The organism is Bacillus salitolerans (assembly GCF_042680805.1).
Taxonomy (GTDB): domain Bacteria; phylum Bacillota; class Bacilli; order Bacillales; family SA4; genus Bacillus_CJ; species Bacillus_CJ salitolerans.
On sequence record NZ_JBHUEM010000046.1, the window covers coordinates 1 to 57,671 of the forward strand.

Below are 57,671 nucleotides of genomic sequence, written 5' to 3' on the forward strand. Positions count from 1 at the left end.
TGACATCATACAATGAAAGGTTATTATTTTTATCTGGTATATTTGGGTAATAAGTGTTTCATCTTATCTAGCAGAAACTGTCTACTTTAGTTTAGCAGTCACACCGTGTCAATTTCAATTGAAAATGACCACAATACCCCTTTGGTGACTATAAACTCAAAAGGTGAAAATTTAATGTATTAAGTTGAGATGTTGTTCAACTATTGGGGGCACTTCTTGAATAAGCATTGGATCAGCTCCGGCTAATCTTTTCGTATTTTATAGGGTCGTTTAGTGGAAGAAGGGATAAATATACTTTAGATGAAATTGGATAAAATAAAAGGATAAACTAGGAGATGACCCAGTGAATCCTACATATGATGTAATATTTGCAGTTATTATCACCACCTTGGGTTTTACAACAGTCTTTTTAATTCTTTTAGATAGAGTACGAAATAAAATATTAGATAATAAGAGCATTGTTTTGAATATACTAAAGTACTCAATAATCTACCTCTTTTCAATTGTACTGTGTTCAATAAGAGCATTCGCATTTGGACTAACGGGGCACTTCTCGAAGAAGTAAAAAGTTACTTTTTTGTGGATGTAATTAAGTTGACCAGTAGTTTCTCCAATAAGAATGATAGTAAAGTAACAGGGAATAGTAATCCTAAACATAAATTTAGGGTGGTTATAAATGCACAAACTATATTATCCTATTGCCATAGTATTAAGCATGATAATAGTTGGAATAAATTATGAATTGGTTTTTGCATCAACTAAAGACAAACCACGAAATTATGAAGAAATTTACCCTGGAATAGGTTATAAATCAGTTGATAAAGCTGTAAAAGAATTTGAAAAACATTTTAAACAAGAGTTAAAACTTCCTATCAGATTACCACCTTTGGCTTTTACACATTCTTTTGGAAGATTTAATGATTTGGAAGGAGATATAAACGATTCCTTTGAAATTGAATATGTTAATGATCAAATATCGGTGAATCATTATATGATTGATGTAAGACCCATTCAACACAAAATTCCTTTTAGGGAAGAGCACATAGCAAAAAAGCTCAAACTTTCGAATGGAATAGAAGCAGATTATATTGTATATAAAGTAATAAGAGCTCTTGTATTTGAACGAGATGGCTGGCAGTACCGTTTAAGTATAGATAGAAGATTAACTGAAAAGGTTACACCTGAAATGTTAGTTAAAATAGCCGATTCAATCGATTATCCAACTAAAAAAGACAACTTGTTAGAATAGGCATAATCCAAGGATTATTGCCTTTTCTTGTTTAGCTACGGGGGCTAATCTACAACAAGGTGGCGACTAAATTGAGTAAAAAGAAACAAAAGATTTTTAAATACAATCAAGATGACATTTTAGAAATATTAACGGAACATCTTGCGGAAGAAGGTGGATTTGACACCTTTCAATCAAAGGCGATCTTGTTAGGTTCTCCAGGTAAAGATTTAAGGCTAATTACAGTTATAGGCGAATTAGATGATGATGGTATAACTGATATTGACTTGGACGAATTAGACAAGAGTATGGATTACAATGGTTCTCATTCATAAGGTTTTATTTTGACACTAATGATAAGAAGTAGGGATATTCTTATTAAACAAACGGGTAGCGTTTCTGTAACTAGCAGAGACGCTTTTTTACTTGAAAGAAAAGGTATTGGATGTTTTTTACAGAATATGTATGTAATATGTATTATCCTTTAACAAGGAAGCCTAATAATGACAAATAAAGGAAAACAAAAGGAAGAAGAAAAGGTATAGTTAAACTTCCGTGTTGGACGTTCAATGCATTCAGTTATTAAGAACCTTTAATTTAATCAATATAAGAGTATTGTAGTACTGTCTAATTGTATAAACACAGGCATGAAATTAATAATTATCTGATCTTGGAGGGAGGGTCCATGAATAAAATAATAGTTGTTATTCTATCAGTATTACTAACTATGGGATGTACACAAAATAAACTTCCAATAAATCATGATATAAGCTTTGATAATTTTGAAGCATCGGAAATTAATCTTGTTAATAACAGTACTCTTTTTATTGGAAAGAAAGCATTTAAAAGGGAAAACATTATTGGTGGAGATAAGATTAAATTCTCAGGTTCAACAAAACCGGAAGATGATAAAATAAATGTTTTAATGATTGATATTAGGGATAGTAAAGATCTATATAATGTGAATAAAAAAGACTTTGAACTCATCCTAGGCATTGAGAACAAAGCGGACGATATATATTTTAGTTACCTCTTTATTCGAAATGAAATAGAGTATCAAGGTGGTTATACAATTGATGTTGATGAAGACGCTTATGATAAAAATACAGATGTAGTTCTGGTTAATCAGCGAGCAGTTCTTGATGCCATAGCAAGTATCATAGTTGATATAGATCAGAAACTTACAGAAGATTTATATAAACCTTAGTCAATAGTTCTATTTACCATAAAGAGAATGGCTCTTGTGTTGCTGAACTAACGGGTAGCGAGAATTCAATAACAGTGGTGCTGATCCATGAATGATTAGCACCACTGTTTGTTGAAGGATCAATTTCTGTAAAATCAGAGGTGCTTTTTTATTATGGGTTAATAAAATCTGAAGAATTACCATTTCTATACTGGGAAATGGTAATAATAATGAAAATTCAGAGGTGCATAGAATGAATAAATCACCAAAACTCTTTACTCACTTTTCAATATTAATTCTCTGTATGTTAGCCTTTCCATTAAATAATATAGTAATAGCAAATGAAGGTACATCAGATAAAAAAGATCTATGTGAAAAGTATATTGAAGAAGAATGGGAAACAGTTAATGAGAAGGTCTTAAAAGATATAATAAAGAGCTTTGAATTAGATTTAACAGGATATAAAGAAATTGAAAGAAGTGACCTAAATATGAATATAGGTGATAATATTATAGGTCACTACGACAAAATTACTCTAGAACACTTGTTCGTTGGTGCTTCAAATGGGGATATGAGATTATTTTTGAAAAATGGTTTGAGTGGAAATGAAGGTTATTTTCTGTACAAAAGACCTGATGGAATTAATGTATTAAAGAACTTATCAAAAATTGGTGATGTATGGGTTGTAATGAATGTAAGTGAAAAGAAAGGAAACGAATACAATTATAACCTACATTTTGAATATATCTGTGATTAAGCAGATGTTCAACTAAAGGGTAGCGAGAATGCAAAAGATGTAATACTGATCCATGAAAGATAAGTACCACTTTTTGGTGGTGTATAGAGCAGGATAGTTAAAGTAGTTGTGCATAAATAAAAGTAAGAAATTACCTTGTAGGAGGTCTTCATAATGAAGAAACCATTTGGGATTCAAATTGAGGGTTCTATTTATTCGAATAGCGGTGAAGATTTAGGAAATAATCAATTCTGGGATGCTTTTATTGAGTTCATTGAAAGTAATGATTGGAGTTTCGGTGGAGGTAGTTTTCAGATAGATGAAGAAGGAAAAAGGATTGATGATATTGATTGACCTATTCCATTAACGGGGCTAATTTTTAAGAATGAGATCGGCTTTTTTCTTCAAGTAAAGGCAGAAAAACTGAAATAAACGGTGGTGATATAAGTGTTATTATTAAATGGAATATCAGGATTTCAAGTCAACGATTTGGCAGAGGTCGATTCTTTACAATTCAAAAAAACCTGTTATTCCTTTGCAAACCATACTCAAGGTAAGATGGTGTCTTTCGAGAAACCTCATGTTGCACAGAATTTTTACAGTGTGGAAATTGAATTGAATGGAGAAAGTTTTTTCATTTTACTAAACAACTCGTATCCCATAGTTGCGTTTGCTTCTTCAGTAGAGTATTTTAACATTAATTTTATTGACCACCCACAAGCCTGTGTTTTTTGAATCATATAATAATGTATTTACAATAGCTACTGTGCACGAGCTGGTTAAACCTTTAGTAATTGATGAAAGAACTCAGACTGTGATAAACAAAAACAACTTAAAAAAACTGAACTAAAGCAAATATTCTTTTGGAAACCAGAAAAAGTAGGCGATGTCGTCTTCAATTTTTGGGATTGAACTAAAGGGTAGCGAGAATGCAATAGACATAATACTGATCCATGAAGAATAAGTACCACTTTTTGTTGAAGTAAAGTGCAGCAGAGTTTAAAAAGCATCAGATCCAAAAGTATGTGATTAAGGGTGTGGATTATGAAACGAATTAGCATAGGCTCTTGGACTATCGAGGAAGATGTTGATAAAACAAAAGAATTTTATGATAAGTATTATTTAATCACAGAAGGTTGTGATTGTGATTTTTGTGCTAATTATGTTTTAGCTTGTGACAGTTTCCCTTTAAAAGTTAAAGACCTATTTAAATCATTGGGTATTGATCCTCGCAAAGAGGGTGAGGTTTCCGAATATATGGAGAACATAGATGGCACGCACTTATATGGTGCATTTTACCATATTGTCGGAAAGATAGTTGATGGACCCAAATTATGGGTACCTACTAAGGTCGGTAGCGAAGTTTCTACACCTAACTTCGTTGAACATAATGGTGTTGAAATAGGCTTTAGTGAAGATTTGGCATTAGTCCCAAAAGGATTCCCGATACCAACTATACAGTTTGAGATACAAATGAATGTACCGTGGTTATTAAGCTAAAGGGTGCACTTCTTGAATAAGCTAAATAAGATCAGCAACTGCTGGTCTTTATTTGCTGAGGAAGCAAAAGGGATTGCCCTTATTCAATTAAAGAGCAGAAGAGTTTAATAAAGGTATTTCAGTTGATAAGTAAAAATTTTAGCTAAGGAGTGACCGAACATATGAATAAAATAAGTCGGTGGATGATTGTTTGTGTTCTAATTTTATTTGGAGTTTTATTGTTAAACAAAGGATTAGATTTAAGGTCACTTGGGACGAGTGTTGATGGTGATGGCATTGGAGTATACTTTTTAGGTTTTGAAATAAATGAAAGAGTACCAGAAGAAAGTATCCCTTCATATGCAGTTGGATTTTTCATATCAAGTTTTTTGGTGATAATCGCTTCGCTTACTTTTGTTGGAATGAATTTGAAATCAGGAAAAAAGGAAAGTTAATTTTTTATAACTTTTGACTAACGGGGGCAATCCTCCAAGAAGGAGATTAGCTTTTTATTGTTAAAGTATAAGACCAGGTTAATAAAAGCGAATAAATTAGTAAATCAGGAGAACAGAGGATGGAGATAAGAAAAGCAACTGTAAGCGATGTTAGTGAATTAACTTCACTGATGGAACACCTTGGTTATCCAACAACACTTGATAAGATGAAAGCACGTTTTGATAATATTGAATCAAAATCTGATTACAACACTTTAGTAGCATCTTATAATGGAAATATTGTTGGAATGATTGGATTAGTTAAGGGATACTATTATGAAATAGACGGCTCTTATGTACGAATAGTAGCTCTTGTTGTAAATTCTAATTACCGAAGTAAAGGGATAGGAAAAAGTCTAGTTCAAGAAGCAGAGAAATGGGCACGAGAGATAGGGGCTTCTGGAATTGGACTTAATAGCGGTAACCGTCCAGAAAGGATAAAAGCTCATGAATTTTATAAAAGTATGGGCTACATAGAGAAAAGTATAGGTTTTGCTAAAAGCCTTATTTAAGTAAAGGGTGGCGTATCTTCAAGAAGGAGATCGCACCTTTTTTATTGGCGTGCCCAGGCAAGCCGTTAATTGCTAACTGGTGAAAGTCCAGTCTAGGTAAGAACCAAGTCGCCTAGTAGCTAACAGGCAACTGGTGGAGAAATCCTAAGGTTGAAGCCCTGTGATGCAACTTTACAGGTTGTAACATAAAGTGAATCCTGCCGTCTCGTCAAAGGTAACCTGCAAACAGGACAAAGAGAAGTCGAGCCTTGCAATAAAGGGCGAAGACCATGGAAGGTGTGTAGAACTTGGAACAACACCGAAGAATCTCTCGGGGTATGGGGAGCGACATGTAAAGAAAGTAGTTAACGGAACTGGGGAGACCCTACTTTACCCTCAGAGAGGAGAGAGAAAGCCTATAAGCATTAGCGAAATGGTGGACTGTAAAGAGGGAGTCGGAGGAGGTCATAGTACCAATGATTGTCATGACAACACAACATGACATAGGGAAGGACCTCTACTTTGTTTATGTGTTTGAAGGAGGTAAGAGTGAGTGAATGCTATTAAAATAGCTAACTACACCGATGTAAAAGCTCAACAACTTTGGAAAACACTATATCTTTGTGCCAAGGAAAACCCGAAACGTAGGTTTCATGCACTATATGATAAAGTGTATCGCCCTGATATTTTGCTAGAAGCATGGAAACGAGTGAAAAGGAAGAAAGGTAGTGGCGGGATAGACGGTCAAACGATTGAAGAAATCGTTATGAATTACGGTGAAAGGAAATTTCTAAACGAGTTATATACTCAGTTAAAAGAAAATAGATACAATCCTAGTCCCGTAAAGAGAACGTATATTCCAAAAGAAAATGGAAAGAAAAGACCTTTAGGAATTCCAACTATAAAGGATAGAGTCGTTCAAATGGCTACAAAGATGGTTATTGAGCCAATTTTCGAAGCTGATTTTCAAGAATGCTCATTTGGTTTTCGTCCAAAAAGGAATGCACACCAAGCTATGGCTAGTATAAGAGAAGCAAGCAAAAGCAGTTCTTGGGTAGTGGATGTGGATATTCAAGGATATTTTGATAACATCAACCAAGAGAAATTGATAAAATTAGTTGAGCAGAAAATAAGTGACCGTAGAATCCTAAAGTTAATTCGTAAATGGTTACAGGCTGGTATAATGGAAGACGGTAATGTAAGGAATCCCCTAACGGGGACTCCGCAGGGGGGAGTAATTTCTCCTCTGTTAGCAAACATCTATCTGAATACATTAGACAAGCTTTGGAGCAAGAAATTCCATCATCTAGGAACACTAGTCCGTTATGCTGATGATCTAGTTATCTTAACAAGAACAAAGCAACAAGCAATTGAGAGTATTCAAGTTCTACAAGGAATCATGAATAAGCTAGACTTGACGATTAATCGTGATAAATCAAAACTTGTCCATCTGTTTGATAACAAAGAGGGATTCGATTTCCTAGGTTTCCATAACCGAAAATTTGAAGTCCATAATAAAGGGGGAAGACCCTTTTACGCTATGGCTCATGTTCCAAAGAAGAATGCCATGAAGAAGATGAGAGCAAGGATTAAAGATTTCACTGAACCTAGAAACAAGTTATATTTAGACATGAGAGAATTGGTGAAGGGATTAAATAGAATTTTACTAGGTTATAAGAATTATTATAAAATCTCACCAATCGCATATAATTGGCTAAATAAAATTGATTGGTATGTGACTGAAAGACTGGTCCTCTTTTACAACAAGAAAAAGAATAACAGAAGAAAACATGGTAATCTAGCAAAAGTACAGGAAGAGATTAAGCATCTAGTCGTGAAACTAGCACGGAACTAACCGTAATGCACAAGAAAGAAGAACATCGGAAAGCCGTATGAGGGAAAACTTCACGTACGGTTTGATGAGGGGGAGCTGAAAGTAAAGTAGAAACCGACAGGTTGCCTTCTGAAATCAGTTCTCTACTCTACAAGTAAAGAGCAGGTTTGTTAAACAGGAAAGGAAGATTTTTCATGGGGAATTGGGAAAGGAATTTACTCAAAACATCACGTGGTGTTTTTGAAGTTTTTGTAAAAGGTGAAGGAGAACCACTTTGTGTTACACACCATTATTCAGAGTTTAATCAGTCAGGGGATTATTTTGCAGAGACATTTACAAAAACAAACAAAGTGTTTTTGATAAATTTAAGAGAAGCAGGTAATTCAGAGAAAGCCAAAGAACCCTATCAACTAAGTTTCCTAGAGACAATATTTGATTTAGAAGCTATCCGTGAAGAATTAGGTTTTTATAAATGGGGATTTGCTGGGCATTCGACTGGAGGTGTGTTAGGGATAATCTACGGAATAAACTTTTCAAAGTCCCTAAAATTCAATGTGATTGTCGGAGCTGCTGCAAGAGAATATATGACATTCTCAAAAGATTGTATTTACAATCCTAAACACTCTAAATTTAACAGAATGCAAGAACTCATTGAAACCTTAAAATGTTCAGATTTATCATCAAAAAAAAGAAAAGAATTAAAAGTTGAAAGAACAAAACTGTCATTATTTGAGCCTGAAAAATATGATGAACTTTTTTCTCCAAACATAAGTAAAGGAATGTCTGCCATTCGTATGGACTTTTTCAGTCGAGAACTGCAAGTATACGACGTAACGAAAAAGTTGGGGTTTATATCAACCCCCACTTTAATAATTTGTGGTAGATATGATGTACAGTGTCCAGTAATATACTCAATCGAAATGGAAGAAGGAATACCCAATTCAAAATTAGTTATCTTTGAGAAGAGTAATCATTACCCTTTCTTAGAAGAAGCAGAACAATTTACTGTAGAGTATAATTCGTTTATAAATGAACACCAATCCTTATTAAGCTAAACCAGCTAATAGTTTGTCAACATTTCAATAAAAAGATTAAAAACATCATGATATACTAAAATTGAACATGCCAAATAACCTTCCTCTGTACTGCAATTGGAAGATTTTGTTGTATTTAGTTAGATATAGTTTTTAAGGTATCCTGGAAAGTAGTTCTGCTTTTTAGTAAGGCATAAATCCAATGTAAGAGCTTATTAACACATGCAATAACTGCTACCCTAAAAGGTTTTCCTTCTTCACGTTTCTTATCGAAAAACTCTCTTAGTCTTTTATTGCGGGCTATGATTTCATCAGTTGTTTTCTTTTTACGAGAATCTCGAATACCACTTTGAACTGCCATATACAAGGCGTGACGAAGCCTACAAGAACCGCGTTTGGTAATTCGATTTACTGATGCAGTAAACTTACCAGAAGAGTAGACTTAACGACTCAAATCACTCTGCTATCTCCGAAGGAGACCTCTTAAGATTACGATAAACTGTTGACCTTGATATCCGAGCTTTTCAGCTACTTTTGTTTTACTAAATCCTTGATTAATTAACTGTTGTATCTCCATATATACATTTGCCACTTATCCACCTTTGATATAACCTCCATTGTTGTATGTACTATGATGACTCTGACATCATACAATGAAGGGGGTTATTATTTTTAACTGGTTTATTTGGGTAATAAGTGTTTCATCTTATCTAGCAGAAACTGTCTACTTTAGTTTAGAAGTCACACTATTACAAATCACAAAAATGGCAGTATTCTTCCTATATCTACAATTGAAGCTATAAAATCTTTGAAAAGCAGAGGGCTAAAAGTTGTGGCTGCAACAGGAAGACCACTTTCAATGTGTAATGAGCTTCAGGAATTAGGAATAGAAACATTTATAACAGCAAATGGTGGATACTTGAAGCACATTCAGCAAGTTATACATAAAGTACCAATGAATAAATGTATTATTGAAGAAGTTATGGAATTTGCAAAATTAAAGAAGAACGGTTTGTCATTCTATACAGAAGGATTCAGTATGAATGGCGTAATAGAGGAGGAACTCTTAAAAGCTTTAAAGGAAACTTTGTCTCTAGATGATTATCCTAAAACTAATCCTTTAATTTATAATGAAGAAATATTTTTATTGTGTTTGTTTGCAATTGATGAAGCGGAGGTGAAGTATATACTTAGGCTTCCGCATCTTACATTTAGAAGATGGCATCCTTATGTTTTAAATGTTATGCAAGAGGATGGGTCAATGTCTTTAGCTATTATGAAAACTTTGGAATTTTTTTGGTGTAGTTAGGTCAGAAGCTATCGCATTTAGTGACGGTGAAAATGATATTGATATGTTGGAATTAGTAGGACTTGGAATAGCAATGGGAAATGGGAATGAAAAATTAAAAAGGTTGCAGATTTTGTAACTGAAAAGTCCAGTGAAGATGGTATATCATTTGCATTAAATAAATATGGGATAATTTAAGCATAAAAATTTGCGAAAGAACTGTGAAGAAAATTAAAGTAAAGGGATGATTCTTCAACAAAAAAGAGAATCGTTTTTTCTGTAAAAGTAGACATATATAATTCATTTGTCTGTTTTTAAGTTTACTAGTCTAGTTTAATATACAAGAAAGAGAGGGAGTGAATAAGTTGGGATGGAAAGATTATCCTAAATCCTACTAAATCCAGCTTTTAGTTTGAAAATCTTAACTGTAACTTCATAAAAATATGAAAAAGGGTTATAAAAAACATTGACGATACCCTTAATAATGTGAAAGTTATATAAACAATTAAGGAGTGAAAATGTGGCTACTTGGGTTACTCACTTTAGGATTACTGAAAAATTATTAAGAGAACTTCCTGTTTCCAAAATTGATTTTTTGGTTGGTAATATTGGACCAGATTGTGGGCTGATCGGAGAGGATGGAAAACCCACACCTCCAAAACAAACTACCCATTTCAAGATAGAAGGAAAAATCAACTCTGATTCTTTCTATCAACAATATCTCTGTAACGTAAAAGAGAGTTCGCTTAGTGAATTTTCTTATTATCTTGGATATTACATCCATTTGGTCACTGATGAGAAATGGATTGAATTCACAGATCAAAAGAAAAAAGAAAAAGTGTACCATGAAATTTTAAACACTCCAGAATATACTCCACTTGTAAAAAGAGACTGGTATGGTTTAGATTTTTTATATCTTAAAAATCATAAAGATAATATATTTTGGACCGAGTTTCAACACATCTCTTATTTTCCAGAGTACCTAGAATTTTTTCCGAAAGGTCAAACATTTGAACAGATTAGAAATATCACTAATTTTTATCATAACCACACAATTTCTGATGACCACGAATTTATATATCTTACTCCAAATGAAGGCGATAAGTTTGTAGAAGATACTGTACAAATGGTCAATGAATTATTAAAACATAGGATGTTAACATAACTAGTAGAAGGAAGGAAAGGACAATAACAATAATGAAATGATTAGCAGTTATTACTGTGGGTAAGACTCATAGTGGGAAAAGCACTTTTGCAAGAGATCTAGAAAGAGAATTAGATAGCTCTTTTGTTTTGGATCAAGATTTTATTGGAAGATAAGAGTGGTAGAGTGGATTTGAAATTCACTGAATCTATTGTTTTTGAAGGTAAAAAACTAAATGAATTAGTTATTGGTGACACGGTTAAAACTTGGTACAGGAGTCAACCACTGGATAGTAACACTATGCAAGCATCAGCTTGAAAACTTTTATTCGTTGAGTAAGTTTTTATTACGAAACTGGTGCGAGAGTGCTGAACAGCAGACACTATTGTGCTAACGGGAGGTTTGTTGAAGAAGTAGATCACTCTTTTTTTATTGGAGTAGGATATGCAAATTTAGAGGTTTTTATAATGTTCAGTTATATATTTATGATGGGGGAGATAGTTTGAATTATATTTACCACATGGTTCCAAAGAATATGAAGGGTTCGGAGTTGCATCCATTGAATGAACTTAAAAATGAATCTTAAAAAAATATCATGAAAGTAATAAGATTCTATATGTCGCACAATCAGCAACAATTGAAGAGCAATTACAAATGCAAATGACTGAAAATATAGAAGATGAATCCATTTTAGGTAATGCATTAACACAATATGAATTAAATCCTGCCATTGATATAGTGAAAAAGAAATACTAAACACTACTGATTGTAACTATTTGAAAAATGTAAAACTAACTGCACCACCGAGTTCACCCTTTTTTTTAGATGAGTTTATTTTATTTTCAGATCATCTATTAGGAATTACCACTGCATTATAATTGTCGAACAAGGAGGATGCAATTATAAGGTAAGGAGTTGTCATTGTGGCAGCTCCTATATTACTAAGAAGCAGGATCATTCAACAAGAGGGTTAGTAGCTATGATACAATTAGAATAGTTTAAAAATAGTTATGGGAAAAATTATGTCTTATAAAGAAAACAGTCCTTTTTGTAATCCTCATAAAGATCAAGACCAAAATATATTATTTGAAAATGAAACTTGTTATTTGTTACAGCATAATAAACAACAAGATGTATTAGAAGGTTGTGCAGTAATAGTTCCAAAAGAGAAAATCACGCTAATGCCTTTGAGTCTTATTGACCTGTTGTTTTCTTCCGAAGAGAGTATATCTATTGTTAGTTGACTCTCTTTTAATCCTTTTCACCTATCAAATTTATAACGAATTTATCTCTTCCAACTTTACAGGTTACATAAGACTCATCACACTTGCTTAAGAGTAGTTCATTTTTTAGCATAGATTTTATACAGGTTACAATATTTATGGTTATGTCGATTTTTGGTATGTCAATTCGGTGCAAATTTATACGCTAAAATATCAGAAAGGTTGATATTATCATAAAAAAGAGAGACTAATTCATTTGCGAATTACCTCTCCAATTACCTTGTTATTTATTATTTTCTCTCCGCCAACCGAACCCGTTAATAATTCCCCGATACTTTTTTATAAACCTTATATTGCATTAGATAATTTATCTATAGCATCTTGTTCTGATGAAACAAAAAATATATTGTTACCCTTATTACACTCATAAATGAAATCTTTTAGTGGTTTACTAGTATAGGACGAAAAATCCCCAAAGATTGCAAACTTAATATTGTAGTTAATGAACTTTTGAAGGATACCGCCTGCGAGTTTTGTACTGAGTTTAAAGAATTCTTCTGAAATTCCATCTTTGTTTAGTGCAATTCGGTTACTGCCTGTTTCGCTGCTAAGAGTCATTATAAAATCCAACGCACTTTGTTCATCAGATAACACAATAGAATCTGCACGAGCAATTGCAATGATATGTCCATTCTTTTCTGTCTTTGTTATATTCAAAATAAACACTCCAAAATCAAATATTATTATTTATTAAAAGGTGCATCTTGTAAATAAATACAGAGTACAAAAGAGAGTTGATTTTCGTTAGGGCGCTTGAGAGAACGTTAAGCTTCGTCACATTCTCGCCTTGAAAATAATAACCAATTTTCTTCGTGCAGTTAGGGTTAATAGATATAAAACCACACTTTTTAGTACGATTTATTACATGTTTGTTATATTCGAGAAAAAGCGAGAGGCTATGCCTGACCTAATTATGGACTATTGCTTTTTCATAATACCTGCTGCTTGAAGCTTTGCTAATAGCTTGTTAAAGTCTGCTACTAACTCAGGTAGTGTAGTTGCAGTAGAGTCAGCTTGGTGATCTATCTGAAAACTAACCTCATCGGGTTGTATCTTAACTAGAGTGCCTAATCCGGGTATAAGCTTTTTTCCCTCGTGTGCCATGGTTATCACCTCGTTTCAAATTAAACTGATTTTCCAAGGGGAGTCGCTGTAGTACCAATCCACTTGATGCAATTTTAATTCATCAATACCATCATACAGTACTTATTGTATATTTCCTGTTCCTATCACTTTAACAAATCCTTATGTGACATAGATTGAAACAATGATGATGAACCAGGAATATGATCGAGACTTTGGCAAATTTCTTCATGTAGTTCATCCAAACCCCGCTGCTTTTTGGCCATAGGTCTTCCAAACCACCGCATGAAAAAAGGAGCAGCGTTCGATTACTCCTAAAGAAGGAGATGAATTTTATCACATCTCTTTATTAAACTTGAACCGGTAATAAGTGCAATATACAAGAATGAGCAGATAGGCAAAAAATAATAGCAATAACACCATTAAATCTATACCCATTAAGGCAAATGCTGACAATAAGGCTCCAAACACAAAAATCATCAAGTCATACGCTTTCGCTTTTGCCTGATTGGAGATTGCCAAATTACGCTCATCTTTCTTGTCAATCTCCAACTGCTTTGCTGCGGCAGGAGCACTCTTCATTGCGCGTTGGAGGAGTATTTCTCCCATACCGTGACCAAAAATAGCACAGCCCACCCCAAAACAGATATAAGGCAATGCTCCCAGCATACCTTGTGGATCTTCAATTGTCTTGATAAAGTACAGACCACCTACTAGTAGACCTACACCTACAACGGTAAGAATGAAAGCTGAAATAGATTTTTTCATACCTTTTCGTCCTCCTCATAAATAAAGATTTCTTCTATAGTCATACCGAAAAAACGTGCAATCTTGAATGCTAAAAGAATCGATGGGTTATAACGACCGTTTTCCAGCGAACCGATAGTTTGCCTGGATACTTCAAGAGCCTTTGCTAATTCTTCTTGTTTAATTCCGCGTTGCTTGCGGATTTTTTCTAAACGGTTATTCATGCGTTCACCCTCCTTTTGGAAAGTTAGCTTTCCGTAAGAAAAGTATAATATGCAACGCAAGGGATGTCAAGTCTACTTTCCATATTAGGAATGCTTTTTATTTCCAGATGGGATAATAATGTCATTGTCCAGATATAATATTCGGCTTTTCAATACCGATAGACCAATAGAACACTACAAAAAAAAATTGTGTGAGATGAAATGGCTCGTCAAAGAAATGACCGAGGATATAGATTTTGCGCTTCATGGATGGTTAAAGGTACTAATGTTGAATAAGCACGACGAAAAAACAACAGATTAATGTAATGCGCAGTACAACCTTACAGCACATTAAAACAATATCTATTTTGCTACCTTTGTGAAAGAATGTACTGATATGAACGAATCTGTCAATGCTCCCTACACAAATTGATTTTGGTTTCGATTTTTGGGCAACTTTAGGAAGAGAAGCATTTTTCGGTTTTTTGCCTATTGGTTGTGTTTATGCCTTTCAAAGCTAGGGGGATCTCCTTCTTAGCTTACTGACGGGGCAACTCAATCTCTATATTGGCTGTCAAGTGCTTTCCTTGACAGTTAATATGGTGATTGAGACATTTTTCAAAGCTGAGAATGAATAAATTTCTCCTTTCATTTTGATAATAAAAAGTTAAGCACACGGCACGAGGCAAAAACCTCAACTGCGGTTAGCACTCTGATATTCGTGGGTTTCACATTTTATCTTTCTGTATAAAGGAGCTTCCACTAACTTAAAACGTGCGTTAGCCTGTGGTCTAACCGTTTATGAATTCGATATATAATTGGAAGATATCCAATTACGATTATCCAGCTGCAGTGTAGTTGAAAAGTAAAATGTAAGGCTTTTCATGAGGTAAAAATAAATGAGAAAATGCTTATAGTTAGTAGTTTTGAAGAATACCGCAAATATGTTACAAATCCAAAGGTAAATGAAGTTTAATTTTCTTAAAGGTTTGAGCATAAGGCTCGGAGGCAGAGGTAAAAACCGGTATGGAGAAACAACGAAATCGATTTTTAAGTCTTTTGTATGTATATTTACTGATTATTAATTTAATATACAGTATAGCAGTAATGTTTTTACAAACGGGGTCTATTCTTCAAGAAGGAGATGGGCTTTTTTTCTTGTAGAATTGAGCAGTTTAGCTAAAAGAAGAAGGGGAGAGTTATATGAGTGAGCAAGGTCAATCTTTGAATAAACTTATTGATTTAGAAGATGGATTGAGATTAGTTTATCAAGAACCCAAAGAATACATTCGATATTATTCTATTTACTATGGACAAAAATATGCAGACTACTTTTTTAGAAGGTCTTCGGAGACATTAATAGAAATCGCATCCATTTTTGACTGCGGATATTTTATCATGAAAGATGAAAAAATTATTGGTGGTGTATTCCTAAAACCAAATTTTATGTCAGATTTATTTGTTGTTCCACCCTATGAAGATTATTATGAAGAGTTAGTCCACAGGCTTTTAAACTATTTAAAAAAGGTATCGAAGACTGAAGAGAAAATAATCCTGAGAGAAATTTTAGAAGAACATGTTACAACTTATGAACAACAAGGATGCCATGTTCATGAAGTAAATTATTGGATGATTCGTCCAACACAATCAATAAAGCCAATCCTTCCTGAAGGGTATATCTCTAAACCTGTTTTAGGTGAAGATATAGATGATATAGCATGTTTAATTATGAAATCCTATAAAGCAAATCCAGCTTATAAACGAATCGGAACCAAAGAGGATTATTCTAATCACGTAAAGGAGTTCATAGAAAAATATCAAAATAATAAAATCATGGATGAGTGTTCAAGAGTTATGATAGAACAGACAACGAACAACATTGTTGGTGTATGTCTGCACATGGAATTCGAAGACTATCCTCTAATCATGAGTTTAGCCGTAGACCCTGAACATCAACATAAAGGTCTTGGGCGATTTTTGTTAACCCATTCTATAAACATATCAAGTAAAGAGTACCCAGCTACCCGTTTAGCTGTAATCAAAGATAATCCTGCGATTAAGCTTTATGAAGACCTTGGATTCATAAGAAATAAATCAATAACTGATATGCATGTTTAAATGTTAAAAATTCGAAACTCAGTTCACCTGCAAGAAATGCATTAGTTCTCGAAAGAACTATCCAAGTTCACTGAAAAGGGAGCGTGTGTCAATAAGTGCAGTCGCTACTTTTACTAATGTCAAAAGTTATGTTGAAAATAAAGGGTTATTTGAAGCAAAGTAGAATTTGAACTTCTAAATACTTTTTTGGGGGAGGTATTAATGGGGACTAATGTAATTGGACAAAAGGTGAATGTTGGAGGAACTGAGCTATATTACGAATATATGGGTGAGTCTATTGACGATCCTACAATAGTCTTTGACTCTGGTTTTGCATGGGGACTAGAAAATTGGGAGCCAATTAGGAAAGAAGTTTCATCGTTTGCTAATATGTTTATGTACGATCGAGCCAATGTTGGTAAAAGTGAGAATTCGAATAAAGCTAAACATAGTAAACAAAACATAGTTAATCTTAGAACTTTACTTCAAAAATTAGAAATAAAACCTCCTTATATATTAGTAGGGCATTCATTTGGAGGTGTTAATGTTAGATTATATGCGAGTACATATCCAGAAGAAGTTATAGGGGTAATTCTTTTAGATTCATGTCATGAAGACCAAAACAAAAAAATGGTCCCTTTATGGAATAAAGAATTACAAGAAGATTACTACAATGGCTTTCAATATGAAAGTTCGATTAGTGAATTTGAGGAAAGTTTAGAACAAGTAAGGGGTGTTAAAACATTAGGTAAGTTACCATTAACAGTGGTAACTGGTGGTACACAACCACATCATACACCCGAAGCTTGGTCATATTGGATGTCTTTTCAAAAAGATTTAGCTAAATTGTCCTCTAAAAGTAAACATATTATTGTCAAGGATGCTGGACATGCTATCCATATTGACTGCCCCAGTATTGTTTCGGATTTGATTAGAGAAATGGTTGAGACAGTTATTAAGTAGATATTCAACAATCGGGAGGGTATTGTGAAAAATAGAGAGTCACTGATCCGCTGGATTAGTGACTCTTATAGTTGAAATGAAAAAGTTGCTTAATTGATTAAGAAAAATTTAAGGCTAACTCTAGGAGGAGTTGCTCCCTTTTTTGTTGGCGTGTCCAGCAAGTCGTTAATTGCTAACAGGTTAAAGACCAGTCAGGTAAAAACCAAGTCGCCTAGTAGCTAACAGGCAACTGATGGAGTAATCCTAAGATTGAAGCCCTGTAAGGCAACTTTACAGGTTGTAACATAAAGTGAATCCTGCCGCTCGTCAAGGGCAACCTGGTAACAGGACAAAGAGAGCCTTTCAATAAGGGGCGAAGACCATGGAAGGTGTATAGAACTTAACTTGGAATAACACCTAAGAATCACTCGGGTATTGGGATCGACATGGAAAGAAATTAGTTCATATAGAAAAAAGAAAGTCTATAGGCATAAGCGATATGGTGGACTTAGAGAGGGAGTTGGAGGAGGTCATAGTATCAATGATTATCATGACAGCACAACATGACATAGGGAATTTGCTCATGTGTTTGAAGGAGGTAAGAGTGACTAAATGGTATCAAAATAGCTAGTATAGTTAGCACTTTTGGAAATAAGAATTCATTTATCAGTAATTCCAAGTTTTTCAGCAAGTGAGGTTTTTTTATTAGATACGCAAAATGTTGATTTGTAAATCTCTTTCACATAATAAGATCAATTTCTTGAGAAGGCTTAGTCTCAAGTGGAGCAGCGAATCTTGCCCACTTCGATTGTCAAATTTACCTTCTTTATATTCTTAAACCCATTGGTCAACCATAATTGGACGAAGCTCATATCTCTGTCCTACTAAAACAGCATTTCCTTTCTCAATTGCTTCATTAGCAACCTGTATATTGAATTCTTTTGGATGTCTAGTCCTCTTCATTGATGTCAGCTCCTTTGATATTATTAGTATAAAAAATACCTAATGTGAGCTGTCAAAGTTTAATTCTGGGGCTTAATAGTTTTTTACAAGCAAACGTACAGGTCAGTGTTCAAGGTATTTATAAATTATTAATTGGAGGCGAATTAACTTTTTTGTTAAATGAATGAAAGCTACAAATATGATTATAAGAATAGGCAAGCACATTAAATGCTTACCTATTCTTAAAAAGGACTATACTTTTTGAATATTCAATGCTTATCTTAAAGATGGCATTCTAAAAAATGAGTTAAACCTAGAGTTTGTATTATTTATAAAGAATGCAACTTTAATAACCAAATTAATTAAGGTTGAAACTAAGCTGATGAGAATATTCAAAGTATATCCCTCCCCATTATTTTTAGTGTTAAGTGATAACACTATCTCTATTGTTTATCTGATAGACAACAATTATTCCATTTAAAACTTATAAAATGATGATTCAAAAACATGATAGTATTAACTATTCTTTGTAGGAAAGTATAGTTTACTTCTTTATTATTTTGGATCTATCTTCCATTTGTGGAGGTTCCTCCATCCATCCGTTCTTTATCATAATTTTTATTCCTTCATTTGTGTAAAAATAAATGTCTTTAGCTATTATGGCTTGTTTCACTGTTAAATCATTTCTTAAACTGAAAATTGAGCCAAAACTCGATCCGACAATTCCGAATCCATTTAGTAAATAAATACAAAACATCATAAGTTTTTGGGAAAATGGAGCTGTAGTCGAAGTAGTAACTGTACTTCCAGAAGTAGCAGAAAACTGAACTTCGGCATCTAGTAGAATCTCTTCAAAAATTTTTATCTGTTTTTTCGCAAGTTCTTTTCCCTTTACAAAATATTGTTTAACTTCTTTGTCATCTGCACATTGTGCAAAACCAGTAATCAGTTGCTTACCAATATTATTTGTTTCAATTCCATGATGGAGAGTTCCTAATTCAATGGCGTTCAATGCCCTTTCATTACTAAAGAGTGTAAATCCATTCAAATAGCTTGTATTTTTTATAAACTCCGTTGTTTTAGGCATGGTCACTTTTGGTGGTAAGGTAAGTATCCCTCTATTCAGTAAATAAAGGGTTGATAATTTATAAATCCTATGAGTGATAGTCGTTAGTCTTTCATAAATTGACATTATATCTTCACGGTAGGACATATTCATATTTAATGTGTACATACCCATACTAATTTCTTTTAAAATACGAATAAACATAATATCAAATCCATTGTCATATAACTTTGGTGCTTCTAAATTTACATCTTCACTAGTAAATCCTTTAGGAATGGCTATACCTTCATTTTCAAATATACCTTTTATTTTATCAACAAAAAGGTCCAGCTCTTGCCATAAACCTCCCATAATATTTATAGCTTGTTGATCATCAGACTTTTCGATAAAATATTCTAATACTCTTAGTATTAATGTTTTTTCTTGGTAAGTAAGCCATAATGTTCCAATTTCAGATGAGCTAATAGGGTTTTTTACATTCAATACTTACTACCTCCATTTAGTTTTTTTTTTATTGTTCCATAAGAGAAAATTTTTATTATTGCTAATACAAATCACAATGATAATAAACTGGAAGACTATGTATTCAAACACATACAACTAGAAGGACTGAGTAAATGTTTTGCTTTAATGTTAGATAATAGAAAACAATTTGATGAAAAAACTTGGTAGTCCATAACCAGTAACGGTATATATGCACCTGAGTTAAATGAATTAGATACTTATTAATAATTTAATACTATTAGCACGGGGTATATAACTGCACAACACGAATTAAATCGATGGTATGAAATAGTTGGAAAAGAAGGTCTGTAAGATCTTATTCGTGCAATATCTAAAGGTGAAAATTTTGAAACCTGTTATAAAACCGATTGAGAATAGAAAAGCTAATTAGTAAAATTTTAAAGTCAGATGTTATTGAACTCAATGTTGCTTTTTTTTAAGCGAAACGTGGTCAGTAGTTAATGGTCTCATTTTTTCGGAGGAAGGACTAAAAAATTATTCCTATTGAAGTATAGGGACAGAAAAGTACAACATGGATTGTTACTAATATTAAGTCAAATATTAATCTGATAATAATGGAGGGTGTAATATATGGGGAAAGTTCTTGGTACATTTTTATTGCTTATGTTTATTAATGTCATTCTATTTATGGTCTTAGGAAGCTTTTTTATGAGTGATATCCAATATGAAACACCAATTTACACATTTAGCACAATAATAATTATATTGTTAACCATACTAATATCTATACTCGTGTATATAATAAGTTTATTGAAAGAGAAGCTATAATTTCACTAACGGATGCTTTACTACAAAAGAATAACCCTAAAGATTAAAGACATTGCTAATTTCACAATGCCATTAATTCTGTGCAATATTTGGTTCATTTTTAAATCGGTAAGCTGAGGGCTAATATAATAAATTTGTTTAATTATTAGTGTCCTTAAAAAACTGCCTGTAATGAAATTGAAGTCGTACAATTTCTCCATCATTATTTCGTTTAAATCTGACTACTTTACTCTGATCTCTTATTAATAGTAGGAATGTATCTTTTCCAATACAATCAACAGGAATGTTCCCGCATGTAAGATATTCATCTTTTAGACCTACTTTCAAACAATCTCCTCCAATTGATCTATATGTGCCTACATAATCATTTAAATCTTTCGGTCGACACTTTGTCCTATTTTTTATAGGACTATATTCAAATTCTAGATGATTTATTATATTGATAGCTCCATTTAATATAGTCGGTGATGGAACACCAGCTAGATTGGTTAAAATTATCCCTGTTATATGTCTTTCAGGCAATTTAGTTATTCCAATGACTGTTTTTCCTAATTAGGAGCAACTGATGTTTAACATTTCGAAATCCAAATCCTTTTTCATAGGTTCAACAAGGGGTAACTATTTATTTTGAGGTAAAATATTCCATTATAAAGGAGGATATACCATTAATCTTGTAGAAATAAATTCTATCTAAAAAAAGAGGTGGAATACTAATGATAGTTAAAGCTACAGATAAAGATATAGAATTTATACTTACTAAGGCTACAGATGCTGCTAGTGAAGGAGTCCAACAAGAAATAAGTTCTGAGAAAGCAGAAGCTTTATTTACAAATATCTTAAAAAATGACGGCTATTATTTAGTTTACAAAAACAGTGAAGATGAAGTTGGTGGATGGATATTATTGGGTGAAAATAAAGATTACTTCACCGATATAAAACATGGATTTATTTATGATATTTATGTATTACCATCATTTAGAGGTAAGAGCATTTCAAAAAACCTTATTATTGAAGGTATAAACTCATTGAAATCTAAAGGATTTAATGAGATTAGGTTAAATGTATATTCCAGTAATCACGCAAAGGAAATATACAAAAAATTAGGATTTGAAGACTTACATTCAATTATGACAATCTCGGTTTAAGTTGTTTATAAGAAGGTGACAAGAGTAAGTGCATAATCAAAGAGATATCCACTTTTTTTCTTAGTAATGTGTGTAACTTGCACTTAAAATAATAGGCAGGAATGTATAAGATGAAAGAAGAAATGGTTACGATGTCTGTTAGATAGAGAGAAGGAAGTAACTTGCGGCAAAGTATTTTAATTTAGTCATTTTCTTATTTACCGTATTATTTATTTCTGCACGTGGTAAAAGTGTGGGAGACAATGGAGATTATCCTTTCGGGCATTATGAAGATGAAAAAATGATAGGAACTATATGGGAAAAACGAGATAAATAGGTCCTGATATTACAGATGAAGGATACTCCTATACTGCTAAATTATCAAAAGAAACAGTCATTAAACAAAAAGATGAAACGGAAGCATCTTTCAATAAATGTATAAAAGGGGCAAAAAGTGTTAATCAATCCGCCAAGAGAGATTGATTTTGATGGTCATCCAGATGGGTTGAATCCTTTAACGATTAGCCATATAGCTAAAACCAATTGTTGAATCGCTATTGGAATGTTCAACATCATGTAAGTTGCATCCAGACCGATGAAGCGAATCATAAACAATAAGCTTGCCGATATGGACAATGTAGATCCAATAAGACCCCAACCTGACAACCAACGTGGAATTAATTTTCTTTGGTAAAATATGCAGTTAAACAAGAGCATAGCCAAAACAAATGCCAGTGTTGTTGCCACATGGTTCACCAAGTCACGTCCTGCCTTTAACAATCCACCTAAAGTCTGGAAATACGAAAAATCCGGAGTTCCAGCTTTTGCAAATTCGTGGCTTAATATCAATAGCAACAGAAGAATGATTACACCAATTATTATGAACACACCCGCAATAATACCGAAAGCAACAGATCCAAGAGCTAAATCTTTATTATGCTTACTTAAAATCGGATACATCAAAATAGGAATACCAACATATGCAATAACCATCAACAACTGGAAAAATGCTCCTATTAGTACGTGGTTTCCATATATAATAGCCTTGAAAATGTAGTCTGCTCCATCAATAACAGGAACAACACTAAATATTCCAGTAACCATCCCGCCTATTAATAACACTCCAGTAAGTAATGCAGACCTTCTACCTGGAATTGTACTCTTTCTCAACATATTTATCCTCCCTATAATACCTACTAGTTAGAATAATATGACAGGAAAAGGTAAGATAACACATAAACATTAGTATGATTAGGCCTCTGTCAAGAAAGTGGACACTATCAAAAATATGATTTTGTCTTTAGATGAATATGTTTCCTATTGTAAAAAAACTAACTATATCTTTATATTGTTCCACGCTTTTTCTATTGTCTAGATAAGGTCTGCAGTATATGAGAATTAAGTCACGCCTATGTAGCTAAGTTGGCAGATGCTTAGGGGAAGTACCAATTATGAGGTCAAAAGGCATAAATAGGTTGGCAGAAAAGCTCATTGAGAACAGAAGACAGGTTTATTAATCAGTGAGAGCAAAGCACCTTAACCGATGTTCAGGAGACACTCGAAACTGGAGTCTGGTCAATCAAGTATGGTTGAATTCAAAGGCTATAGCTAATCAAGCTGAGGAAAACAAGTCTACTAATCTATTGAATGTAAAAGGATCGCGACAACTATCTTAACAAACAGCTAACACGCTGAGGTAGATTTGATCAGGTAATACACACCCTCTTTTTTTGTAGATTCAAAATACAATGATAAATATTATGTAATCAGCGCCTGATAGTCCCATAAACATAATAGTTGATGTTTGCATAATGAGGTGTTAAGTAACAGAAATGGGACGGTTCGTTACTTACTTTTGGGGAGAAGAACCGTCCTTTGTTTTTACATAGTGAATGATACAGACTGTTTATGAATTTACATATAAGTTAGTTGACTCATTTTTCTTGAAATTACCTGAATAAACCGTGTACCCCATTGCTACGTAAGCCAATCCCCAAACAAAGGCAAACCAATCACTCAGAAATGGAATGCTAAGAGTGAGGACGGTTAAGATGTGGAGAATGGGAATCCAGATTGGAAATACTTTTGCTCGGATTGTAACGTAAGCAAGAAGGAGGGTTCCAATTGCCATTCCAATTCCGATTGTCATGCCTGTAATCATGGTGAAAACGTTGTCTTCTGCATAGTCTCCATAACCAAGGATTCCATAAATATCTCCTGATATTAGGATATTTCCTAAAGTTAATAGGAAGATGGAGATTAGTCCTAATACACCTGTTTGTTTGGCTTGTGGCAAGTAAAAGGCAATCGATGAAAAGGCCATTAAGATACTGGCAATATAGCCGCATAGAAGCTCAGGTGTACTATCAGTTCCCCAAATTAAACCTGTTGGGGTCATACTCAATCGAACTACTCCAGCAAGTATACTAATGAAAGCAAAAGCTTTTATGACTTGATTAATGTTCATTTTGAATTCCTCCATAAATCTATTTTTGTTTTTACTCTTATACTTTATCAACCGATATTCCCCCATTACGAGAGTAGGGTTACCTAGTGGTGTCAGGAAGTTTTGTATAGGTAATTTCGGGAAAAGTGAGAGACTCTGTATTGGATATATACATTGATAATTTCGTGATGTTATAATTTTCCTAAGAAACCTCAGGAATAGGGAGAAATGAACAGTGACAGTTCCTGTAACGAATGATGTTAAACTAATAGAAAAAAAACATGCCCCATATATATTTCTTTTTAAAGCAGGTGTGCTGTTCTTCGTTGTATTTTCGTCTTTTTACTATATTCGTCATGTTCCAGAGTACTATGAAAAACTGAGGTCCTGTATTCTTGAATCTTGTGGATCCTTTGGCCCTCCTCCAACCTCTTTGGAAGGGTTGATTCATAGCGGGTTATCGGTGGATTCCTATGCTCTATTATTAGTGTTATCAGATCTCTTTCTTACATTTTTTTTTCTGTTAACGGCTGTTATTATTCTTTGGAAAAGTAAAGGAACCATCTTGAGTTATATTGCGATGCTTGGTATGGTGGCCTATGGAGCTACGTTTCCGTCCTTGTTGTATGTGTCAACAGAAGGAAATGTGGTCATGGAGTGGTGGACTGAGGGGATCGCTGGAGTAGGCCGCATTGCTCTATTTTTGTTTCTCATGCTGTTTCCAAATGGAAAATGGGTGCCTAAATGGGCCTATTGTGTGTTTGTCCCTTTTAGCTTGATACAGCTCATGAATGTTCTTTTCCCAGTGACGATGTTCGATTTACAAAACTGGTCAGTGCACGTAAGAATGCTCTATTATGTGACAATGATTTGTCTTATTCTCTATTTACAAGTTTACCGATACCGCCATATATCTACGTCAGAGGAGAAGCTGCAAACAAAATGGATAGTATACGGCATGATTTTGTCGTTTTCTGGATTTATTGGAACAAGCGCTTTTTTTGTGTTCTCTCAAGCTATTGATCCAATTCTCTATGTTTTTTATAATTTCGTGCTTAATCTATTTGTTTCCATTATTCCGCTAACCGTTTCATTTGGCATTTTACGCAAACGTCTTTGGGATATAGCCCCTCTTGTGAATCGTACTATTCTCTATGGACTCCTATCCTTAACGGTTGTAATCCTCTATTCATTATTGGTTATCTACTTAGGTAATCTCTTTAAAACAGAAGAAAATTTTATTCTTTCATTAGTTGCTACTTCGGTTGTTGCCGTCTTATTTACACCGATAAAAGAAAAATTACAAAAGCTAATTAACCGATTGTTGAAAGGAAAACATGATGATCCCTATTCGGTGCTAGCTGCTCTAGGAAAGCAACTGATTAAACGAATCTCTCCGGGTGAAATGCTCGAAGTCATTGTGAAGGAAGTCCGAGATGCCCTCCGGCTACCTTATGTTGGAATTTCACTAGAGATTGGGGGGGTGGATAAGCTAGCAACATCTTCTGGTTCGACCAAACATGATATGTATACGTTTCCCATTATTTATAGCGGAGAAGAACTCGGTTTTCTTCATCTATCAAGTCGTTCCCCAGGTGAGGTATTTACATCTGAGGATTATAAGCTCATCGATGTCATGATACGGCAAACTGGTCCGATTGTTCAAAATGTAAACATGTCCCTTGGGATGAAGCTTTTAGCAGATGATTTACAAAAGTCTCGTGAAAAGCTTGTGTTAGCAAGGGAGAAAGAACGGTTAGAAATTCGTCGAAATCTTCATGATGAGTTAGCACCAAGGCTTATGTCTCTTGCATTTAACGTAGCAGCGGCTCAGCAATATGTAAAGAAAGATCCAGAAACCGCCAATCAACTATTAGAGGAATTAAGGTCAGTAATCCGCGGGACAGTCGAAGATATTCGATCGATGGTTCATGGTTTACGTCCACCAACGCTTGATGAATTTGGTTTAATCGGGTCGATTAAGCTACGAATTCAGGAACTTCAACAACTCTCAAATCATGGTCAAGCAGCTGTACAAATCCGTATAGAAGTACCGGATCAACTTCCATCACTGCCGGCTGCCATTGAGGTTGCCGCCTACCGAATTGTAACAGAATCACTGGTCAATGTAGTGCGACACGCTAACGCAACCCATTGTCAAGTTGCAATCAAAAATATAGACGAAAAATTGCTAGTGATTGAAGTAACCGATAATGGAATCGGAATTCCTTCTCATATAAAAGACATGGGGAATGGTATCGGTTTAAAATCGATTCGGGAAAGGGCGGCCGAGCTCAGTGGGCATTGTGTTATGGAACGAGGGAAATCGGGAGGGACAAGGATAAAGGCAACACTACCTTTTTCAATTGAGGGGGAAAACAATGAACATATTACTTGCGGATGATCATCCATTGTTCCGCGGTGGAGTGAGAAATCTTATTCTAACGACAGAGGACTTAATGGTGGTGGGGGAAGCTTCAACCGGTGATGAAGCGATTGAGTTAGCTGAATCTTTGCGACCGGATGTCATACTGATGGATATTCGAATGCCAGGCAAAAACGGGATTGAAGCGACAAGAATCATTCGAGAAAAATGCCCGGAAATGAAAATCCTGATTCTAACGATGATGCGGAATGATAAGTCAGTCTTTACAGCCATGCAAATGGGAGCAATGGGATATGTGTTAAAGGACGCTGGAGAAATGGAACTATTGCAATCGATTAGAATGGTTGGCAATGGGGGAGCTGTGTTCAGCTCGGATATTGCTTCTAGAATGATGGATTATTTTACTGTAAATGAAAAAAATGTGGGGAGAAATTCTGTACTTTCTTCCTTATCAGGAAGGGAGCTACAAATCTTGGAGCTTATCAGTCAACAAAAATCCAATTCTCAAATTGCAACACTTCTAGAGTTAAGTCCCAAAACCATTGCCAATCATATATCCAATATTTTAAATAAACTACAGGTTGTCGATCGTCATGAAGCAAAAATGCTTTATCAGCAAGGTAGGGAGATGTTTGAGGACTAATGGAGTAATACGATGATTACTTTAAAGAAGTCTATTCTGATTGCGTAACGAAAGATTCTAAGTTAGCTGTTGCTGGATTAAAAAAACATACCTGTAATTTAGTTCCAGAAGTGAAAACATTTGTATTGGAATATACGATTTTTTCATCACAGCTACTCATGCATCAATCGAAATTCTGAATGTAATATCAAGCTGAGAAATATTGATGAAGAATCGATGTGCAATTTACGTTTAGTAATAAGAGAGAGCTTCTTATGAAGGATACAGGCAAGATATTCAGAAGGAAGTTTTCTTTTGATAGATTGACACACTATTTTGCCAGTTAGAGTAGATATGACGACCCTGAATATATAATAGAGCTTGGAGAAAAGACGTACTTTCTATGGATAGGCGAAAAATCAGGCACAATTATGTTCTCAGAAGTATCTAAAGGTTCAATTAAACAAGTTAATAGCCTTAGTTCTAAATTTTGAAAAGAGTATACTACTTTTTCTGCAAAATGAGCAGATTTGAGGAACACGAAAGCAAAAAGGGAGTTCGAATTAGAAATATAAAAAGAGCAGTATTGACGTTTGGTACGTTAAATACTGCTCTTTTCATATATCGACAAATAAAATCCACATTGAAAAAAAAGAAATCCTATGGTAATCTTATAAAGATATACATTGTATTTATAAAATTAAATATAATAACCCTTATTTTAATTATACAATGTAATCTGTTCGTTAGTCAACCCTTATATAAAAATATTTTAAGGAGTGTTTGCGATGAATTCGGAACTTCAGCAGGAGCAAAAAAGAGTAGACATTGTAATGGGGACCATTAAGGAGAATATCAGCCGGTTAGAAGAGGAAACTGCCAATCGTAGGAACGAAGTGGTTCAAATCCGCAAGCACTTTTGGGATGAAGTCAAGGTGAATACGGATACCTTTGATGATTACCTTGAAACCATCATCGGCTTGAGACAAGAGGCACAAGCTCTGTCCGTTAACCAAAGTACTTATAGACATGCATCCAAGCGTTTGTCCACGCTTCGCCGGATGCAGGAGATCCCCTACTTCGGTCGGATTGATTTTATTGAAGAAGGTACTTCAAATCAAAAACAAATTTATATTGGTATCTCCTCGCTTAGTGATCCTAGTGGTGAAGATTTCCTTATTTACGACTGGAGGGCTCCGGTCTCAAGTGTCTACTACGATTACCAGCCAGGTCCGGCTATGTATCCGACACCCGAAGGAACAATCCGAGGCAAATTGGAGAAAAAGTGGCAATATCTGATTCGCGGCGGCGTTCTTCAATCTCTGTTCGATACGAGTCTAACTATTGGAGACGAGATTTTACAGCAGGTTCTGGGTAAAGGTACTGACAAACATATGCATAATATTGTAGCTACTATTCAACAGGAGCAAAATCGGATTATCCGTCATGATCGGGGAAAGCTACTCATTGTTCACGGTGCGGCTGGCAGTGGCAAGACATCGGCTGCCCTGCAGCGGATTGCTTATTTGCTTTATAAATATCGAGAGAATCTTAATGCTGAACAAATTATTCTATTTTCTCCTAATTCGATGTTTAACAGTTACGTGTCCAATGTACTGCCGGAACTCGGTGAAGAGAATATGCAGCAGGTCACATTTCAGGAATACTTGGACCATCGGCTGAGTAAAGAGTTTCAAGTAGAAAATCCATACGAGCAATTGGAATATGTTTTAACAGCAGTAAATACACCTTCGTACAGATCAAGGGTTGTGAGTATCCGATTCAAGGCTACCACCCGTTTTTTTGAGGCGATCAAATCATATTGGGAGTCACTGGAATTATCTGGAATGGTGTTCAAAGGAATTAGCTTCAGAGGGAAAACAATTATTACTTCAAAACAACTCGCAGAAAAGTTTTATAGCAGTGACACCTCACTTCACTTTCATAGCAGACTTGAAAAATTGAAGGATTGGCTACTTAAGCAAATAGATGAAGCTGAGAAGCTCGAACGGACTAAGCCATGGGTACAGGAGGAAATCGAACTGCTTAGTAACGAGGACTACCATAAGGCATATACCTACTTAGCGGAAAAACGAGGCTTTAAAAGAGAGTCGATTCATGATTATGAAATCGAGCCTAAAGCGTTAGCCTCCTTGATTGTTCGACAGAAGTTAAAGCCTTTGCGAAAAAAGATCAAGGCGTTTCGTTTCGTCAACATTAAGGAAATATATAAGCAGTTTTATACCGATCCGATCAAGATTAATCTATGGATGGATCTACAAGCACCCGAGGATTGGCCGGACATTTGTCTATTGACTGTGAAAATGCTCGACGAAGGTAAACTATTTTACGAAGATGCCACTCCGTTTTTACTTATGAAAGAGCTGATTCTAGGCTTTCAGACAAACACTTCGATAAAACACATCGTTGTTGATGAGGCGCAAGATTATTCACCTTTTCAATTTGAGTTTTTGAAGCGTTTATTTCCTGCGGCAAAGATGACAGTACTTGGGGATTTTAATCAGGCGATATTCGCCCATGCCAGGGAAATGGTTGATTTTCACTCACTTACCAGTCTATACGGACCTGATGAAACCGAAGTGATCAATATGGCACGGAGCTACCGGTCAACAAAACCGATCATCGAGTTTACACGAAGGCTCGTTCCAAACGGTGAAAGGATAATTCCTTTCGAACGAAGCGGCGAGCAACCTGAGCTGAAACAATTGAACAATCGTGAAGAACTCCACAGCTGCATTGTTTCCAAAGTCGCAGATTTACGAAGTCAAGGTCTTAATAGTATTGCAATAATATGCAAAACTGCTGAGGAAAGTATATGTGCATATGAAGCTCTGTCCAGCAGCATCGATGAAGTTAAACTCTTGAAGAGCAGTTCGATTGAATACGAACAGGGAGTAGTTATAGTACCGTCGTATTTGTCCAAGGGTATCGAATTCGATGCCGTCATTATTTATGATGCATCGGAGAATGTATATGGTGATGAGAGCCTGCGCAGAGCTTTCTACACTGCCTGTACCAGAGCTATGCATTATTTGCAGCTCTACAGCGTAGGTGAACCGAGCCCATTTTTGCGAAACGTTTTGCGAGAAGGTTTCATCCAAGCCTGACTAGTTTGATTATACGATAAACAATATGAGGCTTTAAGCTATTAGAGTACCGCCGGAGAAACGCAGATTAATAACGACAGGAGGCGAAGAACCCAAGAATCCCTTGATATGACAACTTCTATAACAATAAAGGCGCTTTTCAGTACTAATAAAAGCGTCTTTCTTTAATTGATAAGTATAAGAATTAATTCAATATTTCATAGGGAAGGAAGCTATTCAATGATAATAAATTTACCTTAATTTTGGCTGTTAATGCATAATCAACCAACCACCATTGGCGGGAAATAGCGAGGAAGCTGACATTAATGTTTTAACTAATTATGGAAAGTAACAACCAATACAAAAAACAGTCTTCACTTATTTATGAATTGTCAAACTCATTAGAACGGGATAGCAGTCTTTAGGCAGGTTTTCCTATTAAACCATAGATTATTACAAAATATAAATGTATTTTCTAAGGCAGAGAGAGGAAGTTTATAACGCAATAATCAGAAGGTTATATATATTATCACCAAAATATGGTAATGTCTTTTTATAATATTGAATTTGGTTGTGTAAATGAGTAGAATTTATATGTTACATGATTTTATGGTGAAAAGTAGCTTCCAATTTTCAAAATATATCCCGAGGAAGTAGGAGGTCGCAAAGTTATTTCTTTCCTTTACAACGGAACGATTTCAATTTTTGAGTCCCAAGTATTTTAGTGAAAAACGTAGACTAGGGTAAACCATTGGGTAGTCACTAAGGTTGTAGAATTGTTACCTAATATCAGAAGTCAATGTATTAAAGGGGGAAGTATCTTTGAAAATAGAACGAATAACTTTTAAAGGTGTTAGAGAGCTAAACGAGGATTCATTAATAATAAACAATGATATTCAAGTGTATGGTGTTGCAGATGGTGTTTCTTCATTAGTATCATTTTATGACAAAGATAATCGTACAGGTGGTTACATTGCCTCTAATGAAGTAAAGAGCTACATAGAATCTCTTACAGTTAGTCATTCTCTCTTATCTGACTTAGAAATGATAAATAATAGACTGCTAAAAAAGATGTTAAACAATAATATTAATGTATTAAGGAAAGAACACTTATGGGGTACAGCTCTAGCAGTTGTAAAAGTATCAGAGGATAGCGTGGAATATGCTCAAACTGGGGACTGTATGATTCTTGCAGTTTACCAGGATAACAGTGAGATCAGACCATTGACACGCCTTCAAGTCGTTCATCTAGAGGATGTTGCGATAGCGAAATGGAGGAGATCTGTAAGGGAAGGACTAACTAAAAGAGAAGATCTAATAAAAAGAGTGGAGGATATTTTAATCTCAAATAGACTAAAAAGTAACACTAAAGATGGCTATGGCGTATTAAATGGTGAAGAAGAAGCCATTAAGTATATAGAGTATGGGAAGATAAATCGGACTAGGTTAAAGCATTTACTTGTTATGACAGACGGATTATTTTTACCGAAAGAAATTATTCCAGATCAGATAAACTACTGGGAATATATTACTAAGGCTATTCTTGAAAAGGGTATTCAACAATATGCCCTGGATCTAATTAAACTAGAAGAATCTGATCCAGAGTGTTTAAAATACCCTAGATTTAAGAAGTCTGACGATAAAGCAGGGATAGTTATTAGTTTTTAATATTAATAGAGTGTCAGAGGAAGATATGGGTGCTTTTTACCGTAATTCAATAGATAACCTCTCATCATCCTCTTTCACATGATGGCGTTTCTATAAGATAAAGGACTTTTAATTTTGCTATAGTTTAGGGGAATTGCAAATTATAAATTACCCCCAGTTATAGAATAAATACCCATGTAGATTATTAACAAGTCGTCGTTTACTAAGATACAATAATTTGTTAAAGGGTGTGTAGTTATTAAAGCAATTATTTTTGATTTTGATGGTACTCTTGCTGATACTTTACCAGTTTGTTTTTATGCCTTTCAAGTTGTATTTAAAGAATTTGATAACATTGATGTTACTGCAGATGAAATTAAAGCTATGTTCGGTCCATCTGAGACTGGAATCATCAAAGAAAATCTGACGGATCCAAATCATGATAATGCAATTGAATTATATTATGAAAAATATAGTGAAAAGCACAAAGAACTTGTACATGAAAATGAAGAAATTAACGATTTACTACTGCTATTAAAAAGAGAAGGTTATAAATTAGGGATAGTGACAGGAAAAGCAAGTAGAAGTCTGCTTATTTCTTTAGAGTGTCTTCATATGAATGACTTATTTGATGTAATCATCACTGGTGATGACGTTATTATACCGAAACCTCATCCAGAGGGTGTAAAAAAGGCATTGGCACAACTTAACATCAAAAACACCGATGCAATTTTTTTAGGAGATAGTGACGCTGACATTCAGGCTGGTAGACAAGCTAACGTACATACAATCGGAGTACAGTGGTTACCAAATTATCAAACATTAGAGTTTAGTGTTCAACCAGACCAAAAGATAAGTAGTGTGAAAGAATTCATACAATCACTTACAAAGTGTAAATATGAACAACAGTAAAGTAAAATTCTTTCAGCCTTATTCAAGTAACGTGGGGTATTCTTGAATAGGTAAATGTGATCAACTGCGTCTGAATATTTTTTCGGGCTGCTAGTACAAACAGGATACTTTTTTAAAACAATTTTCAGAAACATTGTTAACTTAGTATGCAAATAACTATTTTAGGTAGTGTTTATCATGAGGATAATTTGCTATAAAGAGAGAACTCTAGAAGGTTAACACTTTTTACCCGCAATATACAAACTAATACTAGATAGAGATTTTAATATGGCCCGGTTTGAAAGACCATGGAAACTAGAGAGTAGTATTATATAGTATATATATGGAAGAGTGCGATATTAACCATTTTCGCACTCTTTTTTCTATATTCAATAAAATATGATCTAAGTGGTTATTAGAGTGAACTAAACCAGTTAATAAGTTTATCATCTATTAATAAAGTAAAGACTTTCTCAATGGAGTTAATTGTGTAGGAATGTTCCTCCAAATTATCAGTTTCCATAACAAGGACTCCAACTGTGAGTTTCTTTACAATGTAATGATTGCTTGCATAGTCTTTGGCGATTAAGAGGACTTCTAATTTTTCAGTTTCAATGAAATAAACGGGAACATAGAATAGAATTAAGATAATGAAGGCAAAGAATCCCAGGATTTTGAATTCCTTATCAAGTTTAATTATTAGTTGGATGTAAGGGGGCTAAAACAATAGAAGATTCTCTTACAAAAAGAAATGAAATCCAACAAGGAAATAGAAACTAACACGATTGTAAAAAAGGTAGAAAGTGAAAATAACGGAATTGTTCATTTTACCTTTCATGTAGAAGGTGATGAGAAAAATAATGAAATAATCCACTTTGGCTACTTTGAGAAGGAAAAGAACATTTGGGAAAGGATAAAAACCATCAGTGATTGTTCTGAATGGTCAATAATAAGTAACGATGGTGAACATTTTATATACAGTGGGATAATAAACGTATTTAAATATTCTAAAATAATAATTGGAACAAAATAAACGAATTTGGTACTATATGGATCTAGACAGTAATGCAAAGAAAAAACATTATTGGAAGATAGTTCAATTGAAATGTTAATAGAAATGTAATTAAATTAATCGGATAGCTAATCTTCAAGAAGAGATTGATGTTACTAATTGAAGTAGAGAATCAATATTCTTAAATAAGGGCTTAAGTGAAGTGGAGAATTAAAAGTTTTTGGAGGGGTTTGAAGAGTGAAAAAAACAGCAGTTCTATTATATCCTCAATTTAGTGAGTACGAGTTAAGTGTTGCATTATCAATACTAATGCAAGGAAGAAAACCTATTATTACTGTTGGCCTAAACAAAAATCCGATCAAGGGGGAATCTGGCCTTACTTGCGTACCTGATACTTCTATTGATGAGGTGAAAATTAATGAGATAGATAGTCTATTATTGACAGGTTGTATGGATGTTTTTGCGTTAAATATTGACAACAGTTTAGTAGATTTTATAAATCTAGCCGAGCGGAATGCATCTGTAATTGGAAGTATTTCAAGCTCACCTTATCTTCTTGCAAAAGCGGGGGTTTTAAAAGGGAAAAAATACACGATTGGGATGACAGAAGAAAATCGAGAAAAATCAGGGGTTTTTGAAAATGATAACTATTCTGAAGAGCTAGTTGTTCACGATGGGAAGTTAATCACTGCGAGAGGTAGAGGTTTTATAAGATTTGGAGTTTGGTTTGGAAAAGCATTAAACCTTGATTTTGATGAAAATTGGTATAAAGAATAGAAGTTTGTATCTTACAAACGAGTGGATTGGTTAGTTAACGAGATTAATAACAGTATGGACTTTCCTAGATGTTATCATGCTCAGTGGTGAAGCGTTTATTATTTTGGGGCATCATGGATGGCCTTGGGTGCGTATCAACAAACAACCAGAAGATACGCTTTTTTACTAATGCAGCAGAATAGAAGTACTTATAGAAGATGAAGTCAAACAATGAACAGGAAGGTGACTTATTGAAAAATATATAGTTGGGTATTTCTTATTTATGATCTGCCTGAAGCTAAACGGGGCACCCTGAGCCTTTTGTTTACATTGAAAGAAGTTTGTTCAGTTTTCATAGATTAATAGGTTGTCAAGTTCAAACCGAAATCCAGTTTGAATGTGATTGAAATAATGGATAATGAAGAGTTAAAGCGATGGAAAAGCAATATAAAGTGAAAAAAAGCAGCCCGGAATAATAAACTCTCCTGAAATTCAGATGGTATGATAAAATGAGAAAGTACGTTCGTATTACTTGAATAAAATAAGTATAGGGAGGTTATATGATGGAGCAAACAAGCTATTCGCAAGTATGGAATCTAGATAAAATTTTTCCGAATGGAAGCCAATCTACTCAATTTAAAAGCTTTATTAAACAAATGGAGTTGAAAGTACAGGCGTTTGAAGAAAATGTTAAAGTATCTAGTACTCCTATAGAGGTAAAGGAAGTGAATAATGTATTAACTTTAGTTCAATACATAGCTGAAATAAGAGTAAGCCTATCACAAGCCAAATCTTTTATTACATGTCTGGTTTCTCAAAACCCTAAGGATCAAGCTGCTGTAATTTTGCGAGGGAAAGTAGCACAAATAGAATCCCGTTTTGAAAAAGAATTATCTAAAGTGAAAAAATTATTAGCAAAAACAAAACAAGATGTATGGAAGAACTTACTCAAAACCGAGGAATTAGAAAGCTTTAATTTCGTTCTAAATGAATGGCGTGATAACACTCCAAACCAATTGTCAGAAGAATCACAAAACCTAATGTCCGATTTAATGTCTGATGGTTATCATGCTTGGGGAAATTTTTATCATGCACTTGTGAGTAGTGTAAGCGTGAATGTCGAAATTGAAGGAGAGGAAAGGAATCTATCAGTTGGACAAGCTATTAACTTACGCTCACACCCAAACGAAAAAGTGCGAAAGCATTCTCATTATGCATTAGAAGATATATGGCAAGAAAAAGAAGACCTATTTTCAAACATACTTAATCACATTGGTGGATTTAGATTGCAAGTATATAAAATGCATGGGATCAAAAGTGTAATAGAAGAACCTTTGAAAAAGAACAGAATGAAGGAAGAAACACTAGATGTGATGTGGTCAGTGATTAGTAAATATAAACGTTTTTTTGCTAATTACCTTAATCACAAAGCCAAATTAAATGGTGATACAAAAATGAAAGCTTATAACTTTTGGGCTCCATATACAAATAATAACCAAGAGATAAAGTATGATGATGCAGTTAAACTTATTATTGAGCACTTTAAAGAGTTTGGGCCGGAATTAGAAAGCTTTGTTATTGAAGCATTTAAGGAAGGGTGGGTAGAAGCAGAAAACCGCCCTAATAAGACTAATTATGGTTTTTGTGCAGGTTTTCCACTTACGGGAGAATCGAGAGTATTTATGACTTTTGGAGGTACGTTCTTAAATGTATTATCACTTGTTCATGAATTGGGTCATGCTTTCCATAATCATGCTATGAAGTCCGTTAACGGATTAAATAAACGTTATCCGATGAGTATTGCTGAAACTGCTTCAACATTCTCAGAAATGATTATATTTGATGCAGCTATGAAGAAGGCAAAGTCAAAAGATGAAAAATTGTTTATACTTGATGAGAAATTAAAACGTAGCGTCATGAATTTTATGAATATGCATTCGAGATTTTTATTTGAACAGAGATTTTATGAGGAACGTAAAGAAGGGATTGTTTCACCTGGTCGATTAAAACTGTTAATGGAAGAAGCCATACATGAGGCGTACGATGGCTCGCTAGAACATCCTTCAATTTATTCATGGGTTTGGACACCACATTATTATATAACGGAATCTCCATTCTATAATTTTCCATATACCTTTGGATATTTATTTGCTTTATGTATATATGCAAAGGGTAAGGAAGAAGGAAAGAACTTCGAAGGAGCTTATATAAACATCCTTCGTGATTCAGGAAGTATGACAACAGAAGATTTAGTAATGAAACATTTAGGAGTAGATATTACCTCTGAAGCTTTCTGGGAAAAAGGAATAGAACTATGTGTAAGAGATGCAGAAGAATTTATAAAATTAACTTCTTCTTAATCGATTGTGTGCTATTCATATATGTATATATGTTCAGCTACGGCTGACCGTTTTTTATAGGATCGTATGAGAAGGATATACTTTCCTTATGCCGAATGTTGCTTCAAGAAGAAGTAAGGCTTTATCTTATTCTGTAATCTTTTCTAGCAGATTTTGGGGGAATACACTCATGATAAGAAGCTATCAAGATGATGACTTTAAACAAGTAACTCAATTAATAAATAGAGCAAGATCATATTATAAAATGTTAGTTTCAAATGAGATCAAAGAAAATTCTGTAGAATTTATTGTATATGTTGAACAAGAAGTAATCCTTGGGATTGCATATGCAACAAGTTTAATAAATGATGCAAAAGAATCTGAGGCTCAAATAAAGGTATTTGTAGATAATCCATATAGATTACGTGGTATAGGAAAGTCATTTGTAAGATACCTCGAAAAGGAATTAAGTAAAAGAAATGCAGATATCATAACCTCATGCATTAGAGTTGATTTAGAAAATACATCCAAATTTTGTCATAAAGTGGGATTTGAGAAGTGGTGGGGATCTCCTGAATTGTTTTATGTAGGCACTGGATTCTCTGAAGTGATGGAGAATTTTGTACGATATGAAGATAAGTATTTTGATAGTTACTTAAAGGTAGTACAAGAATCATTTTATGATGTACATGTAATTAATGATATTAAACCTTATCTAGTCACTGAAGAAATTGTGAAAAGATATAAATTAAATTACAAAGAAAATGTGTACCTTCTTCTAAAAGAGGATGAAATCCTTGCTTCCGTAACCATAGGAAGAGGGACAGTTGAAAATCTAATGGTTTCAAAAATTGCACAAGGTAAAGGTTACGGTAAAAAAGCACTTCAATTTGCTATCAATATGCTATTGAGTCAAGGTTATAAAGAAATTCGAATTTGTTACATGGAAGGTAATGATTCTGCTGAGAATTTATATCTTTCATTAGGATTTAAACCGTTACATAATACGCATGTATACCGTAAAATTATTAGAAATCGTTAAAAAAATATTCTCAAGTTACTTAACTAACAGGCGGGTTTGGTTAGGATCAAACACTGTGAAATGTACAACAGAGAGGTAAAGTGTAGTTGCTCGGTTGTGATTAATTTGAAAGATGTCGCTATGTAAATAAAGTTAAAATGACCGAGGAATTGGTTTCTCAGTCACTTTTTTTATATCCTATTTAGTTCATTTCGGCTAATTGGAAGCACCTAAGAATGTCTGTATTCTTGTCAGAACCCTTTTTTCACCCATTACCTTCATCATTTCAAACAGATCAGGCGTATTGGTTCTGTTAGTAAGAGCGACCCTAATTACCATCGCTACATCACCAACATGCCCCTTGTAACTGTTAGGATTTGCTTTATATTGCTTCATTTCCTTGGCAAATCCGAGTTCCTCAGCAAGTTCTTTCATTTCATGGAACCAAGCTTCCTTTTCAATATGAAACCTATACGTTTTGCTGAAACCTAATACAATTTCTTTCGCAACTTCTTCACCAACATTTGGAGGTATCTTATAGCCACTCAATATATCCTTATCAAACAATTCGTCATAAAAGTAAGCAATCAATGGCTTTACATCTGACCACTTAGAATAATCCTTTCTTGGTTTCTCAATCGTTCGACCTATATTTAGAATGTTTACTGTGTATTCTTGATTCTTGTCAATCAAAGTAAATAACTCAGAATCAAATTCCTTTGACCAAGTGTATAAATGGTCAAATACATCCTTACCATTGAGCGTTGAGATGACATCCTTGCTGATGTCATTAAGTTTATTCATGTCTAATAATGCTCCACTGGCATTCATTTTATCCGTATAGATAAAAAAGTCTCTAAATGATTTATGAGGGTTTGTCATCCTCCATTCTTCAAAGTCAGAATTGATGAGAGTCATGAAGTATTCTCCTATAGCTATTCCTGGGTATCCTTGTTCTTTGTAATACTCTGCGGTACCATCAAGATCCTTACGTTTACTGAATTTCCGTTTTGAAGCTCCGACTTGCTTCATAATTGGAGCGATATGTCCGTATTCCGGTATTCTAAAACCTAAGGTTTCAAACAATTGAATATGGATAGGCACTGAAGAAAGCCACTCATCGCCCCTAATGACATGGGTTGTACCCATTAGATAATCGTCTATAGCATGAGCAAAATGATATGTGGGTAAGCCATCCGTCTTCATAATAACGATATCTTGGTTATTTTCAGGAAACTCAATCGGACCTTTTACCAAATCATTGTACATTATTCTCCTGTCTGAAGAACCTGAAGATCTAAGTCTAATAACAAACGGTCTAGAATTTAAAATCTTTTCTTTGGCTTGTTGAAAGGAAATATTTCGATGTTTAGCCCATTGACCATAGTATCCTGTTGTGACTTTTAGGTCCTGCTGGCTTTTTCTTATCTTTTGTAAATCGTCTGCATTACAGAAGCACGGATAAGCTAATCCATTTAGTACTAAGTGCTTAATAAAAACCTTATATATTTGTGTTCGTGTGCTTTGTTTATAAGGTCCATAAGTACCCTTATCGTCGCCCGAAAGGAGAGGTCCTTCATCAGAGTGAATCCCGAAGTATGACAATGAATTTATAATATTTTCAAGGCTGCCTTTTATTTCGCGTTTTTTGTCTGTGTCTTCAATACGCAGGAAAAAGACTCCATTGCTTTGGTGAGCTAATCTCTCGGATATAAAAGTTGCGTAAAGCCCTCCAATGTTTAGTGAACCCGTTGGGCTCGGTGCAAATCGTGTTACCTTAGCAGATGCAGACAAATTTCTTGGCGGATATTGGGAATAAATATCAGCCGGTAACTGCCTAACATCCGGAAATAACAGTTCTGCCATATTCTTATTTGACATTGTAATATCCTCCTGTTGGTTCAAAATAAAAAGCCTTTCGTCCTGTTGAAGGACGAAAGGCTTGCTTCCGCGTTACCACCTAAATTGGTTAAAAACCCGCTCATTATGCAGCTGATACATGATCATTCTGCACATTTTCTTTAACGGGAAATCCCCGGTAGACCTACTCCAATTTTTTGGTCTACAGCTCCAAGGCTTCATTCATTAAGCTCGAATACCCAATTTCACCAGCATGGGCTCTCTATGATTCGAGTGATTAATTACTCTTCCTCTTCAAAGCATTTTACAATATGTGGATATGATTAGACATATAGTAATACAGTATACCTAAATTGTCAACAACCTAATTTGTGGTGATTTGTATGTGATCAAGATTGGATATAGATTGTGAAAGAAAAAAAGAAAAATTATTCTTACAATGTTCAGAATGTTTCTCACAATGGAAGGTTTTGATATACGAAATAAATGGAAATATGAACTTGATAAAGAAGAATTAATTGAACTAGACCATCAAGGAATAATAAAAAAAGGATGGAGTGAATATATAAATCAAGGTAATTATCAAACTAAATGGTGTAATGCTTAATAAATACATCGCTTCTTTGGCAATAAAAGCATTAAAGTTAAAATGAAATATAGTTGAATTGGGCTCGTATATTTACGACTTATCATTATATTCATAGGTAGTTGATTTACTTTGTATACCAAATTAAAGCTATTCGGTTTAGTCTCCTATTAAATAAATAACGGGGCGATTTCGTAAATAAGCGTAATCGCTCTATATTTATATTTATTGATTACATACTTACTAATCTTCAATATAACTAACAGTAGCTTTTGTGGATCTGGGTTACATAAGGAGGGGTTGAATGCCGATTATTATACATAGACAAATGATTAATGCACCAATAGATTTATGCTTTAATCTGGCAAGGAATGTTGATATACATACTAAAACCACTGAAAAAACAAGGGAAAAGGCTGTTAGTGGAGTTACAGAGGGATTATTAGAAGTAGGAGACATTGTAACTTGGGAAGCAACCCATTTTGGAATAAGACAAAGACTTACTGCAAAAGTGACTTTTATGGTGAAACCATATAAGTTTATAGATGTTATGTTAAAGGGAGCCTTCGACTCTTTTACACATACTCACGAGTTTAAGGAAGTGGATGGTTGCACTATAATGACTGACACTTTTAACTACAAGTCTCCCTTGGGTCCAATTGGTATAATTGCAGATAAAATATTCCTAGAGAGATACATGCGGAAATTCATAATTGATAGGGCGTTACAATTAAAAAAGATTGCTGAGAGTGTGAGATAATGTTTTCCATATTCAACAAATGGAGATTTTAACAAAAGTTCTAATTTAGCTAACGAATGCAAAAGAACAGTAGCTCTTTCACTATCGGGCAAATATATTCATTACGCTCACAACGTGAACATATGTTTGGTATAATGTAAGAGAATTCACGAATGGAGGGGTTTACATGAAACCATTGCAAGGGAAGATTGCTGTTGTTACCGGCGCATCTCGTGGAGCGGGTAGGGGAATTGCTTTCGAACTAGGCAGTGCAGGCGCGACGGTGTATGTGACAGGTAGGAGTGTAAAGGGAGCGACAACCGATAATCGAACAGAAACCATTGAGGAAACTGCCGCTGGTGTCACTTCACGCGGTGGCAAAGGCATAGCTATACGTTGTGATCATACAAGCGAAAATGATGTGAGAAAACTGTTTGAGCATATTGAAAGGGAACACGGTCGGATCGATATTTTAGTCAATAGTGTATTTGGTGGCTCCGAAAGCTCTCTACCAACAGGAGAAGGGCGGCTTTTTTGGCAACGACCACTGGAGCATTGGGATGCTATGATGGTTGCTGGACCGCAAGCTTACTTGCTGACTACTCGATACGCTGTATCGCTGATGACACCACAAAGTAAAGGGTTAATTGTAAACATCACATTTTTTATCAAGGACAACATTTCAGGTAATTTATACTACGATTTAGCCATGAATGCTATCAATCGAATGACACTAGGAATGGCAAAGGAATTGAAGGACTTTAACGTTTCAGCAGTTGCTGTTTGCCCAGGTTGGATGCGAACAGAAAGAGTTACAGATTCAGGTTTTGGACCAGAGGATGGAACAACGGAAACAACCGCGTATGTAGGTCGTGCTGTAGTGGCATTGGCATCAGATACCACGGTATCTAAGCTTTCTGGTGACGCAATAACTGTGGCTGAACTAGCAAGAAAATATGGCTTTACCGATGTCGATGGAACTCAACCTTTGCCGTTTGAATGAAAATCCACTTCCTGTACTATTGGGTGCTAGAATGAACAAAAGTGCTACTACTTCTGTGAAGGATTAGTACCTCTTTGTTGAAGTAAAGAACAGTTGAAGAGCCAACAATGGGATAATGTGTATCAGCGTATTTTGAAAAAGTATTTAAACAAATTTCTTACTTATTTTATTAGCTCTGTTAAATTTTAATGTTGATTTTTAATCATAAAAATGGGAGACGCTTATTTATGGCGTTTCCCTTAAATAAAGTTCAATTAAATACCTTATCAATTTCAGGTCTGTCATAGTCAAAAATGCAGTCATTGTGTCTATTATAAGCATCTCTTATTGTAGCGGGTGAAGTTGCCAACAAATCACAACCTCTATCATCGTAAACGTGAAAGATAGTTTTCCTATTGATATTAATGAAGTAAACCCTATGGAAAATTCTCGGTTTCAACGCCAAGTCTTGATTGCAAATTGCTTTTAGCAGTGGAACATATTTAAGATCGGATATTTTGCATTTTAGAGTAAATCTGTGAGTTTTATAGGTGCCTTCTTCGTCATCTTCTGGAAAAATATAAGGCAATTCTTGATGTTTTAAACTAAATAATAATGATTTCTTAACATAGGGGGAAAAATTCTTTAACCGATGTTTAAGGTTTTTCCCTTTATCGAAATCATTGACATCTATGACAACAAAAATATCTTCTGTTGGAGAATGTAGGGATTCAAATAAAGTAATCGCCCTTTTATAACACCCCAATACATATGGGTTGTTTGGATAATCATATCCCCTTTTCCACTCTACACCAAGTTCAAAACGAATCCCGATATCCCAACTATAAAATAAAGGTGGTCTCAGCTCTAAAGTGGGGTAATTTTCGTGCATAAAGTCATTTAACTGCATTTCAACACCTCATAATTACTATTTATCGGTTCAACTGACCCAAAATTTGCACTGACGTAAACTATCATAAGTCTCTATCACTTCAAAGACAAATGATGTTAGCAGAAGTTCTTTAATGTGTTGCTTCGTGCTTTCGTTACTACGACTATCTATAAACAAGAACCAAGCAAGGTAATTGTCGAGATATTTTGTAGCGACACCTTTAAAACTGAGGAGTATAGGTAGTTCTAGTTGAAAGGGAGACAAAATGAATAAATGGGTTGTTTATATAGATCATCAAGAAGTAAGACACTCAGATAACTTACACGTTCTCCTTCTGGATGGATTACTGTTTCCGATAACAAAAAGATAGTAGGTTGCAATTTTACCTCCTGGGGTGGAGACTATAAGGAGATTAAAATATCTTGTTAATTTAACAGGTGCGTTTATAAGAATGGAATGAATTTGTGAGGTGAAAACATGAAAAAAGTAATATTCGTACTCTCTTTAGGCTGTTTATTCATATTGGTGTTTACTTCTTGTAGTTTAGTCAACGATGTAGTAAAAATTCCAAGTAGAGACCAATATGTTGCTCTAGATATTCAAGGAGTTACTGCTGAAGGTGCTTCTTCAAACGAAACAAAAAAGATTATTAAAGATAGTAATCTTATAAATGCCTTCATCAAAAAAGTTGATGGAATGAAAGTAATTGAATCTAAAGAAAAAGTTGCTATGAAGATAAAAGAGTTAAATGAAAAAGGTAATTATATAATTGCTTTATCTGACAATGAAGAACTTCAAAATGGAAAGTTATATTATATCTCTATGTTTAATGACGGTACATTTATATTTTCAGTATCAAATGCGAAGGAAATGAAGTTTATTTCAGAAGAAGCTAGGCCAAAACTGGTTTCAGAAATAAAGGAGTTGTTAGAGATTAACTTTTAATTAGAATACAATTGAACATCATTTATCTTATTGAAGTACAGGGTGCTAATATTGAATAAGATCAGCTATTGATATTATTGTATCTTATCGGATGGTACAGTTATAAAATGGTTGTATATATATGGTATAATTTAGGAGGTCTAATATTATTCGGACCTTACGGTGATAATCAGGAACAATATAAACCTCCAATCGAATGTGCAAAAAGAGAAGTCAGAGAAGAAATTGGAGTTTTTATTCATTGTCTAACAGAGTTATTTCAAGGTGAATTCAAATTTTGGGATACAAAAAGGAAAGGTTATTTCTATTTTGTGGATTCTGTTAGTGGTACTCAAGCTATAAATGAATTAGAAAAGTTTAAAGGAATCCGTTTAATACACAACATTAATGTAGTGAATTTTTCAGTTGAATTTATAGAGATTACTCAACAATTAGTAGAATACTATTAGTTTCAAAAAGCTCCACTTAATGGTGTTATGATTCTAAGAATGTATTGTTCGATAAGGGGAATCGCATTTTTTTACTAACGACTGCAGTTTGCTCAACAAATCTTATTGAATAGTGTACAATAGATAATAACGAACATACGTTTCTCTTGGGGGGAGAGTAATGAAGAAAGCACTACTGATTATAGACGTACAAAATGGAATGTTTCAAAAAGATAATGTTGTGTATAAAGGGGAAAGATTACTACAAAATTTAAACAATTTAATCTTTCAAGCTCGCAATAATAGTACACCCATTTTTTTTATACAGCATCATGCACCTGCCGGTAAGCCTTTAGAGTTTGGCACAAAGGGCTGGGAGATTCATCCTGAAATTACCCCAAACAGTCAAGATGTAATCATTCAAAAAACTACTCCAGATTCATTTTTTAAAACTTCTTTAGATGAGGAACTGAAAAAACAAGGGATTGAACATTTAGTTATTGCGGGAATTCAAACAGAAGCGTGTGTCGATACAACTTGTAGAAGAGCTTTTAGTATGGAATATAAGGTCACGTTAGCTTCAGATACACACAGCACATGGGATTCTAAAGACATTACTGCCCAGCAAATTATAAACCATCATAACGGAGTATTACGTTGGTTTGCTGATGTTAACCCAAGTAAAGATATTATTTTTTGATTGCTAATTTTGAAATTACGTACGTACTCTTTTGAAATGCTATATAAAAAAACGGGATCTCTCGGAGCGGTGGCTTTTATGGCTATTGTAGGAGATTTGACTTAAATCCATTATGAGTACGAGTAATAACAATAGGGGGAAACTAATATGACAAATAGAAGTTTGGAGTTGTCACTAGAAAAACGTGAAGAATTACTTAAAGCATTGAAAGTCCGTTTTGAGAAAAACATGAACCGCCATAAAGGTCTTGAATGGGCTAACGTACAAGCTAAGCTCGAAGAAAATACTGAAAAACTGTGGTCGCTCAATGAAATGGAAAGAACTGGCGGTGAACCGGATGTTGTTGGTCATGATGAAAGGACAGATGAATACATTTTTTATGATTGTTCAGCGGAAAGTCCTACAGGTCGCAGAAGCGTTTGTTACGACCGTGAAGCATTAGAGTCAAGGAAAAAACACAAACCAGAAAATAACGCTATTGATATGGCAACTGCCATGGGCATTGAACTATTAACGGAGGAACAATACCGGGAGCTACAGAAACTTGATAATTTTGATTTGAAAACGTCGAGCTGGGTCCAAACACCTGCTACTATTAGAAAACTTGGCGGGGCCCTCTTTTGTGATCGTCGCTACGACACTGTTTTTGTGTACCACAACGGAGCAGAATCCTATTATGCTGCAAGGGGTTTTCGTGGCTCGCTAAGGGTCTAAATGTTGAACAAACAGCCAAATTTGTATTTGAGAAATGATTTTGTAGCTATAAGGGGAAAAAATGGATGAAATTTTATGTTGCATCTAGCCTTAAAAATATGGATAAGGTTAGATATGTAAGTCAGAAGTTAAAAGATAAAGGATATATCCATACATATGATTGGACTATAAATGAAAACGTTACAACATTGGAAGAACTAAAGGCGATAGGTCAAAAGGAAAAAAGTGCTGTAATGGAGGCTGATTTTGTAGTAGTTTTATTTCCAGCAGGAAAAGGAAGCCATATTGAACTTGGTATCGCAATTGGAAATAGCAAAAAAATTTATCTTTATTCACCAAACAATGAAGTAGATAACTTCGAAACAACTAGTACATTCTATCATTTACCAGAAATTGAAAAGTGTTTTGGAACCATAGATGAGTTGGTAGATATTATAGACCTAAGATCAAAAAGTGTACTAAGTTTACCGGATGCAAGAAAGGAATAAGGAATTGACGATCTGAATCATTATAATGAGAACGGAGTACTATGTATCCTGAGCAATTTTAGAGAGGGAGTACATGATAAGGTACAACAATTTATTGGATGTGTGGAACTTTTAAAGGACTGAGTGAGGTGATTTTCCTCACTCAGTTTTTATTACCACCATAAACTCGGCTTAACAACCATGAACCAAAGCATAGCCAATAATAAAATAATATAAATCCAAATCGAGCGCTGTAGTTTAGCTGCTAGTAGCTCATGACTTTCACCTTCTATATTAAACTTCCGAAGAGTTGGAGAAAAGGCACGTGCAAGGAAGAAGAGGGATGCAAATAAAATAATCAGTGTCATGACGATCCAAGGAGTTGACCACGTCCATGACCCTGAAAGAACAAGTATGACACCAGAGCCAACTAGAACATGGCCAGCATGTTTGGTTAATCTCACCACAAATTGAAATGTATCGATATAGGCTAATAATTCACTTGAATAAGCACGACTCATCTTTTTGACAAGTGGTAAGGAAAGGAAAATAGTCAGTCAGATGTTATTCTAACTTTGGGGTGCAGTACAAAGCCTATTGCCTTAAATTATTGATCTACAGTTTCAAATCTAGTGATTTTTAATTCTTTCTCTGTTGAGATAACATATGCTCTTAATATTACTTGTTGGGACTCTCCATTTTCCTTTTTCCAATTCGTTTGTACTTCAACCACAATATGATTTCCAACTTTTGATGTCTTTCTTTGCTTGTGGCTTATTAGAATCCATTGGATATCGGTAATCGGATAAATAGTTTAATAGTGTCACCTAAGTTTTTATAGACAAAAACACTATTCGTTAACTCTTTTTTTCATTAGCCCGGTACATGAAGATTTCAGGATTCTCTACGGATTTGAAGCCGATTTTCTCATATAGTGAATGAGCATCTTTAGTTGCTAGCATCATAACTCGTACTCCTTGAGAATCAAGGTGACTTGTCATTACTTCCATTAGCCATTTTGATAAGCCTTTTCCTCTGTACTGTGATAAGACGAAGACATCACATACATAAGCTAAGGTTGCAAGGTCAGATACAACTCTAGCAAAGCCAACTTGCTCATAATGTTCACTATTGATATCACCATCGTATATTCCATAACAAACCATTGAAAGATCTATTGATTTTTCTACTGTTTCTCTTGGGATTCCTTTTGCCCAGTATGAATCTTCACTAAGAAACTTATAAACCATGTTCCGATCAATATAATTTTTATTCGTTGTGATTGTAAAATTGTCTAAATACCATTGACTCATTATGGCCCCTCCATTACTACTTCTTATTAAATTTAATTATTCTTTATATCTTTAAAAAAATCCTTCTCATTCGTAAGATATGTATGGAAAGAAACTTCCTGTTCAAGTAAAACTTGTTTTATTTAGTGAGGGGAATTGTAGAATGTTGTTGAAGCATTCTTTAAGTATATTTGAAGAATTAGAAGCATACAGATCATTCACAAATGGTAAAAGGGATGTTTTCCAGCTGTGGTGGGGTTTTACAAGAGAGTAGGGAAATAAGCAGAAAAGAATCACCTTTATCCGCGATCATTTTCTCATTATTATGGTACTCTGAACCAAATGCCATTTTATCATAGCTTATTCAAGATATAATAAATATTAAATCCTGGTTCCTACTGTCGCAAAAAACCATATATATATAGTAAAATCCTAACAGGAGTAGATAGTATTGGACAAACAAAATAGCCGATTTAGATGGGTTGTATTTGCTTCTGTATTGTTTACGTATTTATTAATGTCGAGCCAACGAACAGCCCCAGGATTGATTACCGAACAAGTGATGTTGGACTTTAGTGTAACGGCAACGACCGTTGGATTACTGACAAGTATCCAATTTTTTGTGTACACAGGATTGCAAATTCCGATGGGTATTTTGGCTGATCGATATGGGCCTAATTTTTTTCTGCTTGTTGGTGCACTATTTACAGGTTTAGGTACCATCATTTATAGTCTTGGCACAAATGAATATGTCTTATTTTTTTCAAGAATCTTAACAGGGGCAGGGGACGCGACAATCTGGGTTAATATGGTGTTAATTCTGAGCCAATGGTTTAATGCGAAGGAATTCACACGATTAATTGGTGTTACAGCCATGACTGGAAGCCTTGGCTTTCTTTTGGCGACAGTCCCATTCTCATTTTTAATAGATTTCTTTGGTTGGCGGGCATCATTTTTTTCATCGGGGCTTTTGCTATGTTTATGTTGCATTCTCCTCTATTTTGTTCTCTTACAAAAACCGAAACAATCGATATTTATTAAAAATGAAATACACCATGAAAAAACGTTGGATGTACTACGAAGAATATTTTCTACTCGGCAAGCATGGGCATTGTTTTTATGTCACTTTGGGATTGTTGGGACGTATATTGGATTTATCAGCTCATGGGGAGTACCATATGGGATGAATATGTATGGTATGACACGTTCAGATGCGAGTCAGCTTATCATGATTGGACTGATCGGAGCACTTATTGGTGCTCCATTAGCTGGTTGGATCTCAAGTCGTTTAGATGCAATTAGACGTCCGTATATTGTTATTCACCTGATCCTAGTAATCAGTTGGTCAATCTTTCTTATATTTTCTGGTAATCCGCCATTTTTCTTGTTAACTTTACTTTTCTTTATCATTGGCCTTGCGTATGGGGGAAATGCTTTAACATTTGCTGCTGTTCGTCAATCATTTCCAATCAAGGAATCTGGTATTGTTTCTGGCTTTGCGAACACGGGTGGGTTTCTAAGTGCTGTCCTTCTCCCAAGCATTTTCGGAAATGTATTGGATCATTTTCAGGTAGTTACCGGTAGTATAACGGATGGATATTATTATGGTTTCATCACTCCTGTTATCTTCTCAATCATTGGCTTAATAGGTGTGATGATTTTGAAGGAAAATAGTCATTCTGATAATAAAGCAATCATTACCAAAAAATGCAAACGGAAAAGAGCTTAGAAAGGACTTACTTTTGTTTACATTTATTACTATGGAGTAGTTGAGCGAAAGGCATCTCAAACGAGGTGTCTTTTTTTGGTTCAGTAATTCCTCTGTATTCTCGTGAAAAATACAGCAAGATTTGGAAAGTCTTAAAAACTCTTTACTGTTACTTTAATAGTAACAAATTAATATTTTGTATTTTAAAAAGAAAGGAGAATGAAACATTAATAACATTAAAGCTCAGAATCAATTGGTAGCTTTTTGATCGGTACGTATATGTGAAAGACTGAGTCAAAAATGTGTATATTTTCAAAAACTTGAATTAGTTCGATATCTGTAACCTCAGCTTCTTGCTTAGAGATCTTTAGAAATCTTGCGAAGTCAGTAATGAGGACATCACCGATTTCAAGCAAATCACCGAAGTATTTGAACTTTGTACAAAAGAATTGTGGTACATCAATCGTAAAATGATAAGGTTTATCTATTGGGATATCTTGTGGAATCCCGGCTAGAACATTGAAACGTGTTGAATTCTGGTGGCAGTTAGAATAGATCACATAACACGGACCATTACTTGTTGAATCAATGTTTTCAACTAACATATCTAAATGAGAGCGAATCTTCATCTTGTAGTCATCAGTTGCTAGATCAACTTCAAACGCGATGCCAGTTACCCTTGTTGCTTCAAAGTCTGTAAGGGTGAAATCGGTGACAATATCACCATTGATGTTTTTTATAGGTCTTTTCACTACTTGAGGTATTGGCTCTTGAGGTAGTTTCTTTTCATGACCTCTTATAGAGCTAGGAGATATACCGTATTGCTGTTTGAAAGCTCTGGTGAATGAGGAAGGAGATCCGAAATTTAGCTGATAAGCAATTTCTGTTAGAGATATGTTATCGTTTGAAATTAATGTTAGTGATGCATTCAACCTTCTAGATCGTATGTAATGGTTTAATGAACAGCCCATCATCGCAGAAAAAAGTCTATGAAAATAGTATTTGGACATGTTGAAGGAATTGGCAACAGACTCCAATGATAAGGGATGTTGTATATTGTTTTCAATATAGATCAGGGCATTCTCTATGACTTCATGGTGTTCCATATTTTCTCCTTTCATCTACCTTAACTAGGTTAATAACGAGAATAAATAAATAATGATTTCAAGGGAGTGTGATTGTTATGACACTGGATAGAAGGAATGGGATAATATTAGGTATTTTTTATATAGCAGCTGCGGTTACTTCAATCATAGCTGTAGTCTTTTATGAGCAGATTTTGTCAGAACAGTGGTATAAGACTGTAGCAAATGGATTGGAAACAAAGGTATTATTCGGTGTGTTAAATGATCTTTTTCTCGTGGTGTCGGCCGTTGGGACAGCTGTTATGCTATTTCCATATATCCGGCGCTGGAATGAACATATTGCATTAGGGTATCTTTGTTTTCGATTCATGGAAGCTGTTTTTATTGCAATAGGTTTGGTAAGCATATTAGGATTATTGAATCTTAGTATCTATTATGAAGCAGGAAGTTTTACAAGTGAAGAAAATTTTTCAGGTTTAAGTAAAGTGTTGCAAGGTTTTCATGGCTGGACATTTATGTTAGGTCCAAATTTTATGTTAGGAATAAATACAGTTCTGTATAGTTATGTACTCTTTAGAACAGGTTTAGTGCCAAAACGATTAGCACTGTTCGGTATAATTACAGCGGTGATGGTATTCATCGCTGGTTTACTTGAAATGTTTGGTATGATAGAACCTTTATCGATAGCAAAAGGTTTAATTGCATTACCAGTAGGTGTTTTTGAAATGAGTTTGGCGTTTTGGTTGATTGTGAAGGGATTTAATAAGCAAAAGTTAGAAAAGTTGAATGTGAGATAGTATTCATTATTGAATATCGAACTGAAAATTCTAAATATATTTATTTGTTCGGAATTTGCGGTGAAAGTGTTCCATTTTTGAGTGAAATAATTTATAATCACTTTCATACACGAAAATTAAAAATGTAAACACTTGTATAATCGTGGGGATATGGCCCACAAGTTTCTACCAGGTTACCGTAAACGGCCTGACTACAAGTGATTATTCTTCCATGATATATAAGGGCTATGTAGCAATGTTTAAGTACCCTTTATCAAGGTTTATGTTGAAATGATTAAACCGAATGGTAAGAGATCACTTTAGTCAAAAGGATCTCTTGCTATTCGGTTTTTTTGTTAGGAAATTATAAATGCTCACTATTTGTGGATAACTGAGTGATGTGCGTAGTAATCCGGCTCCAGCGCCCAGCCAAGATAAAATGGCGACGATCTTAGCCATTTTATCCTACTCGAGATCAAATAACCCTTGAAGAGTAAAAGGGAAAGAACGCCCTTTTTCTCTTCAAGGAACATTTGCTATGCCTGAGGCTAAACGAGGCGCCCTGAGCCTTTTGTTCCGCCAATTTGAAAATTAAGGGAGGTAGCACTAATTGGACCCATTAAAAACAGCCATTTTAGAAAAAGGAGCGGTACTATCAGGTGGTGTGTTAAAGGTTGATCACTTTTTGAATCACCAAATAGACACGGACCTTATGATTCATATCGGTAAGGAATTTGCCGCTAGATATAAGGAGTGTAACATTACTAGAGTCATCACGATTGAGTCATCAGGTATTGCTCCAAGCTTAATGGCGGCAAATGAATTAGATGTACCGCTTGTATTTGCAAGAAAAAAGAAGTCACTGACGATGACAAATGACGTGTATACAAGTAGTGTTTATTCATTTACGAAGCAAGAAACGAATACGATAACAATTTCTAAAAGCTTCTTAAACGCAGAAGATCATGTACTCATTATTGATGACTTTCTAGCCAATGGGAAGGCAGCACTAGGCTTAGCACATATTGTGGAGCAAGCGGGTGCTAAGGTAGCAGGGTTTGGTATTGTCATTGAAAAGTCATTTCAGGAAGGTAGAGCGAAGCTGGAAGAAGCAGGCTATCGTGTAGAATCACTTGCCCGTATTCAATCACTACAACATGAAAAAGTAACATTTTTAGAGGAAACAGTTCTACAAAATTCATAATAGATAGGAGAAAACATCATGAACCATTCTGTTCACTATCCTTTATATAAGAAAGAAGATACCGATGCATTTTTTGCCCTGTTCCAAAACAACTTAGCCAACTTTGTCATTATTGCGGTGACAATGCTTGGGATGGGCTTTCCTGCCAGTATTGTGTTTGGTAAGGTAATCCCCGGTGCAGCGGTTGCCGTTATGGTTGGTAACTTATATTATTCGCATATGGCAAAACGTTTAGCTAAAAAAGAAGGAAGAACAGATGTAACAGCCCTTTCATATGGAATTAGTACACCTGTTATGTTCGTATTTTTATTTGGAGTACTAGCACCTGCAAAAGCATTAACAAATGATCCAGATCTTGCTTGGAGAATTGCCGTAGCAGCTGCATTTTTAAGTGGATTAGTGGAGGCTTTAGTAAGTCTAACAGGAAACTGGGTTCGCAATCAAATTCCAAGAGCGGCTATGCTCGGGGCTCTAGCTGGGGTAGCACTTACGTTTATAGCGGGTGAGATGTTATTTAATACGTTTTCGATTCCGGTTGTGGGTCTTGTAACACTTGTCATTATTATTGTAGGGGTTATTGGAAAAATGGCAATGCCGTTTAAAATTCCTACCTCTTTATTTGCCATTTTAGTTGGTACGATTTTAGCATTCACATTAGGCTATCAATCGCCAAATAAGATTGTAGAAGGTCTTGGGAATGTTGGGTTTTATCCTATATTGCCAACTTTAGCTGCACTTGATGGAATGAGTTATTTATTTGGTAGCTTAATCGGATTAATGGCCATTATTTTGCCAATTACGTTATACAATGCGATTGAAACAATGAATAACGTGGATGCAATGTCAGCTGCTGGTGACTCATACGATGTTCGTGAATGTCAAGCGGTGGATGGTGTAGGAACCATGCTTGGGGCTCTGTTCGGTGGATTATTTCCGACAACCGTATATATTGCGACAGTAGGCTCCAAAATGATGGGGGCAGGACGAGGATACAGCATTTTAAATGCAATAGTATTTGGAGTCGCTGCCATGACAGGAGTTATTGCGGTTTTAGCTTCTGTTATTCCAGTAGCTGCCGTTGCTCCTATTTTAGTATTCGTTGGAATATCAATGGTTGGAACAGCCTTTCAATCTAATGAGACAAAGTACTTTCCGGCAGTTGCACTTGCAATGCTACCTTACTTTGCAAACTATGTAATGACACGTTTTAATAATTCAGCAGGAGAAGTGGTTGCAGGTATTTCAAAGGGAATTGTTCCTCTTGGACAAGGAGCAATGTTTACAGCGATTGTTTTAGGTGCCGTTACTGTGTTTATTATTGACAAACAGTATGTGAAAGCGAGTATTTTTTCATTAGTGGGTGCAATGCTTTCTTTTGTTGGGTTTATGCATGCTCCTAAATTAGCTGTAAATGCAGCTCCAGAGTTCTCAATGGCATATGTGTTAGTGTCTGTATTCTTAGTATACTGTGCTTATCAGCATGTAAGTGTGACTCAAAAAGAAACAACAGATCTTTCTGTTGGACAGAAGGTCGCTTCATAGAAAGTCTGAAAAATTTACACGAAATGAATAGCGTTAGCTTGATAATAATTCCTAGTGCCTTTTCACTTTCATGTGAAAGGCACTTTTTTCTATAAGCCAAATTCTTTCGCAATCAATTCATAAGAACGTATTTTATCAACTTGTGAATGTGTAATGGTAACAATCATGATTTCATCGGCTTGATAGGTTTTATGCAACTCCAAAAGTTTTTGCTTCACTTCTGTTGGATTGCCAATGATCACATGCTTTTTCTTCTGTTCAAGGGAATCTTTTTCTTTTTCATTAAGATTGTAAGCTTTTGCTTCTTCAATCGTAGGGATCCCTCGGTTACTATCACCGTTTTTTCTTTGAAAGGACCATACGAGCATACTTTGGGCTATTTCTACTGCTTCTTCAGTGGTGTCCGCACAAATGGCTGATACGGTTAATATGACTTCTGACTTTTGACCCTTTTTTTTCGGTTGAAAGCTATCTCGATATTGTTTGATAATATCTACCCCATCTTTATCGCTCATAAACTGACCAAAGGCATAGGCCATTCCATTTTCTGCTGCGAGTAAAGCACTTTTTAAACTCGTACCAAGAAGCCAAGGAACTGCTGGATTCCTCGGTAAGGGTGAAGCCTTCACTTTTCCAAAATGATGGCTGCTTGTGGACTCATCGTAAATATAACTAAGCAATTCCTTTACTGCATTTGGCATGTTAAATACCTTCTGTAAAAAATTATCGGATAAAGCATTCGTCGCCTCAGCTGATCCACCTGGGGCTCGGCCAATTCCTAGGTCAATTCGGTTTGGAAATAACGTTGCGAGCGTGTTGAATACTTCAGCCACTTTATAAGGTTTATAATGAGGCAGTAACGTAGCCCCTGATCCTATACGAATCGTTTTCGTATTTGCGCCAATTAAACCTAACATCACTTCTGGTGCAGGACAAGCAAGACCAGATAAATCGTGATGTTCCGCTATCCAATAACGCGTATACCGAAACGATTCCCCAGCTTGTGCTAGATTCACCGAATTATATAATGCTTCTTGAGCGGTTTGGTTGGATGAAATCGGTGATTGATCTAAAATGCTTAGTTTCATGATATTTACCTTCTTTCTTACTGCTTTACTTCAAGTAAACTCAAACTAAAATCCCCAACTTGATCTTCTTTATATAAATTCGTAATTGAAGTGGAGTATTTTATAATTGTTCCTTGGAAGGTTAGGTTTCTTTCAGGTACTTTTACTTCAAATGTTCCATTGTATAGTAATGTGGTCATGTCATGATATTCGGCACTCGTTACTTTAAAGTTAACTGAAATCTGAATGAATCCATCTATACTGTCTTCATTATAAGTAGTTATTTTGATTGGTTTATTATTGAGAGAAATTTCATGTACCAACATTACATCTCCTTCGTAACCCTTTTTCTTTATTTTAAACAAAAAGAGGGTGGACTACTATTGAGGTGTTTCAGGTAGGAAGGAAGATAGACCTTCAATAGAGGATTGATTCCAACATTAAAAGAGGTGAAGATTGGTAAAATATTATTTGAGGGGGGAGTACTTTGAAGAAAACTATATTAATATTCAAGTCAATGTTCTTTATAATTATTTTTTTAAGTGCATGCACAAATGTCGATACTAACCAACATATTGAAGTATTCATGACTATAACAATGGATGAAAATGAGGAAGGATACGAAGTGGAAAATGGTTATAAGAAAGTTAACTCAATTACAACTCTTGAAAAAAGTAAATATCATATTAAAACTGATATTAAAGCAATCAAAGATTACTATGATATAGAAGGAAAGTACCTAAAAACAGTCATACTCCATTCTAAATTTAATAAATCAAATATTACTCTTGCAGAAGAAGGGGATGATACAAAAATAGAACTTAATAAATCTTCAACCATTTTTATACCAAACGGAACTTTAGGAGATTTTAAGCTAGATAATATGTCGGATGAAGAAACAGGGAAAGTGAAAAAACATGTATTGTCATTCATGGACAAATTAGACAAAAATTAAGGCTTTTTTTTATGGCTCTGTCAAAGTCTGTTGTTGATAATTTGATTTACGGGAACTTACGTTCTGTAATGGATTTAACTATATAAAAGTTGGTGATGAACGTGAGAGAAACTGATATTCTTAAAGCCATTTAACAACTAAATCCAGCAGAAAAACACCGACTACGAGAGTATTTAATTGAGGCACTTACTGCATCCTCTTCGACAGGAACTGTTCTACAAGAAATATCTGAACGCAAAAATAAGAGTGGTTATCATTGTCCTGATTGCAAACCAGAACATATTGTTTGGTATGGCACATACTCAACGATTGTTGATGGCGATGAAGTAGAAAAGCAACGTTATCGTTGTAAAGCGTGTAAACAATTATCACCGAAGACTTAAAGGATGGATACAACGTTTTAATGGAGTTGCAACTAAATATCTGAATAATTACCTTGCTTGGTTTCAGGTGTTAGAATCCATTCAACATCAAAGGAATCCTGTTACTATGAATGACTAGATGATTAAAGGGATTTTATTACAAAATATGGAAACATATGATACACTTAGGTTATCTAGATTCACGATATAAACATAACTGCTTGTTTAACTAACGGGCAGGTTTATTGAAGAGTAACAATATGAATATGGTAAGATTATCTTGGGAGAGTGATTACATATGGGAAGAAGAAGCGTGGGGATGTCATTTATCGCCATATCAACAATTTTAATCGCAATTAAATATATAAGTGAAGCTATGTGGCAAGGTGATGTTGGGAACACCCTTAGTAACTTTAGCTTACTCTCACTTATAGCAGGAATAGTTTATTTGGTTTGGGGAGAATATGAAGAATTTAAAATGAGATAAAAAAAGAAAGAAGACTAACATTTTTTATTCAATTATAGGGAGAAAATAAATCTTTATTCTATGGGGGTTAATATGCAAGATATAGTATTGAGAAATATGTCAGATATAGAGTTTGAGCTGTACTTTGCAAATAATATTGAAAGATATGCTGAAGTATTATCACAAAACAAACATGAGCAAGGAGACGAGCCCTCTATCAAAGCTTATAACTAGTTAAAGAACTTGCTTCCAAAAGGACTTGCAACACCTAATCATCACCTTTTTAATATCTTAAAAGGTGAAATGGTAATAGGCTATGTTTGGCTTAAAGTCGAAGAAGATAAAAGAAGTGCATTCCTTTATGAGATATTTGTTAATGATAAACATAGATGTTATGGAGTAGGAACAAAAACTATGCGGTATATAGAGGAGTTTATCCAACAAAAAGGAGTGTATTTCTTTAAACTTCACGTATTCGGGAGCAATACAGGAGCTCGTAAACTCTATGAAAATCTCGGATTTGAAATCGCAGGAGTAAATATGTTGAAGTTGTTGGAATAGGTTGATGTGTTGTTCAACTAAAGGGTGCAAGAGTTGAACAAGCAAAACGATCAGTAAGTGCTGATCGCTTTTATATATATGGAGCAGTTTAATGGAATAAAGAGTGAGAACTACTTTAAACAAAGGAGAAGGTGAATTGATACAATTAGAAGAAAGATTGGCTGAGAGAAGCTTGAAGGTACTAAAAAAAGAGTTATCAATGGGGCTTACGCAGGAAGAATTTATAGAATTGAAACTGTTGATAAAGAGAATCAAAAGTTGAACCTTGTATATAAAGAATTTGAAACTGACCGAAACAATGAACTCAACCTCTATTCAAAGTATTCACAGATTATTAAACAATTCAATAAAGTGGTAACAGTGTGGGATTCTTCACCAAAAGCTATTCTTATGTATGACTTAAAATTACAACTAAAAAA

General features: G+C 34.7%; 61 protein-coding genes, 5 pseudogenes, 1 riboswitch and 1 other annotated feature (1 of these 68 running past the window's edge). Of the genes and pseudogenes, 46 read left to right on the forward strand and 20 right to left on the reverse strand.

Going from position 1 to position 57,671, the window contains the following annotated elements; genetic code table 11:
- The first annotated feature begins 676 nt into the window (after positions 1-676).
- The 10 genes from ACFSCX_RS19010 (at position 677) to ACFSCX_RS19055 (ending at position 8,503) form a co-directional block, all read left to right on the forward strand.
- Positions 677-1,249 carry a hypothetical protein gene (locus tag ACFSCX_RS19010; protein WP_377929830.1) on the forward strand — a complete coding sequence of 191 codons (573 nt, stop codon included), beginning with the start codon at positions 677-679 and terminating at the stop codon, positions 1,247-1,249.
- A gap of 71 nt (positions 1,250-1,320) precedes the next feature.
- On the forward strand, positions 1,321-1,563 hold the full coding sequence (locus ACFSCX_RS19015; protein ID WP_377929831.1) for a hypothetical protein: 243 nt from the start codon (positions 1,321-1,323) through the stop codon (positions 1,561-1,563).
- A gap of 350 nt (positions 1,564-1,913) precedes the next feature.
- On the forward strand, positions 1,914-2,435 hold the full coding sequence (locus tag ACFSCX_RS19020; RefSeq protein WP_377929832.1) for a hypothetical protein: 522 nt from the start codon (positions 1,914-1,916) through the stop codon (positions 2,433-2,435).
- A gap of 232 nt (positions 2,436-2,667) precedes the next feature.
- Positions 2,668-3,171: a hypothetical protein gene (locus tag ACFSCX_RS19025; protein WP_377929833.1), complete on the forward strand. Its 504-nt coding sequence runs from the start codon at positions 2,668-2,670 to the stop codon at positions 3,169-3,171.
- Between the two features lie 153 nt (positions 3,172-3,324).
- On the forward strand, positions 3,325-3,504 hold the full coding sequence (locus ACFSCX_RS19030; RefSeq protein ID WP_377929834.1) for a hypothetical protein: 180 nt from the start codon (positions 3,325-3,327) through the stop codon (positions 3,502-3,504).
- Between the two features lie 690 nt (positions 3,505-4,194).
- Complete coding sequence (locus ACFSCX_RS19035) at positions 4,195-4,650, forward strand: hypothetical protein (RefSeq protein WP_377929835.1); 456 nt, start codon at positions 4,195-4,197, stop codon at positions 4,648-4,650.
- Between the two features lie 161 nt (positions 4,651-4,811).
- Positions 4,812-5,084: a hypothetical protein gene (locus ACFSCX_RS19040; RefSeq protein ID WP_377929836.1), complete on the forward strand. Its 273-nt coding sequence runs from the start codon at positions 4,812-4,814 to the stop codon at positions 5,082-5,084.
- Between the two features lie 119 nt (positions 5,085-5,203).
- Positions 5,204-5,635 carry a GNAT family N-acetyltransferase gene (locus ACFSCX_RS19045; RefSeq protein WP_377929837.1) on the forward strand — a complete coding sequence of 144 codons (432 nt, stop codon included), beginning with the start codon at positions 5,204-5,206 and terminating at the stop codon, positions 5,633-5,635.
- Positions 5,636-6,167: 532 nt separating this feature from the next.
- Complete coding sequence (gene ltrA, locus ACFSCX_RS19050; RefSeq protein ID WP_377929838.1) at positions 6,168-7,469, forward strand: group II intron reverse transcriptase/maturase; 1,302 nt, start codon at positions 6,168-6,170, stop codon at positions 7,467-7,469.
- Positions 7,470-7,642: 173 nt separating this feature from the next.
- Entirely contained in the window at positions 7,643-8,503 is an 861-nt protein-coding gene (locus ACFSCX_RS19055) for an alpha/beta fold hydrolase (protein ID WP_377929839.1), read from the forward strand.
- Positions 8,504-8,618: 115 nt separating this feature from the next.
- Here ACFSCX_RS19055 and ACFSCX_RS19060 read toward each other — a convergent pair.
- A pseudogene (locus ACFSCX_RS19060) lies at positions 8,619-8,924 on the reverse strand (transposase); the annotation flags it as partial.
- A 21-nt stretch (positions 8,925-8,945) separates the two neighbouring features.
- Entirely contained in the window at positions 8,946-9,074 is a 129-nt protein-coding gene (locus ACFSCX_RS19065; protein ID WP_377929840.1) for a hypothetical protein, read from the reverse strand.
- Between the two features lie 156 nt (positions 9,075-9,230).
- Here ACFSCX_RS19065 and ACFSCX_RS19070 point away from each other — a divergent pair.
- The 4 genes and pseudogenes from ACFSCX_RS19070 to ACFSCX_RS19085 all read left to right on the forward strand — a co-directional run bounded on the left by ACFSCX_RS19070 (position 9,231) and on the right by ACFSCX_RS19085 (position 12,158).
- A pseudogene (locus tag ACFSCX_RS19070) lies at positions 9,231-9,968 on the forward strand (HAD hydrolase family protein).
- Positions 9,969-10,290: 322 nt separating this feature from the next.
- The gene (locus ACFSCX_RS19075) at positions 10,291-10,935 is read left to right on the forward strand and encodes a zinc dependent phospholipase C family protein (protein WP_377929841.1); all 645 of its coding nucleotides are present in this window, start codon (positions 10,291-10,293) and stop codon (positions 10,933-10,935) included.
- A 50-nt stretch (positions 10,936-10,985) separates the two neighbouring features.
- A pseudogene (locus tag ACFSCX_RS19080) lies at positions 10,986-11,075 on the forward strand (ATP-binding protein); the annotation flags it as partial.
- Between the two features lie 861 nt (positions 11,076-11,936).
- Complete coding sequence (locus tag ACFSCX_RS19085) at positions 11,937-12,158, forward strand: hypothetical protein (RefSeq protein WP_377929842.1); 222 nt, start codon at positions 11,937-11,939, stop codon at positions 12,156-12,158.
- A 327-nt stretch (positions 12,159-12,485) separates the two neighbouring features.
- Here the strand turns inward: ACFSCX_RS19085 and ACFSCX_RS19090 are convergent, their stop codons facing one another.
- The 4 genes from ACFSCX_RS19090 to ACFSCX_RS19105 all read right to left on the reverse strand — a co-directional run bounded on the left by ACFSCX_RS19090 (position 12,486) and on the right by ACFSCX_RS19105 (position 14,251).
- Positions 12,486-12,854: a DUF4180 domain-containing protein gene (locus ACFSCX_RS19090; RefSeq protein WP_377929843.1), complete on the reverse strand. Its 369-nt coding sequence runs from the start codon at positions 12,852-12,854 to the stop codon at positions 12,486-12,488.
- Positions 12,855-13,115: 261 nt separating this feature from the next.
- Positions 13,116-13,301: a hypothetical protein gene (locus tag ACFSCX_RS19095; RefSeq protein WP_377929844.1), complete on the reverse strand. Its 186-nt coding sequence runs from the start codon at positions 13,299-13,301 to the stop codon at positions 13,116-13,118.
- A gap of 315 nt (positions 13,302-13,616) precedes the next feature.
- The gene (locus ACFSCX_RS19100) at positions 13,617-14,048 is read right to left on the reverse strand and encodes a hypothetical protein (protein ID WP_377929845.1); all 432 of its coding nucleotides are present in this window, start codon (positions 14,046-14,048) and stop codon (positions 13,617-13,619) included.
- Entirely contained in the window at positions 14,045-14,251 is a 207-nt protein-coding gene (locus ACFSCX_RS19105; protein ID WP_377929846.1) for a helix-turn-helix transcriptional regulator, read from the reverse strand. Before ACFSCX_RS19105 ends, ACFSCX_RS19100 begins: the two co-directional genes overlap by 4 nt.
- Before the next feature lie 1,182 nt (positions 14,252-15,433).
- Between ACFSCX_RS19105 and ACFSCX_RS19110 the strand changes: the two genes are divergently transcribed.
- Together ACFSCX_RS19110 and ACFSCX_RS19115 are read left to right on the forward strand one after the other, a co-directional pair.
- The gene (locus ACFSCX_RS19110) at positions 15,434-16,348 is read left to right on the forward strand and encodes a GNAT family N-acetyltransferase (protein ID WP_377929847.1); all 915 of its coding nucleotides are present in this window, start codon (positions 15,434-15,436) and stop codon (positions 16,346-16,348) included.
- A 201-nt stretch (positions 16,349-16,549) separates the two neighbouring features.
- Positions 16,550-17,290 (forward strand): alpha/beta fold hydrolase, encoded by a 741-nt coding sequence (locus ACFSCX_RS19115; RefSeq protein ID WP_377929848.1) that lies wholly within the window; start codon positions 16,550-16,552, stop codon positions 17,288-17,290.
- Positions 17,291-18,103: 813 nt separating this feature from the next.
- On the opposite strand, the gene ACFSCX_RS19120 is transcribed toward ACFSCX_RS19115, so the two are convergent.
- Both ACFSCX_RS19120 and ACFSCX_RS19125 read right to left on the reverse strand, forming a co-directional pair.
- On the reverse strand, positions 18,104-18,232 hold the full coding sequence (locus ACFSCX_RS19120; protein ID WP_377929849.1) for a hypothetical protein: 129 nt from the start codon (positions 18,230-18,232) through the stop codon (positions 18,104-18,106).
- Positions 18,233-18,755: 523 nt separating this feature from the next.
- Complete coding sequence (locus tag ACFSCX_RS19125; protein ID WP_377929850.1) at positions 18,756-19,760, reverse strand: DUF3231 family protein; 1,005 nt, start codon at positions 19,758-19,760, stop codon at positions 18,756-18,758.
- 612 nt (positions 19,761-20,372) lie between these two features.
- Here ACFSCX_RS19125 and ACFSCX_RS19130 point away from each other — a divergent pair.
- A complete protein-coding gene (locus ACFSCX_RS19130) occupies positions 20,373-20,570 on the forward strand; it encodes a hypothetical protein (protein WP_377929851.1) in 198 nt (65 codons plus the stop codon).
- Positions 20,571-20,708: 138 nt separating this feature from the next.
- Here ACFSCX_RS19130 and ACFSCX_RS19135 read toward each other — a convergent pair whose 3' ends face one another.
- A complete protein-coding gene (locus tag ACFSCX_RS19135) occupies positions 20,709-20,897 on the reverse strand; it encodes a hypothetical protein (RefSeq protein WP_377929852.1) in 189 nt (62 codons plus the stop codon).
- 386 nt (positions 20,898-21,283) lie between these two features.
- On the opposite strand from ACFSCX_RS19135, the gene ACFSCX_RS19140 reads away from it, so the two are divergent.
- Positions 21,284-21,715, forward strand: coding sequence for a GNAT family N-acetyltransferase (locus ACFSCX_RS19140; protein ID WP_377929853.1), 432 nt, complete (start codon positions 21,284-21,286; stop codon positions 21,713-21,715).
- Between the two features lie 471 nt (positions 21,716-22,186).
- Here the strand turns inward: ACFSCX_RS19140 and ACFSCX_RS19145 are convergent, their stop codons facing one another.
- Both ACFSCX_RS19145 and ACFSCX_RS19150 read right to left on the reverse strand, forming a co-directional pair.
- A complete protein-coding gene (locus tag ACFSCX_RS19145; RefSeq protein ID WP_377929854.1) occupies positions 22,187-22,867 on the reverse strand; it encodes a DUF4386 domain-containing protein in 681 nt (226 codons plus the stop codon).
- A 733-nt stretch (positions 22,868-23,600) separates the two neighbouring features.
- Positions 23,601-24,161 (reverse strand): hypothetical protein, encoded by a 561-nt coding sequence (locus ACFSCX_RS19150; RefSeq protein ID WP_377929855.1) that lies wholly within the window; start codon positions 24,159-24,161, stop codon positions 23,601-23,603.
- 214 nt (positions 24,162-24,375) lie between these two features.
- Here ACFSCX_RS19150 and ACFSCX_RS19155 point away from each other — a divergent pair, with 214 nt between their 5' ends.
- From ACFSCX_RS19155 to ACFSCX_RS19195, 9 genes are all read left to right on the forward strand, one after another.
- Positions 24,376-26,544 (forward strand): sensor histidine kinase, encoded by a 2,169-nt coding sequence (locus ACFSCX_RS19155; protein ID WP_377929856.1) that lies wholly within the window; start codon positions 24,376-24,378, stop codon positions 26,542-26,544.
- Positions 26,522-27,169, forward strand: coding sequence for a response regulator (locus tag ACFSCX_RS19160; protein WP_377929857.1), 648 nt, complete (start codon positions 26,522-26,524; stop codon positions 27,167-27,169). The genes ACFSCX_RS19155 and ACFSCX_RS19160 overlap by 23 nt, the downstream gene beginning before the upstream one ends.
- A 767-nt stretch (positions 27,170-27,936) precedes the next feature.
- Positions 27,937-30,276, forward strand: a complete 2,340-nt coding sequence (gene helD, locus ACFSCX_RS19165) for an RNA polymerase recycling motor HelD (RefSeq protein ID WP_377929858.1) — start codon at positions 27,937-27,939, stop codon at positions 30,274-30,276.
- Between the two features lie 801 nt (positions 30,277-31,077).
- Positions 31,078-31,923 (forward strand): protein phosphatase 2C domain-containing protein, encoded by an 846-nt coding sequence (locus ACFSCX_RS19170; RefSeq protein WP_377929859.1) that lies wholly within the window; start codon positions 31,078-31,080, stop codon positions 31,921-31,923.
- Between the two features lie 237 nt (positions 31,924-32,160).
- Positions 32,161-32,814 (forward strand): HAD family hydrolase, encoded by a 654-nt coding sequence (locus tag ACFSCX_RS19175; RefSeq protein ID WP_377930034.1) that lies wholly within the window; start codon positions 32,161-32,163, stop codon positions 32,812-32,814.
- A 730-nt stretch (positions 32,815-33,544) separates the two neighbouring features.
- Complete coding sequence (locus ACFSCX_RS19180) at positions 33,545-33,826, forward strand: hypothetical protein (protein WP_377929860.1); 282 nt, start codon at positions 33,545-33,547, stop codon at positions 33,824-33,826.
- 216 nt (positions 33,827-34,042) lie between these two features.
- Positions 34,043-34,582 carry a DJ-1/PfpI family protein gene (locus tag ACFSCX_RS19185; protein ID WP_377929861.1) on the forward strand — a complete coding sequence of 180 codons (540 nt, stop codon included), beginning with the start codon at positions 34,043-34,045 and terminating at the stop codon, positions 34,580-34,582.
- Between the two features lie 542 nt (positions 34,583-35,124).
- Positions 35,125-36,921 carry a M3 family oligoendopeptidase gene (locus ACFSCX_RS19190; protein ID WP_377929862.1) on the forward strand — a complete coding sequence of 599 codons (1,797 nt, stop codon included), beginning with the start codon at positions 35,125-35,127 and terminating at the stop codon, positions 36,919-36,921.
- Positions 36,922-37,090: 169 nt separating this feature from the next.
- A complete protein-coding gene (locus ACFSCX_RS19195; RefSeq protein ID WP_377929863.1) occupies positions 37,091-37,942 on the forward strand; it encodes a GNAT family N-acetyltransferase in 852 nt (283 codons plus the stop codon).
- A 195-nt stretch (positions 37,943-38,137) separates the two neighbouring features.
- Here the strand turns inward: ACFSCX_RS19195 and gltX are convergent, their stop codons facing one another.
- A complete protein-coding gene (gltX, locus tag ACFSCX_RS19200) occupies positions 38,138-39,802 on the reverse strand; it encodes a glutamate--tRNA ligase (protein ID WP_377929864.1) in 1,665 nt (554 codons plus the stop codon).
- Positions 39,803-39,847: 45 nt separating this feature from the next.
- Positions 39,848-40,088: a binding site (T-box leader), on the reverse strand.
- Between the two features lie 153 nt (positions 40,089-40,241).
- On the opposite strand from gltX, the gene ACFSCX_RS19205 reads away from it, so the two are divergent.
- From ACFSCX_RS19205 to ACFSCX_RS19215, 3 genes are all read left to right on the forward strand, one after another.
- Positions 40,242-40,388: a hypothetical protein gene (locus ACFSCX_RS19205; protein ID WP_377929865.1), complete on the forward strand. Its 147-nt coding sequence runs from the start codon at positions 40,242-40,244 to the stop codon at positions 40,386-40,388.
- Positions 40,389-40,671: 283 nt separating this feature from the next.
- Positions 40,672-41,127 carry an SRPBCC family protein gene (locus tag ACFSCX_RS19210; protein WP_377929866.1) on the forward strand — a complete coding sequence of 152 codons (456 nt, stop codon included), beginning with the start codon at positions 40,672-40,674 and terminating at the stop codon, positions 41,125-41,127.
- Between the two features lie 166 nt (positions 41,128-41,293).
- Positions 41,294-42,109 carry an SDR family NAD(P)-dependent oxidoreductase gene (locus ACFSCX_RS19215; protein ID WP_377929867.1) on the forward strand — a complete coding sequence of 272 codons (816 nt, stop codon included), beginning with the start codon at positions 41,294-41,296 and terminating at the stop codon, positions 42,107-42,109.
- 250 nt (positions 42,110-42,359) lie between these two features.
- On the opposite strand, the gene ACFSCX_RS19220 is transcribed toward ACFSCX_RS19215, so the two are convergent.
- Positions 42,360-42,998: a DUF3885 domain-containing protein gene (locus ACFSCX_RS19220; protein WP_377929868.1), complete on the reverse strand. Its 639-nt coding sequence runs from the start codon at positions 42,996-42,998 to the stop codon at positions 42,360-42,362.
- 30 nt (positions 42,999-43,028) lie between these two features.
- Positions 43,029-43,205 (reverse strand): annotated as a pseudogene (locus ACFSCX_RS19225) (IS1595 family transposase); the annotation flags it as partial.
- A 252-nt stretch (positions 43,206-43,457) separates the two neighbouring features.
- Here ACFSCX_RS19225 and ACFSCX_RS19230 point away from each other — a divergent pair.
- The 5 genes from ACFSCX_RS19230 to ACFSCX_RS19250 all read left to right on the forward strand — a co-directional run bounded on the left by ACFSCX_RS19230 (position 43,458) and on the right by ACFSCX_RS19250 (position 46,255).
- Entirely contained in the window at positions 43,458-43,925 is a 468-nt protein-coding gene (locus ACFSCX_RS19230) for a hypothetical protein (RefSeq protein ID WP_377929869.1), read from the forward strand.
- Positions 43,926-44,032: 107 nt separating this feature from the next.
- Complete coding sequence (locus ACFSCX_RS19235; protein WP_377929870.1) at positions 44,033-44,374, forward strand: NUDIX hydrolase; 342 nt, start codon at positions 44,033-44,035, stop codon at positions 44,372-44,374.
- A gap of 160 nt (positions 44,375-44,534) precedes the next feature.
- A complete protein-coding gene (locus ACFSCX_RS19240) occupies positions 44,535-45,053 on the forward strand; it encodes a cysteine hydrolase family protein (RefSeq protein WP_377929871.1) in 519 nt (172 codons plus the stop codon).
- Between the two features lie 147 nt (positions 45,054-45,200).
- A complete protein-coding gene (locus ACFSCX_RS19245) occupies positions 45,201-45,767 on the forward strand; it encodes a DUF4256 domain-containing protein (protein WP_377929872.1) in 567 nt (188 codons plus the stop codon).
- A 65-nt stretch (positions 45,768-45,832) separates the two neighbouring features.
- Positions 45,833-46,255, forward strand: a complete 423-nt coding sequence (locus ACFSCX_RS19250) for a group-specific protein (protein ID WP_377929873.1) — start codon at positions 45,833-45,835, stop codon at positions 46,253-46,255.
- A gap of 152 nt (positions 46,256-46,407) precedes the next feature.
- Here ACFSCX_RS19250 and ACFSCX_RS19255 read toward each other — a convergent pair whose 3' ends face one another.
- The 3 genes from ACFSCX_RS19255 to ACFSCX_RS19265 all read right to left on the reverse strand — a co-directional run bounded on the left by ACFSCX_RS19255 (position 46,408) and on the right by ACFSCX_RS19265 (position 47,547).
- Positions 46,408-46,755 (reverse strand): hypothetical protein, encoded by a 348-nt coding sequence (locus tag ACFSCX_RS19255; RefSeq protein ID WP_377929874.1) that lies wholly within the window; start codon positions 46,753-46,755, stop codon positions 46,408-46,410.
- 86 nt (positions 46,756-46,841) lie between these two features.
- Positions 46,842-46,967, reverse strand: a complete 126-nt coding sequence (locus ACFSCX_RS19260) for a hypothetical protein (RefSeq protein WP_377929875.1) — start codon at positions 46,965-46,967, stop codon at positions 46,842-46,844.
- Positions 46,968-47,091: 124 nt separating this feature from the next.
- On the reverse strand, positions 47,092-47,547 hold the full coding sequence (locus ACFSCX_RS19265; protein WP_377929876.1) for a GNAT family N-acetyltransferase: 456 nt from the start codon (positions 47,545-47,547) through the stop codon (positions 47,092-47,094).
- Between the two features lie 430 nt (positions 47,548-47,977).
- Between ACFSCX_RS19265 and ACFSCX_RS19270 the strand changes: the two genes are divergently transcribed.
- On the forward strand, positions 47,978-49,255 hold the full coding sequence (locus ACFSCX_RS19270) for an MFS transporter (protein WP_377929877.1): 1,278 nt from the start codon (positions 47,978-47,980) through the stop codon (positions 49,253-49,255).
- A gap of 215 nt (positions 49,256-49,470) precedes the next feature.
- Here the strand turns inward: ACFSCX_RS19270 and ACFSCX_RS19275 are convergent, their stop codons facing one another.
- On the reverse strand, positions 49,471-50,340 hold the full coding sequence (locus ACFSCX_RS19275; RefSeq protein WP_377929878.1) for a helix-turn-helix transcriptional regulator: 870 nt from the start codon (positions 50,338-50,340) through the stop codon (positions 49,471-49,473).
- Between the two features lie 77 nt (positions 50,341-50,417).
- Here ACFSCX_RS19275 and ACFSCX_RS19280 point away from each other — a divergent pair, with 77 nt between their 5' ends.
- From ACFSCX_RS19280 to ACFSCX_RS19290, 3 genes are all read left to right on the forward strand, one after another.
- The gene (locus ACFSCX_RS19280) at positions 50,418-51,116 is read left to right on the forward strand and encodes a DUF4386 domain-containing protein (protein WP_377929879.1); all 699 of its coding nucleotides are present in this window, start codon (positions 50,418-50,420) and stop codon (positions 51,114-51,116) included.
- A 112-nt stretch (positions 51,117-51,228) separates the two neighbouring features.
- A riboswitch (purine riboswitch) is annotated at positions 51,229-51,330 on the forward strand.
- Positions 51,331-51,705: 375 nt separating this feature from the next.
- Positions 51,706-52,299, forward strand: a complete 594-nt coding sequence (locus ACFSCX_RS19285) for a xanthine phosphoribosyltransferase (protein ID WP_377929880.1) — start codon at positions 51,706-51,708, stop codon at positions 52,297-52,299.
- 18 nt (positions 52,300-52,317) lie between these two features.
- Positions 52,318-53,841 (forward strand): NCS2 family permease, encoded by a 1,524-nt coding sequence (locus ACFSCX_RS19290; RefSeq protein WP_377929881.1) that lies wholly within the window; start codon positions 52,318-52,320, stop codon positions 53,839-53,841.
- An 89-nt stretch (positions 53,842-53,930) separates the two neighbouring features.
- On the opposite strand, the gene ACFSCX_RS19295 is transcribed toward ACFSCX_RS19290, so the two are convergent.
- Positions 53,931-54,929, reverse strand: a complete 999-nt coding sequence (locus ACFSCX_RS19295) for an LLM class flavin-dependent oxidoreductase (protein ID WP_377929882.1) — start codon at positions 54,927-54,929, stop codon at positions 53,931-53,933.
- A gap of 17 nt (positions 54,930-54,946) precedes the next feature.
- The gene (locus ACFSCX_RS19300) at positions 54,947-55,231 is read right to left on the reverse strand and encodes a DUF3219 family protein (RefSeq protein WP_377929883.1); all 285 of its coding nucleotides are present in this window, start codon (positions 55,229-55,231) and stop codon (positions 54,947-54,949) included.
- Between the two features lie 164 nt (positions 55,232-55,395).
- Between ACFSCX_RS19300 and ACFSCX_RS19305 the strand changes: the two genes are divergently transcribed.
- The 7 genes and pseudogenes from ACFSCX_RS19305 to ACFSCX_RS19335 all read left to right on the forward strand — a co-directional run.
- A complete protein-coding gene (locus ACFSCX_RS19305; RefSeq protein WP_377929884.1) occupies positions 55,396-55,863 on the forward strand; it encodes a hypothetical protein in 468 nt (155 codons plus the stop codon).
- 101 nt (positions 55,864-55,964) lie between these two features.
- Positions 55,965-56,436 (forward strand): annotated as a pseudogene (locus ACFSCX_RS19310) (hypothetical protein).
- 87 nt (positions 56,437-56,523) lie between these two features.
- A complete protein-coding gene (locus tag ACFSCX_RS19315; protein WP_377929885.1) occupies positions 56,524-56,712 on the forward strand; it encodes a hypothetical protein in 189 nt (62 codons plus the stop codon).
- Positions 56,713-56,784: 72 nt separating this feature from the next.
- On the forward strand, positions 56,785-56,925 hold the full coding sequence (locus ACFSCX_RS19320) for a hypothetical protein (RefSeq protein WP_377929886.1): 141 nt from the start codon (positions 56,785-56,787) through the stop codon (positions 56,923-56,925).
- A gap of 9 nt (positions 56,926-56,934) precedes the next feature.
- On the forward strand, positions 56,935-57,252 hold the full coding sequence (locus tag ACFSCX_RS19325) for a GNAT family N-acetyltransferase (protein WP_377929887.1): 318 nt from the start codon (positions 56,935-56,937) through the stop codon (positions 57,250-57,252).
- Between the two features lie 136 nt (positions 57,253-57,388).
- A complete protein-coding gene (locus ACFSCX_RS19330; protein ID WP_377929888.1) occupies positions 57,389-57,514 on the forward strand; it encodes a hypothetical protein in 126 nt (41 codons plus the stop codon).
- Positions 57,511-57,671, forward strand: partial view of a phosphotransferase gene (locus ACFSCX_RS19335; RefSeq protein WP_377929889.1) — the start only. The gene runs 403 nt beyond the window's last position; only the first 161 of its 564 coding nucleotides appear in the window; its start codon is at positions 57,511-57,513; its stop codon lies beyond the right edge, outside the window. The genes ACFSCX_RS19330 and ACFSCX_RS19335 overlap by 4 nt, the downstream gene beginning before the upstream one ends.

Excerpts from the sequence above, each read along its gene's own strand:
- ACFSCX_RS19150 (WP_377929855.1), bottom strand. The coding sequence starts at position 24,161 with ATGAACATTAATCAAGTCATAAAAGCTTTTGCTTTCATTAGTATACTT.
- ACFSCX_RS19040 (WP_377929836.1), top strand. The coding sequence starts at position 4,812 with ATGAATAAAATAAGTCGGTGGATGATTGTTTGTGTTCTAATTTTATTT.
- ACFSCX_RS19110 (WP_377929847.1), top strand. The coding sequence starts at position 15,434 with ATGAGTGAGCAAGGTCAATCTTTGAATAAACTTATTGATTTAGAAGAT.
- ACFSCX_RS19095 (WP_377929844.1), bottom strand. The coding sequence starts at position 13,301 with ATGGCACACGAGGGAAAAAAGCTTATACCCGGATTAGGCACTCTAGTT.
- ACFSCX_RS19115 (WP_377929848.1), top strand. The coding sequence starts at position 16,550 with ATGGGGACTAATGTAATTGGACAAAAGGTGAATGTTGGAGGAACTGAG.
- ACFSCX_RS19245 (WP_377929872.1), top strand. The coding sequence starts at position 45,201 with ATGACAAATAGAAGTTTGGAGTTGTCACTAGAAAAACGTGAAGAATTA.
- ACFSCX_RS19140 (WP_377929853.1), top strand. The coding sequence starts at position 21,284 with ATGATAGTTAAAGCTACAGATAAAGATATAGAATTTATACTTACTAAG.
- ACFSCX_RS19190 (WP_377929862.1), top strand. The coding sequence starts at position 35,125 with ATGGAGCAAACAAGCTATTCGCAAGTATGGAATCTAGATAAAATTTTT.
- gltX (WP_377929864.1), bottom strand. The coding sequence starts at position 39,802 with ATGTCAAATAAGAATATGGCAGAACTGTTATTTCCGGATGTTAGGCAG.
- helD (WP_377929858.1), top strand. The coding sequence starts at position 27,937 with ATGAATTCGGAACTTCAGCAGGAGCAAAAAAGAGTAGACATTGTAATG.
- ACFSCX_RS19025 (WP_377929833.1), top strand. The coding sequence starts at position 2,668 with ATGAATAAATCACCAAAACTCTTTACTCACTTTTCAATATTAATTCTC.
- ACFSCX_RS19210 (WP_377929866.1), top strand. The coding sequence starts at position 40,672 with ATGCCGATTATTATACATAGACAAATGATTAATGCACCAATAGATTTA.
- ACFSCX_RS19045 (WP_377929837.1), top strand. The coding sequence starts at position 5,204 with ATGGAGATAAGAAAAGCAACTGTAAGCGATGTTAGTGAATTAACTTCA.
- ACFSCX_RS19020 (WP_377929832.1), top strand. The coding sequence starts at position 1,914 with ATGAATAAAATAATAGTTGTTATTCTATCAGTATTACTAACTATGGGA.
- ACFSCX_RS19255 (WP_377929874.1), bottom strand. The coding sequence starts at position 46,755 with ATGAGTCGTGCTTATTCAAGTGAATTATTAGCCTATATCGATACATTT.
- ACFSCX_RS19105 (WP_377929846.1), bottom strand. The coding sequence starts at position 14,251 with ATGAATAACCGTTTAGAAAAAATCCGCAAGCAACGCGGAATTAAACAA.
- ACFSCX_RS19055 (WP_377929839.1), top strand. The coding sequence starts at position 7,643 with ATGGGGAATTGGGAAAGGAATTTACTCAAAACATCACGTGGTGTTTTT.
- ACFSCX_RS19220 (WP_377929868.1), bottom strand. The coding sequence starts at position 42,998 with ATGCAGTTAAATGACTTTATGCACGAAAATTACCCCACTTTAGAGCTG.
- ACFSCX_RS19180 (WP_377929860.1), top strand. The coding sequence starts at position 33,545 with ATGAAATCCAACAAGGAAATAGAAACTAACACGATTGTAAAAAAGGTA.
- ACFSCX_RS19215 (WP_377929867.1), top strand. The coding sequence starts at position 41,294 with ATGAAACCATTGCAAGGGAAGATTGCTGTTGTTACCGGCGCATCTCGT.
- ACFSCX_RS19320 (WP_377929886.1), top strand. The coding sequence starts at position 56,785 with ATGCAAGATATAGTATTGAGAAATATGTCAGATATAGAGTTTGAGCTG.
- ACFSCX_RS19120 (WP_377929849.1), bottom strand. The coding sequence starts at position 18,232 with ATGAAGAGGACTAGACATCCAAAAGAATTCAATATACAGGTTGCTAAT.
- ACFSCX_RS19195 (WP_377929863.1), top strand. The coding sequence starts at position 37,091 with ATGATAAGAAGCTATCAAGATGATGACTTTAAACAAGTAACTCAATTA.
- ACFSCX_RS19100 (WP_377929845.1), bottom strand. The coding sequence starts at position 14,048 with ATGAAAAAATCTATTTCAGCTTTCATTCTTACCGTTGTAGGTGTAGGT.
- ACFSCX_RS19205 (WP_377929865.1), top strand. The coding sequence starts at position 40,242 with ATGGAAGGTTTTGATATACGAAATAAATGGAAATATGAACTTGATAAA.
- ACFSCX_RS19130 (WP_377929851.1), top strand. The coding sequence starts at position 20,373 with ATGGGGAAAGTTCTTGGTACATTTTTATTGCTTATGTTTATTAATGTC.
- ACFSCX_RS19250 (WP_377929873.1), top strand. The coding sequence starts at position 45,833 with ATGAAATTTTATGTTGCATCTAGCCTTAAAAATATGGATAAGGTTAGA.
- ACFSCX_RS19240 (WP_377929871.1), top strand. The coding sequence starts at position 44,535 with ATGAAGAAAGCACTACTGATTATAGACGTACAAAATGGAATGTTTCAA.
- ACFSCX_RS19290 (WP_377929881.1), top strand. The coding sequence starts at position 52,318 with ATGAACCATTCTGTTCACTATCCTTTATATAAGAAAGAAGATACCGAT.
- ACFSCX_RS19145 (WP_377929854.1), bottom strand. The coding sequence starts at position 22,867 with ATGTTGAGAAAGAGTACAATTCCAGGTAGAAGGTCTGCATTACTTACT.
- ACFSCX_RS19235 (WP_377929870.1), top strand. The coding sequence starts at position 44,033 with ATGGTTGTATATATATGGTATAATTTAGGAGGTCTAATATTATTCGGA.
- ACFSCX_RS19295 (WP_377929882.1), bottom strand. The coding sequence starts at position 54,929 with ATGAAACTAAGCATTTTAGATCAATCACCGATTTCATCCAACCAAACC.
- ACFSCX_RS19230 (WP_377929869.1), top strand. The coding sequence starts at position 43,458 with ATGAAAAAAGTAATATTCGTACTCTCTTTAGGCTGTTTATTCATATTG.
- ACFSCX_RS19160 (WP_377929857.1), top strand. The coding sequence starts at position 26,522 with ATGAACATATTACTTGCGGATGATCATCCATTGTTCCGCGGTGGAGTG.
- ACFSCX_RS19315 (WP_377929885.1), top strand. The coding sequence starts at position 56,524 with ATGGGAAGAAGAAGCGTGGGGATGTCATTTATCGCCATATCAACAATT.
- ACFSCX_RS19280 (WP_377929879.1), top strand. The coding sequence starts at position 50,418 with ATGACACTGGATAGAAGGAATGGGATAATATTAGGTATTTTTTATATA.
- ACFSCX_RS19275 (WP_377929878.1), bottom strand. The coding sequence starts at position 50,340 with ATGGAACACCATGAAGTCATAGAGAATGCCCTGATCTATATTGAAAAC.
- ACFSCX_RS19035 (WP_377929835.1), top strand. The coding sequence starts at position 4,195 with ATGAAACGAATTAGCATAGGCTCTTGGACTATCGAGGAAGATGTTGAT.
- ACFSCX_RS19010 (WP_377929830.1), top strand. The coding sequence starts at position 677 with ATGCACAAACTATATTATCCTATTGCCATAGTATTAAGCATGATAATA.
- ACFSCX_RS19265 (WP_377929876.1), bottom strand. The coding sequence starts at position 47,547 with ATGAGTCAATGGTATTTAGACAATTTTACAATCACAACGAATAAAAAT.
- ACFSCX_RS19030 (WP_377929834.1), top strand. The coding sequence starts at position 3,325 with ATGAAGAAACCATTTGGGATTCAAATTGAGGGTTCTATTTATTCGAAT.
- ACFSCX_RS19085 (WP_377929842.1), top strand. The coding sequence starts at position 11,937 with ATGTCTTATAAAGAAAACAGTCCTTTTTGTAATCCTCATAAAGATCAA.